The sequence below is a fragment of the Streptomyces sp. NPDC001515 genome (assembly GCF_053597115.1).
Genome location: NZ_JBSFHN010000011.1, coordinates 124,055 through 181,288 on the forward strand (window position 1 = coordinate 124,055; position 57,234 = coordinate 181,288).

Below are 57,234 nucleotides of genomic sequence, written 5' to 3' on the forward strand. Positions count from 1 at the left end.
CCGCGGGGAACGCGGACGTCTCGGTCGTCCTCGGCAAGGACTTCACGATCGAGTAGGACGCGCGGGCACGGCTCCCGGACGCCCCGGGGCCGTGCCCGCCGGCCCGCGCGGACCGCGACTGCGTGGACTGTCGGCGGTCCGTGAGATCCTGGGAAGGTACCGAGGACCCGGGACCGGGCTCGCGAGGCCGGTCCCCGGCCCCGCCCGAGAGGGCCGGCCGTTCCTCGGCCCCTCTCCGAGGGGTGCATCCGACCGCCGACGAAAGCCACCTTGTGACCGCCACGGACCGCTCCATCGAGCTCATCAACGCCGCCGCCCAGGCGGCCGCCGACCGGCTCGCGCACGACATCATCGCCTACGACGTCAGCGACGTGCTGTCGATCACGGACGCCTTCCTGCTGGCCTCGGCCCCCAACGACCGCCAGGTCAAGTCGATCGTCGACGAGATCGAGGAGCGGCTCCAGAAGGAGCTGGGCGCCAAGCCCGTCCGCCGCGAGGGCGACCGCGACGCCCGCTGGATCCTCCTCGACTACGTCGACATCGTCATCCACGTCCAGCACAGCGAGGAGCGCGTCTTCTACGCGCTGGAGCGCCTGTGGAAGGACTGCCCCGAGATCGCCCTTCCCGAGGACGCCGTGAAGACCCGCGGCAAGGCCGAGGAGCACGCACAGCTCACCGGCGGCACGGAAGGCGACGCGAGCTGAACGGCACCGGAAGCGGCCGGGGCCGCAAGATCGTCCTCTGGCGCCACGGCCAGACCGCGTGGAACCTGGAGCGCCGCTTCCAGGGCTCCACGGACATCGAGCTGACTGAGACCGGCGTCGGCCAGGCCCGCAGGGCCGCCCGGCTGCTCGCCTCGCTCCGGCCGGACGCCATCGTGGCCTCCGACCTGAGCCGGGCGGCGGCCACCGCGGCCGAGCTGGCCTCGCTCACCGGGCTCCCGGTCGACCACGACCCGGGGCTGCGCGAGACCTACGCCGGTGCCTGGCAGGGCCTCACCCACGAGGAGATCGTCGGGCTGTACGGCGAGCAGTACGCCGCCTGGAAGCGCGGCGAGCCCGTGCGGCGCGGCGGCGGCGAGCTGGAGACCGAGGTCGCCGACCGGGCCGCCCCCGTCGTCCTGGCGCACGCAGACAAGCTGCGCGACGGCGGAACGCTCGTCGTCGTCAGCCACGGCGGCACGATCCGGACCACCATCGGCCGCCTCCTGGGCCTGGAGGCGCACCACTGGGAGGGGCTGGGCGGGCTGTCCAACTGCTGCTGGTCGGTGCTGGGCGAGGGCGCCCGCGGCTGGCGCCTGCTGGAGCACAACGCGGGCACCCTGCCCGAGCCGGTGCTCGGCGACGACACCTGATCCGGCCGCCCGCCCGGCGTCCGGGTCCCGCACCGGCCGGATTTCACTTTCCGGCTGGTCACAGGCTAGAGTTCTTCTTGTTCGCAGCGCGGAAACGCAGGGAAACACAGCGGACAGCGGGGCTATAGCTCAGTTGGTAGAGCGCCTGCATGGCATGCAGGAGGTCAGGAGTTCAATTCTCCTTAGCTCCACAATCAGGATCCCGTCCCCTCCAGGGGGCGGGATTTTTGTTTGTTCCGCCGCCATCGGGGCCTCAGGGACGCCTTCCGGCCCGCAACACGGCGAGCTGCCGCGCGCTCTCCTCGTCCGCGGGCGTGTACACGACGATCCGGCACTCCGGCAGTCCGTTGACGGAGAGCGAGACCGAGGTCATCCGCATCTCGGAGGCCGCCGCGCGGTGCCGGAAGGTCTTCACCCGCGGTCCCGGCTGGGTGACGTCCCCACTGCGCCACAGCCGGGCGAAGTAGGGGCTGGCCTCCGAGAGCCGCGCCACGAACGTCTCCCAGGCGGGCTCGCCCGCATGGCGGCCGTAGGCGTTGCGCAGCGTCGCGACCATGAGGGGAAGCTCCTGGGAGCGGTGGACGACCGGGCAGGTCTCCTCGGACGCGGTGAACAGGACCCACAGCACGTTCCGGGTCCCGGCGCTCGTCACTTCGGGCACGTCGAACAGGTCCCGGTAGCCGGGGTTGGTCGCCAGTACGTCGTACCGCGCGTTGTAGACGACGGCCGGGTGGGGGTCGAGGGCGTCGATGATGCCCTGGATCTCCTCGCCCACGTCGGCCGTGTTGTCGGCCTGCCGGCCCGGAGCGTACGCCACCTCCGCCAGGTGGTACAGATGTTCGCGCTCCGGCGGATCCAGCCGCAGTGTCCGTGCCACCGCGTCCAGGACCTGCGGGGACGCGTTGATGGGACGGCCTTGTTCCAGCCAGGTGTACCAGGTCACGCCCACGCCCGAGAGCTGGGCGACCTCCTCGCGGCGCAACCCGGGGGTGCGCCGGCGCAGGCCCGGGGGCATGCCCACGTCAGCGGGCGTCACCCGCGCCCGCCGGCTGCGCAGGAACGCCGCGAGCTCCGGTCTGCGCCCGGCCTGCGGCCTGCGGCCGGACCCCGTCGCCTCGTGCCGCTGTGTCGTCACCGTCGTCACGCCCCCATCGTCGGTGCCCCGCCCGGGTGTTGCCAGGTGCTGTCAGTACCAGCATCGGCAGGCTCTCGTTACCCGTATGCGAGCAGGGCCAGCCTTGCGGTCATGGCCACGATCTCCGAGACGACGACCCCCCGGTCCCCTTCCAGTAAAGCGCCCGGCACCGACACCCGACGCGGACGCCTTCTCGCCCTGGTGCTGGCGGCCCAGTTCATGGCGCTGCTCGACGTGTTCATCGTCAATGTCGCCGCACCCACGATCCGCACGGAACTGGGCTCCTCGGGAGCCCAGTTGCAGCTCGTGGTGGCGGGCTACACCATTTCGTACGCCGTCCTGCTGATCACCGGCGCGCGCCTCGGCGGACTGCTCGGGCACGGGCGCGCGTACCTGACCGGACTCGCCGTGTTCACGGCCTCCTCGCTCGCCTGCGGACTGGCCATGAGCACCGGGCAGTTGATCACCTTCCGCGTGCTCCAGGGCGTGGGCGCCGCGGTGATGATCCCGCAGGTGCTCAGTCTGATCCAGAAGACCTTCTCCGGACCGGCCCGGGTGCGCGCGCTCGGCGCCTACAGCGCGGTGCTGGCGATCGGCGCGGCGGCCGGGCAGGTGGTCGGTGGCGTGCTGGTCAGCGCCGATCTGTTCGGGACGAGCTGGCGCCCGGCCTTCCTGGTCAATGTCCCGATCGGCCTGGTCCTGCTGGTGCTCGGGGCCCGGGTGCTCCCGGCCGAGCCGCGCGGTGGCGAGGCCCGGCGCGCGGCGCGCGAGCGCGGTCTCGACACCACGGGTCTGGTGCTCCTCGCCGTGAGCGTCACCCTGCTCACCGTCCCGTTGGTGCTCGGCCAGGAACTGGACTGGCCGGCCTGGACCTGGAGCTGTCTGCTCGCCTCCGCGGCGTTCCTCGCCGCGTTCGCCGCGTACGAGTCACGACTGGCCGCGCGCGGCGGCGCGCCCCTCATCGCGCCCGCCGTGCTCCGCGTCCCCGGGATCGCGCGGGCGGCCGTGCGCATCCTGCTGGTGATGGCCATCAACGCGGGGTCCCTCTTCACCCTGACCCTGCACCTCCAGGGCGGGCTGGGGTACTCGGCCCTGCGCACCGGGCTCATGTGCGTGCCGACCGCCACGGTGTTCGGCGTCGTCGGGCTGACCTGGCGGCGCTGGCCCGCCGGGCTCCAGCAGGCCCTGATTCCCGGTGGATTCGTGCTGGCCGCGGCCGGTTCGGTGATCTCCGCCCTGGCACTGCGCCACGGCGGCGACGGCGGGGCCGCCCTCTACGCGGGGTTCCTGCTGCTCGGCTCCGGTGTGGCGCTGGGCTTCAGCCCCACGCTCACGGGCGCCCTGGCGAACGTACGGCCGCAGGACGCCGCCGACGCCAGCGGCCTGCTGGTGACGGTCACCCAGCTCGGACAGCTGATCGGGGTCGCCGCCTTCGGCGCCCTCTACCTCGGCCGCCTGGACGCCCCCGGCGCACAGGGATCGGGAGCGGCGCTGTGGGCGTGCGGACTGGCCCTGGCGACCGCCGGCGCGGCGGGGGCGCTCGTGGGTCTCGTACGGGGTCGGCGGCGGGCGGGAACTCCGGCGGGCTGACCCCGTAGCGGGCTCATGGCAGAATCGGACCGCCGGAGGGGAGACGGACCGAACGGGGAGGAGTGCGCGATGCCTGCGAGCCGCCACCACGTCCCGGACCTGCCCCGTGTCTGCCGAGCCCGCACCCGTACGGCCTCCCGCCGCGGCCGGGGCTGATCCATGGGAGCACACAGGCGGAAGTGCGACTGGTGCGGCAGCGGTACGCCCATCGTCCGGGACATGGACCCCGTCAACGCGGACTATCAGTACTGGTGCGAGGAGTGCGCGCGGGCGCTGATCATAAAAGGCGACCCCATCGAGACGTACCGGGAGCTGGAGGGCGAGCCGATCTACGGCCGGCTGTTGGAGGAGCACTGCACGCTGAAGCGTTTCTACTCCTTCGCCACCGCCTGAGAGACCCCCGCCGACCGGCCCGGCGGAGGCCGGACGGAAACGATTTGGTGGACGGCAGGGGTGACCGGTAATGTTCTCGATGTCGCCGGGGAGACCGGGCAACACAGCAAGGGGCTATAGCTCAGTTGGTAGAGCGCCTGCATGGCATGCAGGAGGTCAGGAGTTCAATTCTCCTTAGCTCCACAGAGAAGTTAAACGTCGTGGGCCATCCGGATCGGGTGGCCCACGACGCGTTTGCGGGTCGTGCGCCGGCGTCCTCCGGGGCCCGAGAGGTGTCCCACGGAGCGGCCGCACCCGATGGCGTCCGGGGCAGTGCGGTACCCTGACGCCATGCGTGCCGTACGCCTTCTGCTTAGCGAGCCGCGCTGATCAGTCCCGACCGGTGAGAATGCCTGGTCGGCATCAGCGCGGCGTCCCCTCCTGTGCGAGGGGATTTTTCGTTTCCGTGGACGTGTGTCCGCAGACGTGGACGCCGGCAGATGACGATCGATGGAGCTTTGAGGATCATGAGCGAGACGAATTCCGCAGCCGAGGCCGCTGCGCCGCACCGCTACACGGCAGCGATGGCCGCCGACATCGAGGCACGCTGGCAGGACTTCTGGGACGCCGAGGGCACGTACGAGGCGCCGAACCCGAGCGGTGACCTGGCGGGCGACCCCGCGCTGGCGGCCAAGCCCAAGAAGTTCATCATGGACATGTTCCCGTACCCCTCGGGCGCGGGACTGCACGTCGGGCACCCGCTGGGCTACATCGCCACCGACGTCTACGCCCGGCACCAGCGGATGAGCGGCCACAACGTGCTGCACACCCTGGGCTTCGACGCCTTCGGCCTGCCCGCCGAGCAGTACGCCGTCCAGACCGGCACGCACCCGCGGATCTCCACCGAGGCCAACATCGCGAACATGACGGCGCAGCTGCGCCGTCTGGGCCTGGGCCACGACAAGCGCCGCTCGTTCGCCACGATCGAGTCCGAGTACTACAAGTGGACCCAGTGGATCTTCCTGCAGATCTTCAATTCCTGGTACGACACCGACGCGGACCGCGCCCGGCCGATCGCCGACCTGGTCGCGCAGTTCGCGTCCGGTGAGCGCGCCACCCCCGACGGCCGCGACTGGAGCGCGCTGAGCGCCAAGGAGCGCGCCGACGTCCTGGGCGAGTACCGCCTGGCGTACGCCTCCGACGCCCCCGTCAACTGGGCGCCCGGCCTGGGCACGGTCCTGGCCAACGAGGAGGTCACCGCCGACGGCCGTTCCGAGCGCGGCAACTTCCCCGTCTTCAAGGCCAAGCTGCGCCAGTGGAACATGCGCATCACGGCCTACGCGGACCGGCTGCTGAACGACCTGGACGGGCTGGACTGGCCCGAGGCGATCAAGCTGCAGCAGCGCAACTGGATCGGCCGCTCCGAGGGCGCCCGCGTCGTCTTCCCGGTCGACGGCGCCGGTGACGTCACCGTTTTCACCACCCGCCAGGACACCCTGTTCGGCGCCACGTACATGGTGCTGGCGCCCGAGCACGAGCTGATCGAGCGGATCATCCCGGCCGCCTGGCCCGAGGGCACCCACCCGGTCTGGACCGGCGGCCACACCACCCCGGCCGAGGCCGTCACCGCGTACCGCAAGCAGGCCGCGGCCAAGTCGGACGTGGAGCGTCAGGCCGAGGCCAAGGACAAGACGGGCGTCTTCACCGGCGCGTACGCGACCAACCCGGTGAGCGGCGAGCAGATCCCCGTCTTCATCGCGGACTACGTCCTGGCGGGCTACGGCACCGGCGCGATCATGGCCGTGCCGGCGCACGACGCGCGCGACTTCGCCTTCGCGCGCGCCTTCGAGCTGCCGATGCGCTGTGTGGTCGAGCCGTCGGACGGCCGCGGCACCGACCCCTCGACGTGGGAGGACGCCTTCTCCTCGTACGAGGCGAAGCTGGTCAACTCGACGAACGACGAGATCTCCCTGGACGGTCTGGGCGTCGTCGACGCCAAGGCGCGGATCACCGAGTGGCTGACCGAGCACGGCGTCGGTGAGGGCACCGTCAACTTCCGGCTGCGCGACTGGCTGTTCAGCCGCCAGCGCTACTGGGGCGAGCCCTTCCCGATCGTGTACGACGAGGAGGGCATCGCCCACCCGCTGCCCGAGTCGATGCTGCCGCTGGAGCTGCCGGAGGTCGACGACTACTCGCCGCGCACCTTCGACCCGGACGACGCCGACACCCAGCCCGAGACACCGCTGTCGCGGAACGCCGACTGGGTCAACGTCACCCTGGACCTGGGCGACGGCGCCGGTCCGAAGAAGTACCGCCGCGAGACCAACACCATGCCCAACTGGGCGGGTTCCTGCTGGTACGAGCTGCGCTATCTGGACCCGAACAACTCCGAGAAGCTGGTCGACCCGGCGATCGAGCAGTACTGGATGGGCCCGCGCGAGGGACAGCCGACCGGCGGCGTCGACCTGTACGTGGGCGGTGCCGAGCACGCCGTTCTGCACCTGCTGTACGCCCGTTTCTGGTCCAAGGTGCTGCACGACCTGGGCCACGTCTCCTCCGCCGAGCCCTTCCACAAGCTGTTCAACCAGGGCATGATCCAGGCCTTCGTCTACCGCGACAGCCGGGGCATCGCCGTTCCGGCGGCCGAGGTCGAGGAGCGCGACGGCGCGTACTACTACCAGGGCGAGAAGGTCTCCCGCGTCCTGGGCAAGATGGGCAAGTCCCTGAAGAACGCCGTCACGCCGGACGAGATCTGCGGTGAGTACGGCGCGGACACGCTGCGGCTGTACGAGATGGCGATGGGCCCCCTGGACGTGTCGCGTCCCTGGGACACCCGCGCGGTCGTCGGTCAGTTCCGGCTGCTGCAGCGGCTGTGGCGCAACATCGTGGACGAGGAGAGCGGCGAGGTCACCGTCGTCGACACCGAGCCCGACGAGGACACGCTGCGCGCCCTGCACAAGGCGATCGACGGCGTCGGCGGCGACATGGTGGGGATGCGGTTCAACACGGCGATCGCCAAGATCACCGAGCTGAACAACCACCTGACCAAGGCGGGCGGCCCGCTGCCGCGCTCCGTCGCCGAGTCCCTGGTGCTGCTGGTGGCGCCGCTGGCCCCGCACGTCGCCGAGGAGCTGTGGCACCGGCTGGGCCACACCGAGTCGGTCGTGCACCAGGACTTCCCGGTCGCCGACCCGGCGTACGTCGTGGACGAGACCGTGACCTGTGTGGTGCAGGTCAAGGGCAAGGTCAAGGCACGCCTGGAGATCCCGCCGACGATCGCGGACGCGGAGCTGGAGGCCCTGGCCCTGGCGGACCCGGCGGTCGTCGCCGCGCTGGACGGGGCGGGCATCCGGAAGGTCATCGTCCGGGCGCCGAAGCTGGTGAACATCGTCCCGGCCTGACCGGTGGGACGGCCCCGGTCCGCGCGGACCGGGGGTGTGAGGGCTTTCCCCTACGGGCAGGTTGGGGGTTCCGAGGGAACCCCCAACCTGCCCTTTCCGTTTACGGTGGAGGAGCGGGTGAAACCGTGCCGTATGCCGCCACACCATCCGAGGGGCGCTCATGGAAGCCGTGATCCTGATTCTGGGGCTGCTCTTCGTGGCCTTCCTGGCCCTGGGCGTCTTTGTGACGGTCAAGGTGGTCGGGGCGGCCAAGCGGGGTGTGGACCGCACGATCGACCAGGCCCGCCGCACGGTGGAGGACACCGCGCTCAAGGCCAAGAGCTACGGACAGGCCGGTGTCGGCGGTGAGCTGGCCCAGCTCCGGCTGTCCCTGCGCACCTCGATGCGCGCCACGCAGGACGCCCTGCGGGCGGGCGTGGCCGAGGACCCCTCGCTCAAGGAGTCCCTGGGCCTTTTCGAGCGTCTCGGTGTGCACGGCCACGAGCTGGAGAACGATCTGAAGCGCCTGGAGCGCGAGCCGGACAAGGCGACGGTCGCCGCACGCCTGCCCGACCTCAAGGAGCGCACCACACGGATCACCCGCGCGGCGGAGTCCCTGCGCTGGGCTGCCCGCGACCGTGCACGGCAGTTCGCCGACGACGATCTCGCCGCGCTGAACGAGCAGATCGACATCGAGGCCGGCGCGCTGCGGCACTGGACGAGGGAGGAGCCCGTGGCGGGGCCGGGGGTGGCTGCCGGTGCGGGTTCTGCTCAGGCTGCGGCTGCGGGGGCGAGCGCGGGTGCGGGGGCGGAGCCGGGCGCGCGAGGTGGTCGGGCCGAGGCGATCACGGCGGGGGAGACGTTGCGGGGGATGGAGTATCCGTGGCGGAAGACGGCGCGTCCGGAGACGACGAACTGAGGGCGGGTTCGCGCGTCAGGCGGTGAGGGGTCGGGCGTCCCACGTTGTGCCTCGCGCGCAGAGGGTACGGGTCACGGCCGTGGCCGTGGCCGTGGCCGAGGCGGACGCCGGGCTCGGTCCGGCCCCTGGGGCCGGACGTGTTCCGGGTGCTTCGCGCGTGACGGTTGACCGGACGTGGCAGGATGCGGCCCGAAGCGACTGGAACTGATCATTCGGTCGGGGTCGGACTGCCGGGCCGTGCCCCCGGGAGGTAACCTCCCGCTCATGTCCCGCCATGTCGCGATCGTGACCGATTCCACGGCCTACCTGCCGCCCCAGGCGATGGAACGGCATGGCATCACCGCAGTGCCGCTGACCGTCGTGCTCGGCGACGAGGCACTGGAGGAGGGCACCGAGATCTCGTCCCGCTCCCTGGCGCTGGCCCTGCAGAAGCGCCGGTCGGTCACCACCTCGCGACCCAGCCCCGAAGTCTTCGCCGCCACCTACCGCGCGGTCGCCGAGGCGGGCGCGAGCGCCATCGTGTCGCTGCACCTGTCGGCGGAGTTCTCCGGAACGTACGACGCCGCGCTGCTCGCCGCGAAGGACGCGCCGGTGCCGGTGCGGGTGGTCGACACCGGGATGGTCGCCATGGCCCTCGGCTTCTGCGCCCTGTCCGCCGCCGAGACGGCGGAGGCCGGAGGCGGCGCGGACGAGGCGGTGGCCGCCGCGGAGAAGCGCGCGGCCGCGACCTCGGCCTACTTCTACGTCGACACCCTGGACTATCTGAGGCGCGGCGGCCGGATCGGTGCGGCGCAGGCGCTGTTCGGCTCCGCGCTGGCCGTGAAGCCGCTCCTCCAACTGGACGACGGGCGGATCGAGATGCTGGAGAAGGTGCGCACGGCCTCGAAGGCCATCGCCCGGCTGGAGGAGATCGTCGTCGAACGGGCGGGGGACGGGCAGGTGGACATCGCCGTCCACCACCTCGCGGCTCCCGAACGCGCCGACGCCCTCGCCGACAGGCTTCGCGAACGGGTACCGGGCCTGGCCGACCTCCACGTCAGCGAGGTCGGTGCGGTGATCGGCGCGCACACCGGCCCGGGGCTGCTGGGAGCGGTGGTCTCGCCGCGCTGAGCGGATGCGGTCCGGTGTTCCGGCTCCGGCTTCGGTTCTGCTGCGGGGCAGGCCCGGTCGGCCCTGGCGGTCCGTCTGTCCGACCGGCCGTGACATCACTCTTCGTGGTGGCCGAGTTATCCACAACTGCGGGCTTTTCCACCGGAATTCTGTGCGCTCAGCGGGATTTCGGGAAGGCGCCTAGCGTCGTGAGGCATGGCTTCCCGATCACATCGTGCAATCAGTCGTGCCGTGCGTACTGCCGGCAGCCGTCCCGGTATCGGTCCCGGCAGTGGGCCGGGGCGGGGCTTCGCGTCGGACGTGCGAACGCGGTCCGGTGCGGGCACCGGCCCCGGCCGGCGCCGGGCTCGTCACCGCACCGCCCTCGCCGCCGCCTCGCGCAGCCGCGCGGACGCGCTCATGTCCGGTGGCCTGTACGGGGGCGGTGCTTCCCCTCCCGTGCGTGGGCCGGGTGCGGGGACGTCGAAGTCGTGGTCGCAAGCTCCGCCGGGGGTGGGCGCGGGCGTGGATGCGGACGCTGGACCCGGGCCTGGGGTCCGCTCCGGCTTTGACGCGGGTCCGGGGCCGGGGGCGGCTGCGGGGGGCGTGGCGGAGACGGAGCCCGGGGTGGAGGCCGGGGACGAGGGCGGGGCGCAGGGCGCGGGATGGCGGTCGCGGGTCGGGTCCGCGCTGCGGGAGCGGCTGCCGGTGTGGCTCCAGCTGAGGTGCGGCCTGGAGCCGAGGACCCTGGCCGCGCTGGGCGTGGTCCTGGTCGCCGCGACCGCGTTCGCCGTGGCGCAATTCTGGGCCGCGCGCCCCGGTTCCGTACCTGCCCCGGAGCGGGTCGCCGTTGGCGAGGCCGCGCGGGATCCCTTGGCGGAGACGGGTGGCGGTGCGGGTTCCGGGAAGGCGGTCGGCGCGGACGGGGGCGCCTTGGGCGCGGACTCGGGCGGCGCCGCGGATACCGGTTCGACCGGCGGAGCGGTGGCGGGTCCGGGGCCGGGCAGCGGCCGGATCGTGGTGGACGTCAGCGGGAAGGTGCGCCGCCCGGGGATCCAGGAGCTGCCGCCCGGTGCCCGGGTCGTGGACGCGCTGCGCGCGGCGGGCGGAGCCAGCCCCGGGGTCGACCTCGACGACCTCAACCGGGCACGCCTCCTTGTGGACGGGGAGCAGATCGTCGTGGGGGCCCCGCCGGGACAGGCCGTCTCCGGCGGTACGGGGAGCGGGGCGGGCGGCGCGTCGGCGGTCTCCGGGACCGGGACCGGGGCCGGGGCCACGGGGCCGGTGAGCCTCAACGGTGCGACCGTCGACCAGCTCGACACCCTGCCGGGTGTCGGCCCCGTCCTGGCTCAGCACATCGTCGACTACCGGCTACGGCACGGGGGCTTCCGGTCCGTCGACGAACTCCGCGAAGTCAACGGCATCGGCGACCGCCGGTTCGCCGACCTGCGACCGTTGGTGCGGCCATGAGGGGCGGCCGGTCCATGGTCCCCGATGGGGGCGTTCCGGGAGTGGGCACCGGCGGTGGCCGGTCTTCGGTCCCTGGGGCGGATACACGCGGTGGTCGGCCCTCGGTTCCCGGGGCTGACACGCGCGGTGGCCGGCCCGCCGGCCCCGGTTCGGCCGGAGACGCCGGGGACGTTCACGCGGCGTCCGGGCTGCGGCTCGGGGTGTCCCACCCGCGTCAGGAGGGCCCGCTCGATCTGCGTCTGGTTCCGCCGGCGCTCGCGGCCTGGACGGGCGCGGCAGCGGCCCTGGGCGCTCCCGGACGCTGGGTGGCCGTGGGCGTGGTGCTCTGCGTCGGGGCGGCGATGGTGCTGCTGGCGTTGCCGCCCGGTGCCGGCGGGCGGGCGAGGGGCGAGAGGCCGGGCGGGCTGCTCGGCGGCGCGCGTCCCGGTGGGGCGGGGAGCGGTGCCGCTGGTGAGGTCGGGCAGGGTGGAGGGGCGCGGCTGTGTGACCCCGTGGCCGGGCCGGGAGGGGCGCGTACGGGGCGGGCCGGGTTTCCGGCGGTGTCCGCCACGGCGCTGGCGGCGGTGCTGCTGTGCGGAGCGGCGGGTGCGGTGGCGGCCGGGGTGCACCGGGCGGAGGCGCGGCAGGGGCCGGTGCCCGGTCTGGCCGGAGAGTTCGCCCGCGTCGAGGCGGAGATCGTCCTCACGTCCGATGCCCGGCGGACCGTTCCCCGGGTGCGGGGCGACCGCAGCACACCCGTGTCCCTGCTCCTGGACGCCGAGATCGTCCGCCTGACAGGGCCGGACGGTGCGAGGACCCGGCTGCGGACGCCGGTCCTGGTGGTCGTCACGCCCGGCGAAGCGGGAAGCGGGCCGTGGGAGCGGCTGCTGCCCTCCACCCGGCTGCGGATCACGGGCAGGCTGGCCCCGGCCGCGCACGCCGGGGAACGGGCCGTGGCCGTGCTGCGGCCCGAGGGGAAGGGGTTGCCGCGCGTCATCGGTCCGCCCAGCGGGCTCCAGCGCACGGCGGGCGCACTGCGCGAGGGGCTGAGAGAGGCGACGGAGGACCTGGCGCCGGACGCGCGGGCGCTGCTGCCCGGTCTGGTGGTCGGCGACACCAGCCGTGTCGACCCCGGCCTGCGGGAGGCGTTCCGGGCGACCGACCTCACACATCTGATGGCTGTCTCCGGAGCGAATCTGGCGATTCTTCTCGTTGTGCTCATCGGGCCGCCGGGCCGAGCGCTGCGGGCCGAACGCGGAGGGCTGGCCCCTCGGTTGGGGCTCTCGCTGCGGGGGACCGCCTTGCTCGGGGGCGCACTCACGCTCGCGTTCGTGCTGGTCTGCCGGCCCGAACCCAGTGTGCTGCGGGCCGCCGCGTGCGGCCTGATCACGCTGTTGGCCATCGGCACCGGGCGGCGTCGGAGCCTGATCCCCGCGCTGGCCGCCGCCGTGCTGCTGCTGGTGCTGTACGACCCCTGGCTGGCCCGCAGTTACGGCTTCGTCCTGTCGGTCCTGGCCACCGGCGCCCTGCTGACCCTGGCTCCGGGGTGGAGCGAGGCGCTGCGCCGGCGCCGGGTGCCGCCCAGGCTCGCGGAGGCGCTGGCCGCCGCGGAGGCGGCGCAGGTGGTGTGCGCGCCCGTCGTGGTCCTGCTGGCCTCGCGGGTGAGTCTGGTGGCGGTGCCGTGCAATCTCCTGGCCGAGTTCGCGGTGGCGCCCGCCACGGTGCTCGGGTTCGCGGCGCTGGCCGTCGCCCCCGTGGCCATGCCCGTGGCCGAACTGCTGGCGCGGATCGCGGGGTGGCCTGCCGGGTGGATCGTGTCGGTGGCCCGTACCGGGGCCGGGCTGCCCGGTGCGGGGGTCGACTGGCCCGACGGGCCCATGGGAGCGCTGCTCCTGGCCGCCCTGACGGTGCTTCTGGTGGTGGCGGTGCGGCGGATCGGACACCGGCCCTGGGTGTACGGGGCCGTCGTGCTGCTTCTCCTCGTCGCCGTGCTCCGACCGGTGCCGTTGACCCGGGTGCTCACCGGATGGCCGCCGCCGAACTGGGCGTTCGCGATGTGCGACGTCGGGCAGGGGGACGCCTTGGTTCTCGCGGCGGGCCCGGGAGCCGGGGTGGTGGTCGACGCCGGACCCGACCCCCGCCCCGTCGACCGGTGCCTGAGCGAACTGGGCGTCAGCCGCGTCCCGTTGCTGCTGCTCACCCATTTCCACGCCGACCATGTGCGTGGGCTGCCGGGTGTGTTGAGGGGCAGGGCGGTCGCGGCGATCCAGACGACGAGCCTGGACAGGCCGCCGGAGCAGGCCGCGTTCGTACGGAGGACGGCCAGGGCGGCCGGCGTCCCCGTGCTGCGTACGGTGCCGGGTGAGCGGCGCGGGATCGGGAGCCTGCGCTGGCAGGTGCTGTGGCCGCCGGGACCGGGGGCCGGAGCGGTGCCCGCCGGGCCCGTACCGCAGGAGCCGAACGACGCCAGCGTCACCCTGTTCGTGCGGGCCGGGCCGCTGACGCTGCTGCTTCTCGGGGATCTCGAACCCTCGGCCCAGCAGGCGCTGTTGAGGAGCCGCCCGGCGCTGCCCCGGGTGGATGTGCTGAAGGTCGCCCACCACGGTTCGGCGTACCAGGACCCGGCCCTGCTGCGCACCGCCCGGCCCCGGTTCGCGCTGGTGAGCGTCGGCCGCGACAACCCGTACGGGCACCCGGCTCCACGGACGCTCGGGGCCCTCGGGGCCGGGGGAGCGGTGCTGCTCCGTACGGACCGGGACGGGGCGGTCGCGCTCACGGGCACCGGCGCCGGGCTGCGGGCGGTGGGCCGGTCATGAGGCAGGGGGAGGTGAGCCGGTCATGACGCAGCGGGGAGGTGGGCCGGTCATGACGCAGCGGGGAGGCGGGCCGGTCTTGGGGCAGGGGGTGGGCCGGCGTGGCCCTGTGGGGGTGTACGGGGCGGCCGGCCGGGTCGCCGGAGTCCGGCTGACCGGCCCGGCCCCTGCCCCGGCCCCGTCACTGCTCCTGGGCGTGTGCGTCCGGCTCCAGCCAGCGGCCGTCGGCCATCAGCTCGCGGCCGGCCAGTTCGTTCTCCTCGCGCCAGGCGCGGATCGCGTACGGGGTGAAGCGCAGATAGACCCAGGAGGGGCGGCCGCGCAGGTCCCAGGCGAGCTTGGCGGCGAAGGCGTCGCCGGAGGCCGAGGGGAGGTCCGTGCCCTCGACGAGCTCCGGTGTGGCGTCGATGAGCACCACGTCGCGGGTCGGGCCGAGTGCGATCCGGGCCTGTCCGGACGGGGTCAGGTTGACCGCCGTCGGGTTGGTGCGCCGGGTGGCCATGAGGAGCGTCTCGCCGTCCCAGACGAACGACAACGGGACCAGGGTCGGCACCCCGTCCGCCGAGGCCGTCGACACCCAGGCGTCCTCGTCGTTCTCCAGATGGTCGAGCACGTCCTGCTTGCGCTGTTCCCGGCTGCGTGCCGGTTCCTGAACGGTCATGCACGGCACGCTAGTGGGACGGACCGCTCCCGTGCCTCGGGCACGCGACCTAGGACCACCGGCTCATGGCGGACCGTGGCGCGCCGGGACAGACTCGCCGCATGGAACCGAGTGCACAGCAGACCGTCGACGCCTACCTGGAGCGGATCGGGGCGGTCGCGCCCGCTCGGCCCGACGCGGGCGCGCTGCGGGAGTTGCAGGAACGCCATCTGGCCACCGTGCCCTTCGAGAACCTCTCGATCCATCTGGGCGAGGACATCGTGCTGGAGGAGGGGGCGCTGCTGGACAAGGTGGTGGCGGGCCGGAGGGGCGGGTTCTGCTACGAACTCAACGGGGCCTTCGCGGTGCTGCTGCGCGGGCTCGGGTTCCGGGTCGACCTGCTCCAGGCACGGGTGTACGGGGGCGACGGGCGGCTTGGCATCCCGTACGACCACATGGCGCTGCGGGTGGAGACGGTCGACGGGAGCGGGCCGTGGCTGGCCGATGTGGGCTTCGGCGACCATGCCCGGTATCCGCTCGCGCTCGACGGCCGGGCGGACCAGGAGGACCCCGCCGGTACCTTCCGGATCGGTCCCGCGCCGGTGGAGGAGGACGGAGTCGACGTGCGGGTCGGGGGCAGCGGACCGGGGAGCGGCGGACGCGGGAGCAGCGGAGATCTCGATGTGCTGCGGGACGGGGCGCCGCAGTTCCGGCTCGACCCGAGGCCCCGGGCGCTGGCGGACTTCCGGGCCGGGGCGTGGTACCACCGGACGTCACCCGATTCCGGCTTCACCCGTGGCCCCGTCTGTTCGTTGTTCACCGAGGACGGGCGGATCACGCTCAGGGGCCACCGGCTCCTCACGACGCGAGGGGAGCGGCGGGACGAGGCGGTGCTGGGGAGCGACGCGGAGGTGTTCGCGACCTACCGTGAGCATTTCGGAATCCGGCTGGACCGGCTGCCTCCTGACCAGGGAGCCGGGCCGTTTACGACGTTTTCTTCTGCGAATGGGTGATACACACAAGCGGAACCGTGAATTCGGACCTTCGGTAACACCTCCACCCAAGCTCCTGCGAGCTGCTCTGTTTGCCTCGAACGCCGCAAAGGTGATCGAATGCATGCTCGTCGGCGGGCCGCTGCTCCGACAACGAAGTCCAGACCTTCGGCCCGAGGTGAAACCGCCCCCGGGAGTGCGTGAAGATGTTCGGCCGTTGGCTCGGAAACAAGAGAGGGACCGGTGCCGCACGCGGCGGCGCCCTCGCCGGACTCGCGGTGCCGGAATCCGCGGGCGTCCTCAGCTGCCGGGTTCTCGACCCGGTCAACGAGCCCGTGCAGCAGGCCGAGTTCGTGGTCACGGACACCACGGGTCGCAAGATCGTCGGGGGCGAGACGGACCCGTACGGCAATGTGCTCGCCACGGTGCCGGCGGGGGAGTACCGGCTGGCCGTCACGTCGGAGGGCTTCACCCCGTTCCACGGCGCGGCCGCGGTGGCCGAGGGCGGGCACGCGAGCCTCGGGGACGTGATGCTCCAGGTCGCGATGCCGCCCCAGCTGCCCGATCCGGGCGAGTGGGAGATCGAGCCGATGCATTCGCAGATCGGCTTCACGGCCCGGCACATCGGGATGGCCCGTATCCACGGCCGGTTCAACACGTTCGCGGGGGCGGTCCGGATTGCCGACCGCATGGAGGACTCGGCCATGCACGTGGTCATCGACGCGGCGTCGATCGACACGAACGTGCAGATGCGCGACGATCACCTGCGTTCCAGCGACTTCCTGGACGTCGGCCGCTTTCCGACGCTGGAATTCTACAGCGACCGCTTCGTCCACCGGGGCGGAACGCGCTGGGGTGTGAGCGGGGCGCTCACCCTGCACGGGGTGAGCCGTACGGTCACGCTGGACACCCAGTACCTGGGCCTCGGCAACGGGCTGGAGGGCGAGACCCGGGCCGCCTGCCGGGCCACCACCGAACTGCACCGCGAGGACTTCACGCTCACCTGGCAGACGATGCTGGCCCGGGGCATCGCCGCGGTCGGGTCCAGCATCGCCATCGACATGGACATCCAGATCGTCCCGAAAAGCTGACCCCGACGAGCTGACCCCGGGGCGCACGCCGGGGTGCTCGGCCGCGCTCCCGCCCGGCGACCTCTTCCGACCGTCTCGGCCCGCCGTCCCCGCACGGCGCTACGGTCCGGTGCTCGGGCCCGTCCGGCTCTACGGGGCCTCGCGCCAGCCCTCGTACTCCGCGGCGAAGGCGTCGAGCGCCGCGGGGTCGAGCCGGCCGTGCGGGTCCTCCACGACGACCAGCCACTGGGCGTCCTCGGCGTCGTCCTCGCCCGCCAGGGCGTCCCGCACGATCTGCGGTTCCTCGTCGACCCCGAACCGCTCGGCCAGCTCCTCGGCGGCCTCCTCCGCGGCGTCGCGGTCGGGCAGGACCAGTACATGTCTCTCATCGCTCACACGGACATTCTGGGGTACGCCCGGGGAGGCCCGGACGGGCGGTGGGCGGCCGGGCTGTCGGTGCCCCGTGGGATGCTGGACGGCGATGGCCACCAGAAGGAATTCCACCGACGACCCGCTCGCCCCCCTCACGCTCGCCGTGGGCCAGGAGGACCTGCTCCTGGACCGCGCCGTGCAGCAGGTGGTGGCGGCTGCCCGCGCCGCCGACGCCGACACGGACGTCCGTGACCTCACCTCCGACCAGCTCCAGCCGGGCACCCTGGCCGAGCTGACCAGCCCGTCGCTCTTCGCCGAGCGCAAGGTGGTGATCGTGCGCGGCGCGCAGGACCTCTCCGCCGACTCGGTCAAGGACGTGAAGAAGTACCTCGACGATCCGGTCGAGGAGATCACCCTCGTGCTGCTCCACGCGGGCGGTGCCAAGGGCAAGGCGCTGCTCGATGCCGCGCGCAAGGCCGGGGCCCGCGAGGTCGCCTGCCCGAAGACCACCAAGCCGGCCGAGCGGCTCTCCTTCGTCCGGGGCGAATTCCGGACGCTGGGGCGGTCCGCGACCCCCGAGGCGTGCCAGGCGCTGGTCGACGCGATCGGCAGCGATCTGCGGGAGCTGGCGAGCGCCGTGTCGCAGCTCGTCGCGGACGTCGAGGGCACGATCGACGAGGCCGTCGTCGGGCGGTACTACACGGGGCGCGCCGAGGCGTCCAGCTTCGCCGTCGCGGACCGGGCCGTGGAGGGTCGGGCGGCGGAGGCGCTGGAGGCGCTGCGCTGGTCGCTGTCGACGGGGGTGGCCCCCGTCCTGATCACCAGCGCCCTCGCTCAGGGCGTCCGCGCCATCGGCAAGCTCTCCTCGGCGCGCGGCGGGCGGCCCGCCGATCTCGCCCGGGAGCTGGGTATGCCGCCCTGGAAGATCGACCGGGTGCGCCAGCAGATGCGCGGCTGGACGCCGGACGGCGTCGCGGCGGCCCTGCGCGCCGTCGCGGACGCGGACGCCGGCGTCAAGGGCGGCGGGGACGATCCGGAGTACGCGCTGGAGAAGGCCGTGGTCGCGGTGGCCCGAGCCGCCCGAGCGGGCCGTGGGCGGTAACCACTCCGGCTCCGCCGCGTAGGCTCGTCGGCCGGTCCGGCCAGTGGACCCGTACCACCGGCCTCTGCTCCTCCGGCGGCACGGGCCGCCGGGGCGGCCCCCCCGGCCCCCGGCCCCCCCCGGCCCCCCGGCTCCGCCGCGTACGCCCGAACCGCCCTGCGGTCCGCCCCACTGGCCAGTCCCACCACCCCGCCGGCCACCGTCCCACCACCGCACTGCCCCGCACCCCACCGCACCGCACCCGTGAACGGGCGAAGGCCCCGGCCGCTTCCCTGGGGAGGGGAGTGGTCGGGGCCTTCGGGTGGTGCTTGGTGCGCCGCACCCGCGTGGCGAACGCAGGTTCGGTGTGCGGCGCGGGGTGCCGGTCAGGAGCGGGAGAGAGGGCCCGCTGGGTCCCTTCCGGCGATCACATCAGAATGCTCAGCCCTGGAGGGTGGCAACCTTGGTGGCCAGCGCCGACTTCTTGTTGGCGGCGGCGTTCTTGTGGATGACACCCTTCGAGACGGCCTTGTCGAGCGCGCGCGAAGCGTCGCGAACGGCCACGGTGGCCTTCTCGACGTCGCCCGCGGCGACGGCCTCACGGGCCTTGCGGATCGCGGTCTTGAGCGAGGACTTGACGGCCTTGTTGCGCAGGCGCGCCTTCTCGTTCGTCTTGTTCCGCTTGATCTGGGACTTGATGTTCGCCACGAAAGAGCCTTTTCAGGTTCGTTGGATCTTCGATGTGCGCCCGATGGCAGGAAAGCCACCAGACACAGCTGCCCACGGTACCAGCCGCGCTCCGACCGGCCCAAACCGGCCTTCGCCCCCCGGGCGTGGGACGATGGAGGCTACGTACAGATCCGACCCGACCCGACATCGACCCGAGACACGGCGTTCGGCGTCTCAAGAATCAGGACCCTGCGTGCCCGCGACTCCTCTCCACGTGCCCGAGCCGAGCCGTACCGACCCGGCGCTGATCCGCAATTTCTGCATCATCGCGCACATCGACCACGGCAAGTCGACCCTTGCCGACCGGATGCTCCAGCTGACCGGGGTGGTCGACCAGCGGCAGATGCGCGCTCAGTACCTCGACCGGATGGACATCGAGCGCGAGCGCGGCATCACCATCAAGTCCCAGGCGGTCCGGCTGCCCTGGGCGCCCACGACCGGTGAGGGCCAGGGCAGCACCCACGTCCTCAACATGATCGACACCCCGGGACACGTCGACTTCACCTACGAGGTCTCCCGCTCGCTCGCCGCCTGTGAGGGCACGATCCTGCTGGTCGACGCCGCGCAGGGCATCGAGGCCCAGACGCTGGCCAACCTCTACCTGGCGATGGAGAACGACCTCACCATCGTCCCGGTGCTCAACAAGATCGACCTGCCGGCCGCCCAGCCCGAGAAGTTCTCCGAGGAGCTGGCCCACCTCATCGGCTGCCAGCCGGAGGACGTGCTGAAGGTCTCCGCGAAGACCGGGATGGGCGTGGACGCGCTGCTCGACCGCGTCGTCCGGGACGTGCCGGCCCCCGTCGGCGTCGCGGACGCCCCGGCCCGCGCGATGATCTTCGACTCGGTCTACGACTCGTACCGGGGCGTCGTGACGTACGTCCGTGTCGTCGACGGCTCGCTGAACAAGCGCGAGCGCATCCGGATGATGTCGACCGGTGCCACCCACGAGCTGCTGGAGATCGGCGTCTCCTCGCCGGAGATGACCCCGTCCGACGGCATCGGCGTCGGCGAGGTCGGCTACATCATCACCGGAGTGAAGGACGTCCGGCAGTCCAAGGTCGGTGACACGATCACCTCGCTGAACAACGGGGCGACCGAGGCGCTGGGCGGCTACAAGGACCCCAAGCCGATGGTGTTCTCCGGGCTCTACCCGCTGGACGGTTCGGACTACCCGGACCTGCGCGAGGCCCTCGACAAGCTCCAGCTCAACGACGCCGCCCTGGTGTACGAGCCCGAGACGTCCGCCGCGCTCGGCTTCGGCTTCCGCGTGGGCTTCCTCGGCCTGCTCCACCTCGACGTGGTCCGCGAGCGCCTGGAGCGCGAGTTCGGCCTCGACCTCATCGCCACCGCACCCAACGTGGTCTACCGGGTCGAGATGGAGGACGGCACCGAGCACACCGTCACCAACCCGAGTGAATTTCCCGAGGGCAAGATCGACAAGGTGTTCGAGCCGGTCGTCCGGGCCACGGTCCTGGCGCCCAGCGAGTTCATCGGCGCGATCATGGAGCTGTGCCAGCAGCGCCGCGGCACCCTGCTCGGCATGGACTACCTCTCCGAGGACCGGGTCGAGATCCGCTACACCCTGCCGCTCGCGGAGATCGTCTTCGACTTCTTCGACCAGCTGAAGTCCAAGACGCGCGGGTACGCCTCGCTGGACTACGAGCCCACCGGCGAGCAGGACGCGCAGCTCGTCAAGGTCGACATCCTGCTGCACGGCGACAAGGTGGACGCCTTCTCGGCGGTCACGCACAAGGACAAGGCGTACGCGTACGGCGTGCGGCTGGTCGCCAAGCTGCAGAAGCTCATCCCCCGGCAGAACTTCGAGGTGCCGATCCAGGCCGCCATCGGTTCCCGGGTCATCGCCCGTGAGACCGTCCGCGCCATCCGCAAGGACGTCCTCGCCAAGTGCTACGGCGGTGACATCTCCCGTAAGCGGAAGCTGCTGGAGAAGCAGAAGGAGGGCAAGAAGCGGATGAAGATGGTCGGCAACGTGGAGGTGCCGCAGGACGCCTTCATCGCGGTGCTGTCGACCGACGAGTCCGCGGGCGAGGCCAAGGCGAAGAAGTAACTACCGGCTGGTAGGAGAACGGGCCCCCGTGCCGCAGAACCCTGCGGCGCGGGGGCCCGTTCGTTATGAAGCGGGGGCCCGTTGCCTCTTACGCCCGGCGCGCGGGCGCCTTACCCTGATCACGGCTTCGTAGTTACTCGCCAGTTAAACAAGCAGGATCAAGCACAGAGACGCACGCGGAGAGCAAGCCGCAGCCAGCAGCCGGTCGTGAAGCACTGCCGTAGGCCCGGAGGGATGTCGTGAGCGACACACAGACCATGATCGAGAACCGTCCGCCGTCCGTGGCGACCCTCTTCATCGACCGGGTGGCCGCCACCCCGGACGCGGAGGCCTACCGCTACCCCGTCCCGTCGGCCACCGGCGAGGGCCCCGATGCCTGGCGCTCGCTCAGCTGGGCCGAGGCCGCCGAGCGCGTCTACGCCGTCGCGGCCGGGCTGATCGCGCTGGGCGTCCGCCCGGAGGAGCGCGTCGCGCTCGCCTCCAGCACCCGGGTCGAGTGGATCCTCGCCGACCTCGGCGTCATGTGCGCGGGCGCCGCGACCACCACGGTCTACCCGTCCACCAACGCCGACGAGTCCGCGTTCATCCTCTCCGACTCCGAGAGCCGGGTCCTCATCGCCGAGGACGCCACCCAGCTCGCCAAGGCCCGCGAGCGCCGCGCCGAGCTGCCCGCCCTCTCCCACGTCGTCGTCATCGACGCCGAGGGCGTGGAACCGGCCGAGGGCGACCCGGAGGGCTGGGTGCTCACCCTGGCCGAGCTGGAGGCGCTGGGCAACGAGCACCTGGCCGAGCACCCGGACGCCATCAAGGCGCGGGTCGGGGCGATCACCTCCGACCAGCTCGCCACCCTCATCTACACCTCCGGCACCACCGGCCGCCCCAAGGGCGTGCGGCTGCCGCACGACAACTGGTCGTACATGGCCAAGGCCACCGTCGCCACCGGGCTGATCACCAAGGACGACGTCCAGTACCTCTGGCTGCCGCTCGCCCACGTCTTCGGCAAGGTGCTCACCTCCGGCCAGATCGAGGTCGGCCACGTCACCGCCGTCGACGGCCGGGTCGACAAGATCATCGAGAATCTGCCCGTCGTCCAGCCGACCTACATGGCGGCCGTGCCGCGCATCTTCGAGAAGGTCTACAACGGCGTCGCGGCCAAGGCCCGCGCCGGCGGCGGGGCCAAGTACAAGATCTTCCAGTGGGCGGCAGGCGTCGCCCGCGAGTACGCCCGGGTCTCCCAGGACAACTTCCGGCGCACCGGCACCGCCTCCGTCCCCTTCGGGCTCGGCGCCAAGCACAAGGTCGCCGACACCCTCGTCTACGCCAAGATCCGCGAGGCATTCGGCGGCCGGCTCCGCGCCTGCGTCTCCGGCTCCGCCGCGCTCGCCCCCGACATCGGCTTCTTCTTCGCCGGCGCCGGCATCCACATCCTGGAGGGCTACGGCCTCACGGAGTCCAGCGCCGCCTCCTTCGTCAACCCCGGCGAGGCCTACCGCACCGGCACCGTCGGCAAGCCGCTCCCCGGCACCGAGGTCCGGATCGCGGACGACGGCGAGATCCTGCTGCGCGGCCCCGGCATCATGCAGGGCTACCAGGGCCTGCCCGACAAGACGGCCGAGGTGCTGGAGGCCGACGGCTGGTTCCACACCGGCGACATCGGCGAACTGTCCGTGGACGGCTATCTGCGGATCACCGACCGCAAGAAGGACCTCATCAAGACCTCCGGCGGCAAGTACATCGCGCCCGCCGAGGTCGAGGGCCAGTTCAAGGCCGTCTGCCCGTTCGTCTCCAACATCCTGGTGCACGGCGCCGACCGGAACTTCTGCACCGCGCTGATCGCCCTCGACGAGCCCACCATCCTCGGCTGGGCCGCCGAGAACGGCATGGAGGGCAAGGCGTACGCCGACGTCGTGGCGTCCCCGAAGACCGTCGAGCTGATCGACGGCTACGTCAAGCGCCTCAACGAGGGACTCCAGCGCTGGCAGACCATCAAGAAGTTCCGGCTGCTCCCGCGCGACCTCGACATCGAGCACGGCGAGGTCACGCCCAGCCTCAAGCTGAAGAGGCCCGTCGTCGAGCGCACCTACAAGGACCTGATCGACGAGATGTACGCGGGGTCGCGCGAGGCCTGAGAAGGGGGCGCGCGTGGCCCCGGAACGGGGGCGCGCGTGGCCCGGGAATGGTTCCCGCGTGGCCCGGAAACGGCTCCGCGCGGTCCCCTGCCAACGGCTCCGCTCCACGCCCCCACCGGCCCGGCGCGCATTGTGCGCCGGGCCGGTGCGCCGGAGTGCGCCGCGCGGCAATTCCGTAACTCGTCGCGTATGCCAGGAGCCGATCTGTCACTCTGTCCGTGTCGTCGTCGGTCCTGGGCCGGCTGCCGCGAGCCCTCCCACGGCCCGCGGCACCGCCCGAACGGAGAACAGACAGAGCGAGAACAGGTCAGGAGCCGCCCTGTGGGGTCCATTCCCTTGCAGCGGGACATCGTGGAGCATTCCGGAGCCGCCGGCCCGGCCGGCGGGGGACAGCCGGTCGCCCGGACGAGTCTTCCCGGGAACCTGCTGGCGCCCGCGGCGGCCCGGCGCTTCGTCGCCGCCGCGCTCGCCGAATGGAGCGGGCTCGGACTCCCCGCGGCCGTCGGCTTCAGCGAGCGGCTGTCCGACGACGCGGCGGTCGTCGTCAGCGAACTCGTCACCAACGCCGTCGTGCACGCCGGAACCACCGTCGAACTGCTCTTCCGGCTGGAGGAGGCCACCGACGAGGAGGCGTCCGCCCTGGTCCTGGAGGTCTCCGACCACCACCCCACCCGCGCCGTGCGCAGCGACCGCGCCGAGAACGCCGGGGCGGCCGGCGCCCCGGGCGAGCCCGCCGAATACGGACGCGGACTGGAACTGGTCGCCACCCTCGCCGAACGCTGGGGCATCACCTACCGCACCGGCCTCAAGACCGTCTGGGCCCGGCTCCCCGTCGACGACTGGAACCCCTTCCCCGACAACCGCCCCGAATCCGGCTTCCCGCAGGGGCTGCGCGCCGCCGAACTGCTCGCCCCCACCGCCCGCCGCGCCCTGCGCGACGACGCGGACTGGGCCGGCCGGGGCGCGCTCTCGTTCCTCGCCGAGGCATCGGACCTGCTGGCCGGACAGCTCGACGAGGACATCGTCGCCTCGCTCGCCGGACAGTTACTGGTCCCCAGGCTCGCGGACTGGTGCGCGATCTGGCTGGAACCGGAGAGCGGCGGCCGGGCCGCCGTCCCCCGCCTGGCCAAGGTGTGGCACATCGACGAGTCCCGCATCCCGGGCCTGCGCGCCCAACTGGAGCACGACCCGCTGCGCCTGCCGGAACGGGTCGGGACCGGCCCCGTCTCCATGCCCTGGCCCGGCAGCGGCGAGGAGGACGGCGGCAAGCCCGGCCAGGGCGTCGCCCTCGCCTACCGGATCACCTCCGGCGGCCGCACCCTGGGCGCCGTCTACCTCGGCCGCGAGGGCATCGTCCGGGTCCCCGACGAGGCCATCGCGCTGATCGAGGACTTCGTCCGCCGGGTCGGCCTCGCCGTCGGCGCCGCCCGCGCGTACACCCGCCAGGCCACCATCAGCCGCATCCTCCAGCGCGGACTGCTGCCCAGCAAGGTCGCCGAGATACCGGGAGTGGCCAGCTCCCTCGTCTACGAGCCCAGCGACGACGGGGTGGTCGGCGGCGACTTCTACGACATCTTCCCGTGCCCCGGCGACCGCTGGTGCTTCGTCCTCGGGGACGTCCAGGGCAGCGGCCCCGAGGCGGCCGTCGTCACCGGACTCGCCCGCCCCTGGCTGCGGCTGCTGGCCCGCGAGGGATTCCAGGCCGACGAGGTCCTGGTCCGGCTCAACCGGCTGCTCCTCGACGACGCGATGGAGGCCGCCGAGGCCGCCGCGCTCATGGTCGCCGCCGCCGGCGGCCAGCACTCGGCGGACACCGGGCAGTCCCGGTTCCTCTCCCTGCTCTACGGGGAGCTGGTCCCGCTGCCCGGCGGCGGGGCCCGCTGCACCCTGGTCAGCGCCGGACATCCGCTGCCGCTGCTGCTGCGCCCCGACGGCACGGTCCGCCCGGCCGCGGAACCGCAGCTGCTCCTCGGGGTGATGGACGACGCCGTCTACGAGACCCAGAGCTTCGAGCTGGCCCCCGGCGACAGCCTGCTCTGCGTCACCGACGGGGTGACCGAGCGGCGCTCGGGGCCGCTGATGTTCGACGACGGGGACGGGCTCGCGCGGGCGCTCTCCGGATGCGCGGGGCTGGACGCCGAGGGCATCGCGGACCGGATCAAGAACGCCGTGCACGCCTTCGCCGAACGGCCGCCGGACGACGATCTGGCCCTGCTGGTCCTCCAGGCCGAATAGCCGGCCCACGTGGCGTCCCGGTCGGCCGGGCGGCCGTGGCGTCCGTTCGCCGGGCGGCGCGCGACAATGGGCGGTATGCCTTCCGTACTGCCCGATGGTGAACCCGTGCCCGACGACGGGGCGCTGCCCCGCCACGCCCTGGAAGGCGCCGCAGACCGCCCGCTCGGCTTCTACCTGCACGTGCCCTACTGCGCGACCCGCTGCGGCTACTGCGACTTCAACACCTACACCGCCACCGAGCTGCGCGGCTCCGGCGGGGCGCTGGCCTCCCGCGACAACTACGCCGCCCATCTCGTCGGGGAGGTCCGCCGGGCCCGCGAGGTCCTGGGCGACGACCCCCGCACGGTCCGCACGGTCTTCGTCGGCGGCGGCACCCCGACCCTGCTGGCCGCGGCCGACCTGGTGCGGATGCTGGCCGCGATCCGGGACGAGTTCGGCCTCGCGGACGACGCGGAGATCACCACCGAGGCCAACCCCGAGTCGGTCGGCCCCGCCTACCTCGCGGAGCTGCGCGAGGGCGGCTTCAACCGGATCTCCTTCGGCATGCAGAGCGCCCGCCGGCACGTCCTGAAGATCCTCGACCGCACCCACACCCCCGGCAGGCCCGAGGCGTGCGTCGCGGAGGCGAGGGCAGCAGGCTTCGACCACATCAACCTCGACCTGATCTACGGCACGCCCGGCGAGTCCGACGACGACTGGCGCGCCTCCCTCGACGCGGCGATCGGCGCCGGCCCCGACCACGTCTCGGCGTACGCGCTGATCGTGGAGGAGGGCACCCAGCTGGCCCGCCGGATCAGGCGCGGCGAGATCCCCATGACGGACGACGACGCCCACGCCGACCGCTACCTCATCGCCGACGAGGTGCTGGCCGCGGCAGGCTACTCCTGGTACGAGGTGTCGAACTGGTCCCGGACGCCCGAGGGCCGCTGCCTGCACAACGAGCTGTACTGGCGCGGCGCCGACTGGTGGGGCGCCGGCCCCGGCGCGCACAGCCACGTCGGCGGAGTGCGCTGGTGGAACGTCAAGCACCCCGGGGCGTACGCGCAGGCGCTGGCCGAGGGGCGCTCGCCCGGCGCCGGCCGTGAGGTCCTCTCCGACGAGGACCGGCGCGTCGAGCGCATCCTGCTGGAGCTGCGGCTCGTCGACGGCTGCCCGCTCTCCCTGCTCGCCCCGGCCGGACTCGCCGCGTCCGCCCGCGCCGTGGACGACGGCCTGCTGGAGCCGGGACCGTACGGGGAGGGGCGCGCGGTGCTCACGCTGCGCGGGCGGCTCCTGGCGGACGCGGTGGTGCGGGACCTGGTGGACTGAGCCCCCGGGGCCCGCACCCGCCCCGGCAGGGCGCCTACTCGGCGGGGGCGGTCACGAAGTCGATCAGGTGCTCCACCCGCCCCAGCAGCTCCGGCTCCAGGTCCTTGTAGGAGCGCACCTTCGACAGGATGTGCTGCCAGGCCGCGCCCGTGTTCTCCGGCCAGCCCAGCGCCCGGCAGACGCCCGTCTTCCAGTCCTGGCCGCGCGGGACGCGGGGCCAGCCGGGGATCCCCAGCGAGGAGGGCTTCACCGCCTCCCAGACGTCGATGTACGGATGGCCGACCACCAGCACGTTCGCGTCGGTCACCTCGGCCGCGATGCGGGACTCCTTGGAGCCCGGGACCAGATGGTCGACCAGGACCCCGAGCCGGGCGTCGGGCGCCGGCGCGAACGCCCGGACGATCGCGGGGAGATCGTCGACGCCCTCCAGGTACTCGACGACCACGCCCTCGATCCGCAGGTCGTCGCCCCAGACCCGCTCCACCAGCTCGGCGTCGTGCCGGCCCTCCACGTAGATCCGCCCGGCGCGTGCCACCCGCGCCCGCGCGCCGGGCACCGCCACCGAGCCCGACGCCGTCCGCGCCGGGCGCGCCGGACCCCCGGCCGCCGGGCGCACCAGCGTGACGACGCGCCCCTCCAGCAGGAAGCCGCGCGGCGCCATCGGGAAGACCCGGTGCTTGCCGAACCGGTCCTCCAGGGTCACGGTCGGCCCCTCGGCGGTCTTCTCGCAGCGGATCACCGCACCGCAGAAGCCGGTGGCGACCTCCTCCACGACCAGATCGGGATCGGCGGGCACCTCGGGCACGGGGGCGGACCGCTTCCACGGCGGGGTCAGGTCCGGCTGGTAGCTGCGCATCGCACGACGATAAGCGGCGAGCGCCCCGGGGACCCGCCTTTCGGCCGCCCGCCGGACCCGCCGCCCCCCGAACCGGGCGCGCCCGCCGTCCGGACGCACGCCGGCCCGCCGCGCGCCGGATCGTGGTCCCGCCCCGCGGATTCACCCCGAACCCGGTCCCGCCCCGCGGATTCACCCCGGGCCCGGCACGCCGAACCGCCGGGCCAGCCCGTCCCGCTGCGCCCGGACGAACGCGGCGTCCACCACGGCCCCGTGCCCCGGCACGTAGCGGGCGTCCTCGCCGCCCAGCTCCAGCAGCCGGTCCAGGGAGGCCGGCCAGCGCGCGGGGGAGGCGTCCGGGCCCGCCTGCGGCTCGCCCGACTCCTCGACGAGGTCGCCGCAGTACACGACCGGGGGAGCCCCGGGCACCAGGACCGCCAGGTCGTGGCCGCTGTGCGCCGCGCCGAGATCGACCAGCAGCACCTCGCGCCCACCGCCCAGATCGAGCACCGACGCGCCCGCCACCTCGTGGTCCGGGACCACCAGCGCTTCGGCGGACTCGGCCGCCTCCCGCTCCGGGAGCCCGTGGGCCACGGCGTCGGCGCGCAGCTCCCCGGCCCCGGTCCGCAGCAGCGCGGCGGCGCCGGCCGCCGCGTACACCTGTGCGCCGGGGAACGCGGCCGTGCCGAAGACGTGATCGAAATGGGGGTGGCTGAGTGCGATATGCGTCACCTTCCGGCCCAGCATCGCCCGTGCCTGGGCACGTACCTCGGCGGCTTCGCGGAGTGACGAGCCGGTGTCGCAGAGCAGCACTCCGTCGGCCCCGGCCACCAGGAGCACGGTCGCGTCCCACACCGGAAGGCGTCGCCGCCCCACTCCGTGTCCGAGCCGCTCCCAGCCGAACTCTTCCCAAGAGGCGTCCATACCGCGACGCTATCGGCAACGACCTGCGCGATCCCGGGGTAGCGTGGCCGGTCGCCCTTGCTAGGGGGCCACCCCGTCGCCGTACACTGACCGGGGCAGGGCTGGCACTCGTCCGCACAGAGTGCCAGGAACGGGCCCGGGAACGGCCCGAGAACGACCGAGGTACACAGCTGGAGGTGTGCGCGATGCTCAGCGAACGCAGACTCGAAGTGTTGCGCGCCATCGTCCAGGACTATGTCGGCACCGAGGAGCCCGTCGGCTCCAAGGCGCTCACCGAGCGGCACAAGCTGGGGGTCTCCCCGGCCACCGTGCGCAACGACATGGCGGTGCTGGAGGACGAGGGCTTCATCGCCCAGCCGCACACCAGTGCCGGGCGCATCCCCACGGACAAGGGCTACCGGCTCTTCGTCGACAAGCTCGCGGGCGTCAAGCCCCTCTCGTCGCCGGAGCGCCGCGCCATTCAGAACTTCCTCGACGGCGCGGTCGACCTCGACGACGTCGTGGGCCGCACCGTCCGGCTGCTCGCGCAGCTGACCCGGCAGGTCGCCGTCGTGCAGTACCCCTCGCTGACCCGTTCGACGGTGCGGCACGTGGAACTGCTCGCCCTGGCGCCCGCCCGGCTGATGCTCGTGCTGATCACGGACACCGGCCGGGTCGAACAGCGCATGGTGGACTGCCCCGCGCCGTTCGGCGAGACGCCGCTGGCCGATCTGCGGGCCCGGCTCAACAGCCGCGTGGTGGGGCGCCGTTTCGCGGACGTCCCGCAGCTGGTGCAGGACCTGCCGGAATCCTTCGAGAGCGAGGACCGGGGAACCGTGTCCACCGTGCTCTCGATCCTGCTCGAAACCCTCGTCGAGGAGACGGAGGAGCGGCTGATGATCGGCGGCACCTCCAACCTCACCCGCTTCGGACACGACTTCCCGGTGATGATCCGGCCGGTGCTGGAGGCACTGGAGGAGCAGGTCGTGCTGCTGAAGCTGCTCGGCGAGGCCAAGGACTCGGGCATGACCGTACGTATCGGGCACGAGAACGCCCACGAGGGGCTGAACTCCACGTCCGTCGTCGCGGTCGGCTACGGTTCGGGCGACGAGGCAGTCGCCAAACTCGGCGTGGTCGGACCGACCCGCATGGACTACCCCGGAACGATGGGAGCGGTACGCGCAGTGGCACGTTACGTCGGACAGATCCTGGCGGAGTCGTAAGTGGCCACGGACTACTACGCCGTACTCGGCGTACGCCGCGACGCGTCTCAGGACGAAATCAAGAAGGCCTTCCGGAGGCTCGCCCGCGAGCTGCACCCGGACGTGAACCCCGATCCGAAGACCCAGGAGCGGTTCAAGGAGATCAACGCCGCCTACGAGGTGCTGTCGGACGCCCAGAAGAAGCAGGTCTACGACCTCGGCGGCGACCCGCTGTCCGCCTCCGGCGGCGGCGGTGCGGGCGGCTTCGGACAGGGCGGCTTCGGCAACTTCTCCGACATCATGGACGCCTTCTTCGGCACGGCCTCGCAGCGCGGACCGCGCTCGCGCACCCGCCGGGGCCAGGACGCCATGATCCGGCTGGAGATCGACCTCTCCGAGGCGGCCTTCGGGACGACCAAGGACATCCAGGTCGACACCGCCGTCGTCTGTACGACGTGCAGCGGCGAGGGGGCGGCCCCCGGCACCTCCGCGCAGACCTGTGACATGTGCCGCGGCCGGGGTGAGGTCTCCCAGGTCACCCGGTCCTTCCTCGGCCAGGTCATGACCTCGCGCCCCTGCCCGCAGTGCCAGGGCTTCGGTACGGTCGTGCCGACCCCGTGCCCGGAGTGCGCCGGTGACGGCCGCATCCGCTCGCGGCGCACGCTCACCGTGAAGATCCCCGCCGGTGTCGACAACGGCACCCGCATCCAGCTCGCCGGCGAGGGCGAGGTCGGCCCCGGCGGCGGCCCGGCCGGTGACCTCTACGTCGAGATCCACGAGCTGCCGCACAGCGTCTTCCAGCGCCGCGGCGACGATCTGCACTGCACGGTCACCATCCCCATGACGGCGGCGGCCCTCGGCACCAAGGTGCCGCTGGAGACGCTGGACGGCCTGGAGGAGGTCGACATCCGGCCCGGCACCCAGTCCGGCCAGTCCGTCCCGCTGCACGGGCGCGGCGTCACGCATCTGCGCGGCGGCGGACGCGGCGACCTCATCGTGCACGTCGAGGTGACGACCCCGACCAAGCTCGACCCCGAGCAGGAGCGGCTGCTGCGCGAGCTGGCCAAGGTCCGTGGCGAGGAGCGGCCCACCGGGCAGTTCCAGCCCGGCCAGCAGGGCCTGTTCTCGCGCCTCAAGGACGCCTTCAACGGCCGCTAGGCCGGCCGGCCATATGGGGTGCGGGTCCGGTTTCGCCGGGCTCGTACCCCATGTGCCGACACATCACGGCCTCGGGGTGTGCGTCACGGGACGGGAAGGACATGACACGATGCGGTCATGTCCTCCGCACTGACCGATCTCTGCCGGTATCCGATCGTGCAGGCCCCCATGGCGGGGGGCGGAGCCTGTCCCCAGCTGGCCGCCGCCGTCGCCGAGGCGGGCGGGCTCGGCTTCCTGGCCGCCGGGTACAAGACGGCGGACGGGATGTACCACGAGATCACCCAGGTGCGCGGACTCACCTCCCAGCCCTTCGGCGTCAACCTCTTCATGCCGCAGCCCACGCTCACCGACCCGGCCGCCGTCGAGGTCTACCGGCAGCAGCTCGCGGGCGAGTCCACCTGGTACGAGACCCCGCTCGGCGACACCGACTCCTGCGGCGACGACGGCTACGAGGCCAAGCTCGCCATCCTGCTGGAGGACCCGGTCCCGGTCGTCTCCTTCACCTTCGGCTGCCCCTCCCGCGACACCCTCGACGCCTTCGCCGCGGCCGGCACGTACACCGTCGTCACCGTCACCACCCCCGAGGAGGCCCAGGCCGCGCAGTGGGCCGGGGCCGACGCCGTCTGCGCCCAGGGCGTCGAGGCGGGCGGCCACCAGTCCACGTTCCACGACGACCCGCAGACGGGCGGCGCCGGGACCGGGCTGCTCACCCTGGTCGCCCAGGTCCGCGAGACCGTGCAGATACCGGTCATCGCCGCCGGCGGACTGATGCGCGGCGCGCAGATCGCCGCCGTGCTCGCGGCCGGCGCCGACGCCGCGCAGCTCGGCACCGCCTTCCTGCCCTGCCCCGAGTCCGGCGCCCCCGTGCTGCACAAACAGGCCCTCACCAACCCGCTGTTCACGCGCACCGTCCTGACCCGGGCCTTCTCCGGCCGCCCGGCCCGCGGCCTGGTCAACCGCTTCGTGCGCGAGCACGGACCGTACGCCCCCGCCGCCTATCCGCAGGTCCACCATCTGACCGCGCCGCTGCGCAAGGCGGCCGCCCGCACGGGGGACGCCCAGGGCATGGCACTGTGGGCCGGTCAGGGCCACCGGATGGTCCGCGAGATGGCGGCCGGCCGGCTGGTCCGCCTGCTCGCCGAGGAACTGGACGCCGCACGCACGGCGTTGAGCACGAGGAGCACACCGTGACGGCACCCGTCTTCGTCGTCGACCAGCTGCCGCAGAGCCCCGGATTCGTTCTGGACGGCCCCGAGGGCCGGCACGCCGTGTCGGTGAAGCGTCTGCACGCGGGGGAGGACGTCGTCCTCACCGACGGCCGGGGCCGCTGGGCCGAGGGCGTCGTCACCGCCGCCGAGGGCAAGGACCGGCTGACCCTCGGAGGTCTGGAGACCGTCCACGAGGAGCCGCCGCCCGGCGTGCGCATCACCGTCGTCCAGGCCCTGCCCAAGGGCGACCGGGGCGAACTGGCCGTCGAGACCATGACGGAGACCGGCGTCGACGCGATCGTGCCCTGGCAGGCCGCCCGCTGCATCACCCAGTGGAAGGGCGAACGGGGCCTGAAGTCGCTGGCCAAATGGCGCGCCACGGCCCGCGAGGCGGGGAAGCAGTCCCGCCGGGTCCGCTTCCCGGACGTCGCGGACGCGGCGACGACCCGCCAGGTTGCCGCACTTCTGGCCACCGCCGACTTCGCCGCCGTCCTGCACGAGGACCGCGCCTACCCCAGCGAGCCGCTGGCCACCGTCCCGCTGCCCGCCGAGGGCGAGATCGTGCTGGTCGTGGGCCCGGAGGGCGGTGTCTCACCGGAGGAACTGGCCGTGTTCGCCGAGGCCGGGGCACGGGCCTGCCGGCTCGGCCGGAGCGTGCTGCGCACCTCCACGGCGGGCACCGCGGCCACCGCGTTGCTGCTGGGACGCACGGGCCGCTGGTCATGAGGGGTGGCGCGCGCACCCCGCACGGGTGAATCGGCGTCCCCTTCAGGGGGGTTGTGGCCGCAAGCGGTCTACCGCTCCGTCAGGAGCGGTGGGAAGCTGCCCGTATGGGGACATCAAGGGCATGGGGTCGCCGAGCGACCCGTCGCTTTCCGGCCGCCTTCGCTCTGGCCGCCGCAGCCGTCGCGGGCCTCACCGCCTGCGAACCGGCGAACGGACTGAACACCGCGTCCATCGCCGTGACCACCGACAGCACCGCCACCCGCGCCCTGGAGCACGAGGGCGTCCACGTGCAGTGGCTGAGCTGCACCGCCTCCACCGACGGGGGAGACGGCGGCCCGGGTTCACCGAGCGCGTCCGTCCAGCGCGTCGCCTCCGTGGACTGCAACGGCCGCACCAAGGAGGGACAGGACATCAGCGTCAGCGGACGGGTCGACCGCGAGGTCGAAGGCCGGTGCGTCCGGGGCGACATGACGGCGAAGTCCGCCGGGCGCACGGTCTTCCGGGCCAGCCTCCTCGGCAACTGCTCCGCCCCGCCCTCCACCCGCGCCCCGGCCGGCCTCATCGGCGGCGGCAGCGGCAGCGGTGGCAGCGGTGGCGGAGCCCGGCCGACGGTCACCGTGACCGTCACGGTCACCGAACATCCCCAGGGCAAATGACCGGACCGTCCCCCGCAGGGAGGGCGGACTCCGGCCAACCCCGTTCCGCCCGCCGGGGCGGAGACCTAGGCTGATCGTCGTGACACAGCCTTCCTACCTCCGGTATCCCCATGTCCAGGGCAATCTGATCGCCTTCACCGCCGAGGACGATGTCTGGCTCGCCCCACTGGACGGCGGTCGCGCCTGGCGGGTCAGCGCCGACAACCGCCCCGTCACCCAGCCGCGCATATCGCCCGACGGCACCCTGGTCGCCTGGACGTCCACCCGGGACGGAGCGCCCGAGGTGCACGTCGCACCCGTCGACGGCGGGCCCGCCCGCCGGCTGACCCACTGGGGCGACAGCCGGACCACCGTCCGGGGCTGGACACCCGACGGAGAGGTGCTGGTCACCAGCACCCAGGGCCAGGTCTCGTCGCGCCGCACCTGGGCACGGGCCGTCCCGGTCGACGGAGGTCCCGCCCGCACCCTGCCGTACGGACCGGTCGGCTCCCTGGCGTACGGGCCCGGCGGACGCGTCCTGCTGCTCTCGGCCACCATGGGGCGCGAGGCCGCCACCTGGAAGCGCTACCGGGGCGGCACGGCCGGCAAGCTGTGGCTGGCGACGGAGGAGGACCCGGCGGAGTTCGTCCGGATCCACGACGGCCTCGACGGCAACATCGAATGCCCGATGTGGGTCGGCGGCCGCCTCGCGTTCCTCTCCGACCACGAGGGCGTCGGCGCCCTCTACTCCTCCCTCCCCGACGGCACCGACCTGCGCCGCCACACCGGCACCGACGGCTTCTACGCCCGGCAGGCCACCACCGACGGCACCCGCGTCGCCTACGCCTCCGTCGGTGAACTGTGGCTCCTGGACGACCTCGACGGCGCCGAACCGCGCCGCGCCGACATCCGGCTCGGCGGCCAGCGCGCCGACCTCCAGCCGCACCCCGTGCACGCCGGCAGCCATCTGAGCGCCGCCTCCCCGGACCGCACCGGCCGGGGCAGCGCCGTCGGCTCCCGGGGCGCCGTCCACTGGGTCACCCACCGCGAGGGCCCGGCCCGCGCGCTGGCCGCCGAACCCGGAGTCCGGGCCAGGCTGCCGCACACCTTCCAGGCCGACGGCGACCAGCACGTCGTCTGGGTCACCGACGCCGAGGGCGACGACGCGCTGGAGTGCGCGCCCGCCACCGGCACGGCCCCGGGCGCCCTCCCCCGCCGCCTCGCCGCGGGCCGGATCGGCCGGGTCCTGGACCTCGCGCCCGCCCCCGACGGCAGCCGGTTCGCCGTCGCCGCCCACGACGGCCGCGTCCTGATCGTCGAACGGGAGAGCGGCGAGGTCCACGAGGTGGACCGCAGCGAGCACGGCGACGTCTCCGGGCTGGTCTTCTCGCCCGACTCCGCCTGGCTCGCCTGGTCGCACCCCGGGCCCGAACCGCTCGCCCAGATCAAGCTGGCCCACCTCGCCGACCTCTCGGTCTCCGAGGCCACCCCGCTGCGTTTCCGGGACTTCGCCCCCGCCTTCACCACCGACGGCAAGCACCTGGCGTTCCTCTCCGAGCGGGCCTTCGACCCGATCTACGACTCGCACGTCTTCGACCTGGCGTTCATCGGCACCTGCCGGCCGCACCTGCTGACGCTCGCCGCGACCACCCCCTCCCCGTTCGGACCGCAGCTCCACGGCCGGCCGACCGAGAAGGAGAAGGGCGGCGACGGCGAGGACAACCCCACCGCGCTCCCCGTCACCCGCATCGACCTCGACGGACTCGCCGACCGGATCGTCCCGCTGCCCGTCGAGGCCGGCAGCTACTCCTCGCTGAAGGCCGCCAGGGACGGACTGCTCTGGCTGCGCCACCCCGTCGTCGGCGTCCTCGGCACCAGCGCCGCCGGCCCCGACTCCCACCAGCCCGAGACCGTCCTGGAGCGCTACGACCTGGAGAAACCGCGCTGCGAGGAACTGGCCTCCGACATCCGCCGGTTCGCCGTCAGCGGCGACGGCAAGCGGCTGGTCCTGCACAGCCGGGGGCGGCTCCGCGTCGTGCCGTCCGACAGCCGGGTGTCCGGCGACGACGACCACGACAGCGACGGCAACGTCGTCGTCGACCTCTCCCGGATCCGCCGGACCCTCGACCCGGCCGCCGAATGGCGCCAGATGTACGCCGAGGCCGGCCGCGTCATGCGGGACAACTACTGGCGGCCCGACATGGGCGGCGTCGACTGGGACGGCGTCCTGGACCGCTACCGCCCGGTCCTGGACCGGGTCGCCACCCACGACGACCTGATCGACCTGCTCTGGGAGGTCCAGGGCGAACTCGGCACCTCGCACGCCTACGTCACCCCGCCCGGCGGCTGGCGCGACGACGCGGCCCGCCAGGGGCTGCTCGGCGCCGACCTCTCCCGCGCGGACGACGGAAGCTGGCGGATCGACCGCATCCTGCCCTCCGAGACCTCCGACCCCGAGGCCCGCTCCCCGCTCGCCGCGCCCGGCGTCGCGGTCCGGCCCGGCGACGCGATCACGGCCGTCGACGGCCAGGCCGTCGACCCGCTCACCGGACCCGCCCCGCTGCTGGCCGGTTCGGCGGGCAAGCCGGTCGAGCTGACCGTCTCCCCGGCCGACGGCGGGGACCCCCGCCGTGTCGTCGTCGTCCCGATCGCCGACGAGGAGGCCCTGCGCTACCACGCCTGGGTCGCCGACCGCCGCCGCCATGTGCACGAGCGGTCCGGCGGACGCCTCGGCTACCTCCACGTCCCCGACATGGTCGGCTCCGGCTGGGCCCAGATCCACCGCGACCTGCGGACCGAGGTGGCCCGCGAGGGCCTGGTGGTGGACGTCCGGGAGAACCGGGGCGGCCACACCTCGCAGCTGGTCGTCGAGAAGCTGGCCCGCCGCATCGTCGGCTGGGACCTGCCCCGGGGCATGCGCCCCACCAGCTACCCGGGCGACGCCCCGCGCGGCCCGGTGGTGGCCGTGGCGAACGAGTTCTCCGGCTCGGACGGCGACATCGTGAACGCGGCGATCAAGGCGCTGGGCATCGGCCCCGTCGTCGGCGTCCGCACCTGGGGCGGGGTGGTGGGCATCGACAGCCGCTACCGGCTCGTCGACGGCACGCTGGTCACCCAGCCCAAGTACGCCTTCTGGCTGGAGGGGTACGGCTGGGGCGTGGAGAACCACGGCGTCGATCCCGACGTCGAGGTCGTCATGACACCGCAGGACCACGTGGCGGGCCGCGATCCGCAATTGGACGAGGCGATCCGGATCGCCCTGGAGTCGCTGAGCCGCACCCCGGCGAAGACGGCACCCGCCCTGCCGGAGTGAGCCGGGGCGGGCGGGCGCGCATGCGCCGCGGGGCGCCCCGCGCCCGCCCGCCCCGGCCGGGCCCGGGCGGCCCCGGGCGGCCGGCGCCCGCCCGCTAGGCTGCCCCGTAACGGATCACCGCGACCACAAGGAGCGTCCCCATGGCGGGAGAGCCGCAGCCCGACTGCCTGTTCTGCAAGATCGTCTCGGGGGAGATCCCGGCCACCATCGTCCGGGAGACCGACACCACGGTCGCCTTCCGCGACATCAACCCCCAGGCCCCCACGCACGTCCTCGTCATCCCGCGCCTGCACCACCCCGACGCGGCCTCCCTCGCCGCCGCCGAACCGCAGGTCCTCGCCGACGTCCTGCGCGAGGCCGGGAACGTGGCCGCCGGCGAGAAGATCGACGCCACCGGCTACCGGGTCGTGTTCAACACCGGCGCCGGAGCCGGACAGACCGTCTTCCACGCGCACGCCCACGTCCTGGGCGGTCGCGGCCTCCAGTGGCCCCCCGGCTAGAGAGGAACGCCGACCGCCCGTGTCCGCCCGTGAACTCGTCGTCCTCGGCACCGCCAGCCAGGTCCCGACCCGGCACCGCAACCACAACGGCTATCTGCTGCGCTGGGACGGCGAGGGCATCCTCTTCGACCCCGGCGAGGGCACCCAGCGCCAGATGCTGCGGGCCGGCGTCGCCGCGCACGACATCGACCGGATCTGCGTCACGCACTTCCACGGCGACCACGCGCTGGGCCTGGCCGGGGTGATCCAGCGGATCAACCTCGACCAGGTCCCGCACCCCGTCACCGCCCACTACCCGGCGAGCGGACAGCACTTCTTCGACCGGCTGCGGTACGCCACCGCCTACCGCGAATCCGTCGAGCTGACCGAGGCCCCGGTGGACGCCGACGGACCGCTGGCCACCACCGCCGCGTACACCCTGGAGACCCACCGGCTCTCCCACCCCGTCGAGTCCTACGGCTACCGGGTGGTCGAACCCGACGGACGGCGCATGCTGCCGGCGAAGCTCGCCGAGCACGGCATCACCGGACCCGACGTCGGGCGCATCCAGCGCGAGGGCTCCCTGGGCGCGGTCACCCTGGACGACGTCTCCGAGCCCAGGCGCGGACAGCGGTTCGCGTTCATCATGGACACCAGGCTCTGCGACGGCGTCCACGTCCTCGCCGAGGGCTGCGACCTGCTGGCCATCGAGTCGACCTTCCTCGACGAGGACGAGCGGCTGGCCACCGACCACGGCCATCTCACCGCCGGGCAGGCCGCCCGGGTCGCGAAGGAGGCGGGCGTACGGCATCTCGTGCTCACCCACTTCTCCCAGCGCTACCCGGACCCGGAAGCCTTCGAGGCCCAGGCCCGAGCCGCCGGCTTCGACGGCGAACTGACCGTCGCCGAGGACCTGGTCCGGATCCCCGTCCCGTCCCGGCACCCCTGACCGACCCGCACCACCTGCGTAAGCGAGAAACCCCGTGCACCTCCCCAAGGCAGAACTCCACCTCCACATCGAGGGAACCCTCGAACCCGAACTGGCCTTCGCGCTCGCCGCCCGCAACGGCGTCACGCTGCCGTACGCGGACACCGGGGAACTGCGCACCGCCTACCTCTTCGAGGACCTCCAGAGCTTCCTCAACCTGTACTACGCGCTGATGGCCGTCCTGCGGACCGAGGACGACTTCACCGAACTCGCCGACGCCTACCTCGCCCGCGCCGCCGCGCAGGGCGTGCGCCACGCGGAGATCTTCTTCGACCCGCAGGCGCACACCGCCCGGGGCGTCCCGGTCGCCACCGTCGTCGAAGGACTCGGCCGGGCCCTGGAGCGCAGCGAGGAGAAGCACGGCATCTCCACCCAGCTGATCATGTGCTTCCTGCGCGACCAGTCCGCCGACTCCGCCCTGGAGACCCTGGAGGCCGCCCGGCCGCATCTGCACCGGATCAGCGGCGTCGGCCTGGACTCCGCCGAGGTCGGCCACCCGCCGGCGAAGTTCCGCAAGGTCTACGAGGCCGCCGGGGCGCTCGGGCTGCGCAAGGTCGCCCACGCCGGCGAGGAGGGCCCGCCCGCCTACATCCGCGAGGCGCTCGACGTCCTCGGTGTGGAGCGCATCGACCACGGACTGCGCTGCATGGAGGACCCGGAGCTGGTGGAGCGGCTGGTCGCCGAGCGGGTGCCGCTCACCCTCTGCCCGCTCTCCAACGTCCGGCTGCGGGCCGTCGACACCCTGGAGGACCACCCGCTGCGGGCCATGCTGGACGCCGGACTGCTCTGCACGGTGAACTCCGACGACCCGGCCTACTTCGGGGGCTACGTCGGAGACACCTTCCACGCCGTCCACGAGGCGCTCGGCCTGGACCGCGAACAACTGCGCACCCTGGCCCGCAACTCCTTCGAGGCGGCCTTCCTCGACCACGACGAGGAGCGCAGGGCGCGCTATCTGTCCGAGGTCGAGGCGTACGCGTTCGACTGACCGCCCCCGGCGGGCCCGGCCGCCCGGAAGGCGCTGCGGACCAGGCGCCTGCGGCGTACCGGCAGGCTGATCTCGGCGACGGGCTGTTCGGGCGCGCCCAGCTTCGGGACCGCGCCCGGCACCGCGCCGGTGGTGACCGCGAGCAGGGCCGCCGGGGCGCCGCCCCTGCGGCGCACCGAACCCGGCACCAGCGGACGCCCGCCGGTGTGCAGCGCCACCGCCGTCACCGGCACCGCGACCAGCAGGGTCACGGTGCCCAGGATCAGCCCCATCACGGGGAACCCGGCCTCCTCGGACAGCACGCTGCCGAGCACCGGGCCGCAGGCCACGCCGACCGAGGAGGCGGAGCCCGCGAGCACCGCCCAGCGGCCGCGCACGTCCAGTGAGGCGGCCAGACCGATCAGGTACGAGAGGACCACCGGGTAGACGGTGTTCCAGAGGATCTCGCCCGTCGCGAACGAGCCGAGGCCGCCGGCCGAGGAGCTGAGCACGATGCTCCCCGCGATGACGACGGTGCCCAGGCCGATCGGGACGGCCCGGCCGAGCCGGGACCCGAGCACCCCCGCACCCATCACGCCGAGCAGACCGGCGCCGAGCGCGGCGGCGAACACCGCGCCGATGGTGACCTCGGAGAGGCCGACCTGGTCCACGCCGATGCGGCTGCTGACGCCCCAGAGCGCGTTCTGCGCCATCGACCAGACGAGCATGCCGCCCGCCAGCACCAGACCGGAGCGGCGGTGCGGCAGCCGTCCCGAGGCGGGGACGGACGGTCCGGCCGGGGCGAAGTCCCCGAGCCGCGAGGTGGCCGGCCACACCAGCAGCGCCACCACGGCGATCGAGGCGAACGGCAGCCGGTGGCCGCCGCCGAGGTGAGGGATGGTCAGGTAGAGGGCGCCCGCCGTCGCCGAGACGCTCAGCAGCCCCAGCGAGGAGGCGCGGTGCGGGTCGCTCTGGGCGGCGATGCCCGAGGCGGCCACCGCGGTCGCCGTACCGGAGCCGAGGCCGCCGATCACCACGCCCAGGACGACCAGCGGCACCGAGTGCGCGAGCGCGGCCACGCCGTAGCCGACCGCGGCCAGCACCAGTCCGAGCCGGGCCGGCCGGCGCGGGCCGAGGCTCTCCACGCGCCCCGCCAGGCAGAACCCCGCCGTGGCCGAACTCAGCAGCAGCGCGCTGCCGACCAGACCGGCCTGCGCGGTGCTGAGGCCCAGATGGACGGAGAGCCGCCCCACGATGGTGGGGAGGAGGTAGGCGGCGAGGTAACCGGCGGTGAACACGGCGACCAGGGGCCACGCGGCGCGAGGGCGCGAGGACATGGGCGTTCCTGAAGACATGCCAGAGGAGGCGGAGAGGCGGAGCGGGAAGGGTGGTGCGGAAAAACCAGGCACAACGGGGCGATGCGAAGCAGAGCGGCGTGATGCTGGGTCATGCGGGATTCGGCCACACATGTCGGGAGATCCCCGACGGTGGTCGCGCGCCAATTTGTATCAAGTGCCCCCGGTTCCCCGAAAGGCGACATGCTGTGATGTGAGTCACATATGCGTTTGGCATGGTCCAGCCCGGGTATTGGCGCATGTTTATGCAGGTCAGGGTCTGGGTGTACGGAGCCGCCACCGCGCACGGCGCGCACCCCGCACCCACGGACGGGAATCGGGCACACTGGCCGGAACCGCCACGACCGGGGAGTGCAGGGTGAGCGCTGAGAATCCGGGGATCGACCCGCTGGACGGACTGCGCGCACCGCAGGACCCGCAGTGCGACGTGTTCCTCACCGGCACGGTCTTCCTCGACATCATCTTCACCGGCCTGGACAGCGCCCCCGTGCGCGGCACCGAGTCCTGGGCGCGCGGCATGGGCTCCAGCCCCGGCGGCGTCGCCAACATGGCCACCGCCCTCGCCCGCCTCGGCCTGCGCACCTCGCTCGCCGCCGCCTTCGGGGACGACCACTACGGCGAGTACTGCTGGGACGCCCTCGAACAGGGCGAGGGCATCGACCTGTCCATGTCCCGCACCGTCCGGGGCTGGCACTCCCCGGTGACCGTCTCCATGGCCTACGAGGGCGAACGCACCATGGTCTCCCACGGCCACGAGGCACCGCCCCCGTCACCGCCGGCGGCGGAACCCGGCGCCGCCCCCGCCCCCTTCCCCCAGTGCCCGCCCCGCGCCCGCGCCGCCATCGCCTCGCTCGTCCCCGGCCGCTCCGAACCCTGGGTCGCCGCCGCGGCCCGCCGGGGCGCCGCCGTCTTCGCGGACGTCGGCTGGGACGACACCGGCCGCTGGGACCTGGACGCCCTGCCCGATCTGGAGCACTGCCAGGCATTCCTCCCCAACGCCGAGGAGGCCATGCGCTACACCCGCACCGCGTGCCCCCGCGCCGCCGCCCACGCCCTGGCCGAACGCGTCCCCCTCGCCGTCGTCACCCTCGGCGCCGAGGGCGCCTACGCCGTAGACGCCTCCACCGGCACCGCCGCCGAGGTCCCCGCCATCGCCGTGGAGGCCCTCGACCCGACCGGCGCCGGGGACGTCTTCGTCGCCGGCTTCGTCACCGGCACCCTCGCCAACTGGCCCCTCGCCGACCGCCTCGCCTTCGCCGGCCTCACCGCCGCGCTCTCCGTCCAGGAGTTCGGCGGCTCGCTCTCCGCCCCCGGCTGGCAGGAGGTCGCCGCCTGGTGGGAACGCATCCGCACCGTCAGCGGCCAGGACCCCGCCGCCCTCCACCGCTACGCCTTCCTCCGGGACCTGCTGCCCGCCGCCGCCCGCCCCTGGCCGCTGCGCCGGGCCGTCCCCACCATCGGCTTCCGCCCCTGACCGACGGGCTCCCGCGACGGATGTCCGCCGGTGAAAACCTCTCGGCGTTGTCGGTGGGGAGTCGTAGGCTTGGTACTCCGGAGGTTTTCGAGCAGCGAGAGCCCTGAGCGGGAGGTATGCGCAGGCCCGAGGGCCGGCCCATGACTCAGACACCCACACAGCGACAGGCGCGTGCCCACATCAGCGTCCCGGCCGCACACCCGATGGTGATGCTCCTGGGATCGGGCGACTCGCTGCTGCGCGTGATCGAAGCGGCGTTCCCGGCGGCCGACATCCATGTCCGGGGCAACGAGATAAGCGCGACGGGCGACCCGGCGGACATCGCCCTGATCCAGCGCCTGTTCGACGAGATGGTGCTGGTGCTCCGCACCGGTCAGCCGATGACGGAGGACGCCGTGGAACGTTCGATCGCGATGCTCAGGGCCTCGGACAGCGGCCAGGCCGACGGCACCGAGACCCCGGCCGAGGTGCTGACGCAGAACATCCTCTCCAGCCGCGGCCGCACCATCAGGCCCAAGACCCTGAACCAGAAGCGGTACGTCGACGCGATCGACAAGCACACGATCGTCTTCGGCATCGGCCCCGCCGGCACCGGCAAGACCTACCTCGCCATGGCCAAGGCCGTCCAGGCCCTCCAGTCCAAGCAGGTCAGCCGCATCATCCTGACCCGCCCCGCCGTCGAGGCCGGCGAACGGCTGGGCTTCCTCCCCGGCACCCTCTTCGACAAGATCGACCCCTACCTGCGCCCCCTCTACGACGCCCTGCACGACATGCTCGACCCCGACTCGATCCCCCGCCTGATGGCCGCGGGCACGATCGAGGTGGCGCCGCTGGCGTACATGCGCGGCCGGACGCTGAACGACGCCTTCATCATTCTCGACGAGGCGCAGAACACCAGCGCCGAGCAGATGAAGATGTTCCTGACCCGGCTCGGCTTCGACTCGAAGATCGTGGTCACGGGTGACATCACCCAGGTCGACCTGCCGGGCGGCACGAAGAGCGGTCTGCGGGAGGTGCAGGCGATCCTGGAGGGGATCGACGACGTGCACTTCTCCCGGCTCACGTCCCAGGATGTCGTCCGGCACAAGCTCGTCGGCCGTATCGTCGACGCGTACGAGAAGTACGACAGCCAGGGCGAGCAGGACGGCACGGCCGGTAAGGGCCGGGGCCGCCACAACGGGAAGCAGTAGCAGCGCACCATGTCGATCGACGTCAACAACGAGTCCGGAACCGAGGTCGACGAGCAGGCGATCCTCGACATCGCCCGCTACGCGCTCGCCAGGATGCGGATCCACCCGCTCTCCGAGCTGTCGGTGATCGTGGTGGACAGCGAGGCGATGGAGCAGCTCCACATCCAGTGGATGGACCTGCCGGGCCCGACGGATGTCATGTCCTTCCCGATGGACGAGCTGCGTCCGCCGGCCAAGGACGACGAGGAGCCCCCGCAGGGTCTCCTCGGTGACATCGTGCTCTGCCCCGAGGTGGCCAGGAAGCAGGGCGAGGACGCCGAGACGCGGCACTCCATGGACGAGGAGCTGCAGCTGCTCACGGTCCACGGAGTGCTGCATCTGCTCGGCTACGACCACGAGGAGCCGGACGAGAAGGCCGAGATGTTCGGTCTCCAGGCGGCCATCGTGGACGGCTGGCGCGGTGAGCGCGGACTGACCGGTCCGTCCCCGGCCCCCACCGTCTCGTGAGCCCGGCACTCGTCTCCGGGGTCGTCCTGCTGCTCGTCGTCGGCTGGCTCGCGGCCTGCGCCGAGGCGGGCATCGCCCGTACGTCCAGTTTCCGGGCGGCCGAGGCGGTCCGTTCGGGGCGGCGCGGCAGCGGCAAGCTGGAGCAGGTGGCGGCCGATCCGACGCGCTATCTGAACGTGGCGCTGCTGGTCCGGGTGGCCTGCGAGATGGCGGCCGGGGTGCTGGTCACCTACGCCTGCCTCAAGGAGTTCCCGGAGACCTGGGAAGCGCTGGCCGTCGCCATCGGGGCGATGGTCCTCGTCTCGTACGTGGCCATCGGGGTCTCGCCGCGCACCATCGGCCGCCAGCACCCGCTGAACACGGCCACGGCGGCGGCGTACGTCCTGCTGCCGCTGGCCAGGGTGATGGGCCCGGTCCCGCAGCTGCTGATCCTCATCGGCAACGCGCTGACGCCCGGCAAGGGCTTCCGCAAGGGCCCGTTCGCCAGCGAGGCGGAGCTGCGGGCGATGGTGGACCTGGCCGAACAGGAGTCGCTGATCGAGGACGAGGAGCGCCGCATGGTGCACTCCGTCTTCGAGCTGGGCGACACGCTCGTGCGCGAGGTGATGGTGCCGCGCACCGACCTCGTCTGCATCGAGCGCTACAAGACGATCCGGCAGGCGCTGACCCTGGCGCTGCGTTCCGGCTTCTCGCGGATCCCGGTCACGGGCGAGAACGAGGACGACATCGTCGGGATCGTCTATCTGAAGGACCTGGTCCGCAAGACGCACATCAACCGGGAGTCCGAGGCCGATCCGGTCTCCACGGCGATGCGCCCGGCCGCGTTCGTGCCCGACACGAAGAACGCGGGGGACCTGCTGCGCGAGATGCAGCAGGAGCGCAGCCATGTGGCGGTGGTGATCGACGAGTACGGCGGCACGGCCGGCATCGTCACCATCGAGGACATCCTGGAGGAGATCGTCGGGGAGATCACCGACGAGTACGACCGCGAGCTGCCGCCCGTCCAGGAGCTGGCCGACGGCTGCTTCCGGGTGACCGCGCGGCTGGACATCGGTGATCTGGGCGAGCTGTTCGGGCTCGACGAGTACGACGACGAGGACGTGGAGACCGTCGGCGGGCTGCTCGCCAAGGCGCTGGGCCGGGTGCCGATCGCCGGTGCGCGTGCCGAGGTGGAGCTGCCGGACGGGCGCCGGCTGCGGCTGACGGCGGAGTCCCCGGCCGGCCGGCGGAACAAGATCGTCACGGTGCTGGTGGAGCCGCTGGCTCCGGACGAGGAGGAGGCCGCGTGACTCCCCAGCAGCTGCGGGCGTTCTGCCTGGGGTTCAACGCCAGTGTGGAGGAGTTCCCGTTCGGGCCCGAGGCGTCGGTCTTCAAGGTGCTCGGCAAGATGTTCGCGCTGAGCGCGCTGGACGCCACACCGCTGACGGTGAACCTCAAGTGCGACCCCGACGAGGCGGTGCGGCTCCGGGAGGAGTACGAGGCCGTGGCGCCGGGGTGGCACATGAACAAGCGGCACTGGAACACCGTCACGGTGTCCGGTCTGCCGGACGCGAAGCTGCGCGAGCTGATCGAGGACAGTTACGACCTGGTGGTGGCCGGGCTGCCCCGGGCGGAGCGGCTGCGGCTCGACCGGGCGTAGGGCGCGGCCCGGGGCTCACTTCCGCCAGAACAGGTGGTGCACGATGCCGCTGTTCGGGCTCTCCACCCGCTCCAGGTGGAAGCGGTCGGTCAGCTCGTCGGGGCTCTCCCAGAACCGTTCGCCGGCCTTGATCTCGACCGGTGCGACGGCGATGTGCAGGGTGTCGACGAGATCGGCGTCCAGGAACTCCCGGACGGTGGCGACCCCGCCGCCGATGCGGACGTCCTTGCCGTCCGCGGCCTCGAAGGCGCGGTCGAGCGCTTCGCGGGGGGAGGCGTCGAGGAAGTGGAACGTGGTCTCGCCCTTGACGAGGGTGGGCCGCTCGTGGTGGGTGAGGACGAACACGGGGGTGTGGAAGGGCGGTTCGTCACCCCACCAGCCCTCCCAGTCGAGGTTCTTCCAGGGTCCGCGCTCCGGGCCGAACTTGTTGCGGCCCATGATCTCCGCGCCGATGTTGTTGGTGAAGTCGCGGGTGAAGTAGTCGTCCAGGCCGAGGCTGCCCCCGGGGTCGGTCCGGTTGGGCCAGTGGGCGGTGGCCCCGGCCCAGGACATGAGCGCGGCGGGGTCGGCGTTGCCGAACGGACGGTCGAGGGTCTGTCCCTCCCCGGCGCCGAAGCCGTCCTGGGAGAGGACGAAGTTCTGGACGCGGACCAGCTGTTTCATGGGATCCCCTTCCAGTTGCGATCTGCAACCGGTTGTCAAGCTATCTAGACTGATCCCATGGTGCAACCAGTTCCCGCCGAGAAGCTGCCCGTGTCGCGGGGCCGGTCCGGCTGTCCGATCAACATGACGGTCGAGCTGCTCGGGGACCGCTGGAGCCTCATCGTGCTGCGCGACATCATGTTCGGCGGCCTCACCCACTTCCGGGAGCTGCTCAACGCCTCCATGGAGGGCATCGCCTCCAACATCCTGGCCAACCGGCTGGCGAAACTCGTCGAGGCGGGGCTGCTCACCCGCGACGACGATCCGAGCCACCGCCAGAAGGTCGCCTACCACCTCACCGAGGCGGCCGTGCAGCTCGTCCCGGTCCTCGCCCAGCTCGGCGCCTGGGGCGCCCGCTGGCTGGACACGAGCGCCGAGCTGACGGTGCGGGCCGAACTGCTGGCCGCCGGCGGCCCCCCGATGTGGGACCGCTTCATGGCCGAACTGCGCGCCACCCATCTGTCCGGGGCCCCGGCCCCCGAGGACGGCGTGCTGGCGGAGCTGACCGCCGCCTACCACCGCGTGCGCGACGAGGAGCGGCGGCGGGAGGCCGCAGCGGCCGGCTGACGGCCCGCGCCGACACCCGGTCCCGGCCCGTACTCCGGCCGCCCCGGCCTCCGTACGGCCGCCTCCCCGGCCCCGAACGACTGGGGCTCACGGCCGGCGGAGACCCGCCGCGACCACGCCCGCCGCGAGGACCAGCAGCGCGGCGGCCACCACGATCACGGTCCGCACGCCGTCGAACAGGGAGTCGTGCGCCGTCGCCACCACGCCGAGCAGCGGAATGCCGATCGTGATCCCGACCTGCTGCGTCGTGGTGACCAGCCCGGTCGCCAGGCCCTGTTCCGCGTCCGGCACCCCCGAGGTGACGGTCAGGCCGTACGCGATGATCGCGCCCAGATGGAACATGCTGGCCAGCGAGACCGCGACGGTGGCCTGCCAGACGCCCGCGTCCGTACCGATGGTCAGCAGGGCCGCGATGAACAGGCCCTGGCCGAGCAGGGAGAGGGACAGCGTGCGCCGGGCCCCGACCCGGCCGATGACCTTCGGGGCGTACATCCCGGCCACCACCGAGGCGAGCCCCTGCGCCCCGAAGACCAGCCCGGTCCCGAAGGCCGACAGGCCCAGGACCTCCTGCAGATACAGGGTCAGGACGAAGATGATCGTGCTCATCGTCGAGAAGGTGAGCAGACCGCCCAGATTGCCGAACGCCACCGTGCGCCGGCGGAGCATCGGCAGCGAGACCAGCGGGGCGGCGGCCCGCGACTCGACCACGGCGAACGCGACGAGCAGCGCCACGCCCGCGGCCAGGGCGGCCCGCACGTCCGTCCGCCCGAAGCCGTGCTCGGCCGCCGTGGACAGGGCGTAGATCACGGCCAACAGGCCCCCGGTGACGGTCACTGCCCCCGGAACGTCCAGCCGGGGCCGGTCGGGCGTACGGGATTCGGGCAGCAGCCCCGGCGCCGCCACGAGGACGGCCGCGGCGGCCACGGTCAGCAGCCCCATCGTGGAGCGCCAGCCGAGGGTGTCGGTCAGCGTGCCCCCGGCGACCATGCCGACGGTGAAGCCGAGGGAGAGCAGGGTGCCGCTGATGCCCAGGGCCCGGTCGCGCTGCGGCCCCTCCGGGAACGTGGTGGTGAGCAGGGACATCCCGGTCGGCACGATCGCCGCGGCGCCCAGGCCCTGGAAGGCCCGTCCGGCCAGGAACGCGGCCGGGTTCCAGGCGAGCGTGGCCAGCAGCGACGCCGCGCCGAACACGGCGAGCCCGGTGAGGAACAGCCGGCGGCGGCCGTAGAGATCGGCGATCCGGCCGAACAGGAGCAGGAAGCCGCCGGACGGCAGCGCGAACGCGGTGATCGCCCACTGGAGGCCCGACCGGCTCAGACCGAGGTCGTCGCCGAGCACGGGCAGCGCCACGTTCAGCACGGAGAAGTCGAGCGACACCATGAACTGGGCTGCGCACAGGACGAGAAGGACCAGCCGGGCCCGGCCGGAGAGCCGTGCCGGGGCGGGTGGTGCGGGGACGGGGGCCGTGGGGGAGGCCGGGGCGGAGGAGTCGATTGCCATGGAAGGAGCCTGCGGCGCACGGAATATCGGTGGGGAGCGGGAACTTATCCTGTTGGCCGCACCACCAGGAAGGGCGCGGACACGGACACCAGGGGGAGTGGCGTGGGCACACCGGTGGGGGGCGGGGTGGACGCCGGAAAGGCGCACCGGCTGGCGGAGCTGCGCGCGTTCCTGATGAGCAGACGGGCCAGGGTGAGCCCCGGTGAGGCCGGTCTGCCCGACGGCGGGGCCCGCCGCCGCACCCCGGGGCTGCGCCGCGAGGAGGTCGCCGTCCTCGCGGGCGTGGGCGTTTCCTGGTACCAGTGGCTGGAGCAGGGCAGGGACATCACCGTCTCGCCCCAGGTGCTGGACTCGGTGGCCCGGGTCCTGCGGCTCAGCGGCGCCGAACGGCGCCACCTCTACGTACTGGCGGGGCTCAACCCGCCCGCCCCGGAGGTCGATCCGGCCCACGCGGACATGTGCGACGGACTGCGGCGGCTGCTCGACGGCTGGATGCCGTACCCGGCGCACATCATGGACGCGTACTGGAACGTCGTCCTCTGCAACGAGGCGTCGACGGCCGTCATGGGCATGGAGCCCGACCGGCGGCAGAACTGCGTCATCTCCTTCTTCACCGATCCGGTCCACCGGATCCGGTACCCGGGCTGGGAGGAGATCGCCGCCCGGGTCGTCGCCCAGTTCCGGGCGGCGTGCTCGGAGTGCCCCGACGACGAGGGGTTCCGCGCGATCGTGGACGAGGCGAAGGGGCGCAGCCCGGAGTTCGCCGAGCTGTGGGAGCGGCGGGACATCGCGCCGGGCGGGCAGATGCGCAAGGAGCTGGCCCATCCGGTGGTCGGCAGGCTGGCCTTGGAGGTCACCCAGCTGCGCATCCCGGCCCGCCCGGACCTGGCGGTCGTCCTGCACCACCCGTGGCCGGACACCGGCACGGAGGAGAAGCTGCGGTGGCTGGCCTCGGCGGAGGGCCGGCGCGGCGCGCTGCGGCAGGTCGGCGCGTGAACGCCGCCCGCCCGCGTGACGTGCCCGGTGCCGCGCTTCGTATGCTCGGCACATGACTGAGAGCACCGACCTCGGCGCCGAGGACCGCAAGATCGTCACGCTGGCGCGCAGCGCCCGCGCCCGCAACGGTGTGCCGGAGGGCGCGGCCGTGCGCGACGAGACCGGACGTACGTATGTGGCGGGCACCGTGGAGCTGGAGTCGCTGAGGCTCAGCGCGCTGCGGACCGCCGTCGCGATGGCCGTGGCCAGCGGGGCCACGTCGCTGGAGGCGGCCGCGGTGGTCTCCGGCGCGGAGGCCCCCTCGGAGGAGGACCGGGCCGCGGTGCGGGATCTGGGCGGGGCGGACACGCCGGTGTTCCTCGCGGGGCCCGACGGCGCGGTGCGGCTCGTCGTCCGGGCGGGCTGACACCCCCTTCCGGACCGCCCCTCCGCCACGGCCGCCCCTTCCCGCGGCGGCCGTGCGCGGCCCCGGGCGCGCGGTGATCTTGACAGCGTCTGATGGCCCATCAGTCGACGCGTTTCGCTTCCATTGACTTCTTTTCGGCCGGAGTCATCAATGGCCCCCTGCCGGAGCGGACGAGCCGCCGCGCCGGATCCCGCAGGAGGGGGCCTATGCGTTCAGCCATCCGAAGATCAGCGAGCCGAAGATCCTTCCGCCGTCCGGAGCGCGGGCGCCGCTGGGCCGCCGCCCTGGGCGTCGGCGCACTCGTCGTCACCGGGGGAGGGCTGCTCGCCGGGCCCGCGCAGGCGGCGGCGACCGCGTCGGTCGCGGTGGACTTCCCGACCCACTGCATCCCGCCCGCGATCGCCGGCATCCCGCCGATCGACGGAACGACCTCCGCCGAGATCACCGTCGACAACGCCGCCCCGAAGGTCGGCGAGACCGTCACGGTGACCTACACCGTCGTCACGGCGGCGGCGAGCAACCCGGTCGAACTGGCGCTGCCCGCCGACATCATGACGCCCACCGGCGCGGTCACCCTGGGCGGCGCGCAGAGCGGCTCCGTCACCGTGGCGGGCCCGAAGAAGAACGACCCGGTGCCCCCCAAGGGCGCCTTCCCGTCGTTCTCCATGACCGGCACTTTCACGGTCACCGCGCCCGGCGAGATCACCCTCTCGCCCGGCGACTACACCATCCACACCAGCTACATCATGGAGCTGGACACCCCCTGCACCGTCACCGATCCGCCCGCCCCGGTCTCCCAGCGGATCATCGCCACCCAGGACGGCGGCGGGGAGGTCAACAAGCGGACGATCTCCCTCGGCGCGGCCTCCGGGAAGCCCGGTGACCGGGTGACCGTCACCGGCGCGGAGTTCACCCCGAGCGCCGCCGTCACCGTGGCCGGCTGGAACGGCTCCGGCCCGACCGCGGACCGGATCACCGCCGAGGCGGCCGACGACGGCACCTTCACCTTCCGGCCCGCGATCAGCGATCCGGCCACCGTCGGCATCGTCGCCTTCGAGGGCGCGAGCTGGGACCCGGCCAAGGGTGCGGGCCCTCAGGCGTACACCCTCACCGGAGGCGGGGAGATCCCGGACAACAGCCAGCGGCTCACCTCCTCGGTGCGCGCGGGCACCCTCTCCATGAGCCAGGCCGGGGACGCCGTCGCCCTCTCGGCGGTCGACTTCGGGCAGGGCGGCGCCTCCCGCGGCGCCCTGAACACGGTGACGGTCAAGGACTTCCGCGGCGGCCCCGCCGGCTGGTCCCTGACCGGCAAGGTCACCGACTTCACCGGACCGGGCGGGGCCGTCATCGGCGCCTCCGCGCTCGGCTGGAGGCCGGTCTGCGCCACCACGTCCGGCAGCCCGAGCACCTGCGCGGCCGGATCCGAGGGCAGCGTCGGCAGCGCCGGGGCCACCCTGGCCTCCACGCCCGACGGCGCCTTCACCGGCGGCGAGTTCGTCGTCGACGCCGGGCTCACGCTCGACGTACCGGCGTTCACCGCTCCGGGCGCGTACTCCGGAGTGCTCACGCTCACCCTGACGTGAGCCGCACCTGATCGACCGGTGGGCCGGCCGCGCACCCGGCCGGCCCACCCCGCCCGAGCGCGTGCCCTGGGAGCCCGCACCATGTCCACACCCGTCCTCACCCCGTCGTTCCGACGCGCCCCGGCCCTCCTGCTGGCCGGGGTTCTCCTCCTGTTCGGGGCGCCTCCGGCCGGCGCCGCCGACAACGGCAGCTTCTCCGTCTTCCCGGCCACCGCCGACACCAGCGGGCGGCCGTACTTCTATCTCTCGGCCGACCCCGGCGCCACCCTCACCGACAAGGTCACCGTCACCAACAAGACCGGTACGGCGATGACCTTCCGGCTGTACGCGGCCGACGCGTACAACACCGCGCGCGACGGCGGCTTCGCCGTCCGGGCCCGGAACGAGAAGCAGCGCTCCGTCGGCGCCTGGGCCAGGGCCGCCCGCGACCGGGTCACCGTGAAACCGCACGGCTCGGTCACCGTGCCCGTCACCATCCGGGTGCCCGAGGACGCCGAGCCGGGCGACCACCCCGGAGCCGTCGTCGCCCTGGACGAACGCATCGACCCCGCCGACGAGGGCGCCGTCGCCGTCGGCATCCGCAAGGCGGTCGGCGCCCGGATCTATCTGCGGGTCAACGGCCCCACCCTGCCCGCGCTCTCCGTCGAGGACGTGAAGGTCGAGCACAGCCGGCCGCTCGTCCCGGGCACGGGCCCCTCCCGCGCCGTCATCTCGTACACCCTCCGCAACCGGGGCAACGTCACCCTCAGCCCCAAGGTCGCCCTCCGGGCGGAAGGGCTGTTCGGGCGGAAGCTGCTCGCCCGCGACCTCTCCCGGATCCCCTCCGAACTGCTGCCGCGCCAGGAGGTCCGGCTCACCGAGGAGTGGGCGGGCGCGCCGCAGCTGGAGTGGGGCGAGATCAGGCTGACCGCCAGCGCCCGCGGCACCCGCGAGTCCGCGGCCGTGTCCTACTTCGCGCTGCCCTGGCTGGTCGCCGGGGTGCTGCTCGTCGTGCTGGGCGGCGGCGCCGCGCTGTGGATCAGGGCCCGCCGGGGGCGCCGCGGCGCGGCCCGGACGGCGGACTGAGCGGGGCGGCCGGTGGCCGCGGGGGCGCCGTGGTGCCCCGCGGCCACCGGGATCGGGGACAATGGGCGCCATGAGCGCTCGACCTAACCCTGAACCCGCTGCCCGGCCGGCCGGTACCACCGCCCCCCACCGGGCCGGATTCGCCTGCTTCGTGGGGCGTCCCAACGCGGGCAAGTCCACCCTGACGAACGCTCTGGTCGGCCAGAAGGTGGCCATCACGTCCAACCGGCCCCAGACGACCCGCCACACCGTGCGCGGCATCGTCCACCGGCCGGACGCGCAGCTGATCCTGGTCGACACCCCCGGCCTGCACAAGCCGCGCACCCTGCTGGGCGAGCGGCTCAACGACGTCGTGCGCACCACCTGGGCCGAGGTCGACGTCATCGGCTTCTGCCTGCCCGCCGACCAGAAGCTCGGCCCCGGCGACAAGTACATCGTCAAGGAACTGGCGGGCATCAGGAAGACGCCCAAGATCGCGATCATCACCAAGACGGACCTGGTCGACTCCAAGCAGCTCGCCGAACAGCTGCTCGCCGTCTCCCGCCTCGGCGAGGAGCTGGGCTTCGAGTGGGCGGAGATCATCCCGGTCTCGGCCGTCAAGGACAGCCAGGTCGGGCTGCTGGCCGATCTGATCGTCCCGCTGCTCCCGGAGAGCCCGCCGCTCTACCCGGAGGGCGACCTCACCGACGAGCCCGAGATGGTCATGGTCGCCGAGCTGATCCGCGAGGCCGCGCTCGAAGGCGTACGCGACGAGCTGCCGCACTCGATCGCGGTCGTCGTCGAGGAGATGCTGCCGCGCGAGGACCGCCCGGCGGACAAGCCGCTGCTCGACATCCACGCCAACGTCTACATCGAGCGGCCCAGCCAGAAGGGCATCATCATCGGCCCGAAGGGCAAGCGGCTGAAGGATGTCGGCACCAAGTCCCGCAAGCACATCGAGGCGCTGCTCGGCACGCCCGTCTACCTCGACCTGCACGTCAAGGTCGCCAAGGACTGGCAGCGCGACCCCAAGCAGTTGCGCAAGCTCGGCTTCTGACCCCGCCGCGCCGGTCTCACGCGCCCTCCTTCAGGACGCGTGAGACCAGCGTGCGCTGGGCGTCGGTCAACTTCGGGTCGGCGCAGTGCACCGTCCGGCCGTCGACCGTGATCCGGTAGTGGAAACCGTCCGGGACGCCCCGGGGCGGGGTGTCCGGGCAGCCGTCGACGGCCGCCCCGGCCAGGGACTCCCAGGCGGCGGCATCGGGCCGCCCCGCAGTGTCGATCTCGCGCTCCCGCGCGATCCCGGCGAAACCGCCGGTCCTGCTGACCCTGATCCGCATGCGTGTCCTCCTCGACGACGGCCCGGCCGTGCTACCGGGTCGGTACGCCGACCTCGGACCAGGCCTTGAGGACCGCTTCCACCTCGTCGCCCTCGCCGAAGCGGCTGCGGGCCGCCGCCACGGTCAGCCGGGCGAAGGACGCGAAGTCCGCGTCCACCGCCAGTTCACCACCCGTGAGCACATCGAACCAGAGCTGGCCCGCCCGCTCCCAGGAACTGCCGCCGAGCGCGGTCGCCAGCAGGTAGAAGGCGCGGTTCGGGATGCCGGAGTTGAGGTGCACCCCGCCGTTGTCGTCGCCCGTGTGGATGTAGTCGTCCATGGACGCCGGCTGCGGGTCCTTGCCGAGGACGTCGTCGTCGTACGCCGTGCCGGGCGCCTTCATCGAGCGCAGCGCCACGCCCTGGACCCGGGGGGCCAGCAGGCCGGCGCCGATCAGCCAGTCGGCCTGGGCGGCGGTCTGGCCCAGGGAGTGCTGCTTGACCAGGGAGCCGAAGACGTCCGAGACGGACTCGTTGAGCGCCCCGGACTGTCCGTAGTAGTTCAGGTTCGCCGTGTACTGGGTGAGTCCGTGGGCCAGTTCGTGGGCGATGACGTCGATGGCGACGGTGAAGTCCAGGAAGACCTCCCCGTCCCCGTCGCCGAAGACCATCTGCTCGCCGTCGAAGAAGGCGTTGTTGTACTTCTCGTCGTAGTGGACGGAGCCGATCAGCGGCAGGCCGTTGCCGTCGATCGAGCGGCGGCCGTAGGCGCTGAGCAGCAGGTCGAAGGTGGCGCCCAGGCCCGCGTACGCGCGGTTGACGCTGGCGTCGGAGGTCGGCTCCTGGCCCTCGGCGCGGACCTTCCTGCCGGGCAGGTCGGTGCCGTGGCGGCAGTCGTAGATCGTGCGGTCGGGGGTGCCGGAGCGGTCGCCGTCGGCCGGGACGGGGGCGACGGAGGTGCGGACGACGGTGGTCACCTGGCGGCGGGTGCGCCGGGCGGCGTCGGCCTCCAGGGTACGGCGGGCGGGCTCGGCCAGGACGGGATCGTCGGCCTGGGACAGCTTGTCGAGGACGTGGGGCGGCACGATGGTGCAGAAGACGGGGTGGGACCCGTGGGTTCGAGGCTGCATACAACGACTGTGGCAGTCCGTGTTCGCACTGTCACCGGTTGCGACCGTGATTGACGAAATAGAGTGATCCCTCACGGTTCACCCGTTACCGGGCCCCTGTCCCGCATACTGATACGGCACCGACGTCCCGGGCGCCTCTCCGCTACGCTCGACGCATCATGCGTTTCGGGCTGCTTCTTCTTAGCTGCCGCGGCGAGGGCCTGTAGTCGTAGGCCGACCCCCTCCCCGCGGAGTCTGGTGCTGCAGCAGCACAGTCGGCCGTCCCCTTGAAGGACCCCGAGGAGCCCCCGCCATGACCGCAGTGAATCCCGCGCAGACCCCCGCCTCCGGCGCCGTCGGCCGCCCCACGCCGATCACCAACGCCACGGGACTCCAGAAGCCGTCCGGGATGCCGGTCCACAAGTACGGGCGCTACGAGGCCGTCGACATCCCGGACCGCACCTGGCCCGAGAAGCGGATCACCAAGGCCCCCCGCTGGCTCTCCACCGACCTGCGCGACGGCAACCAGGCCCTGATCGACCCGATGTCGCCGGCCCGCAAGCGCGAGATGTTCGACCTGCTGGTGCGCATGGGCTACAAGGAGATCGAGGTCGGCTTCCCGTCCTCCGGCGAGACCGACTTCGCCTTCGTCCGCTCCATCATCGAAGAGGGCGCGATCCCCGAGGACGTGACGATCTCCGTCCTGACGCAGGCCCGCGAGGAACTGATCGAGCGCACCGTCGAATCGCTGCGCGGCGCCCACCGCGCCACCGTCCACCTGTACAACGCGACCGCCCCCACCTTCCGCCGCGTGGTCTTCCGCGGCTCCAAGGAGGAGGTCAAGCAGATCGCCGTGGACGGCACCCGGCTGGTCATGGAGTACGCCGAGAAGATCCTGGGCGAGGAGACGATCTTCGGCTACCAGTACAGCCCCGAGATCTTCACCGACACCGAGCTGGACTTCGCCCTGGAGGTCTGCGAGGCGGTCTGCGACGTCTGGCAGCCCGAGGAGGGCCGCGAGATCATCCTGAACCTGCCCGCCACCGTGGAGCGTTCCACGCCGTCCACGCACGCCGACCGCTTCGAGTGGATGTCGCGCCACCTGACGCGCCGCGAGTACGTCTGCCTGTCCGTCCACCCGCACAACGACCGGGGCACCGCCGTCGCCGCCGCCGAACTGGCCCTGATGGCCGGGGCGGACCGCGTCGAGGGCTGCCTGTTCGGCCAGGGCGAGCGCACCGGCAACGTCGACCTGGTCACGCTGGGCATGAACCTCTTCTCCCAGGGCGTCGACCCGCAGATCGACTTCTCGCAGATCGACGAGATCCGCCGCACCAGCGAGTACTGCAACCAGATGGAGGTCCACCCGCGCCACCCCTACGCGGGCGACCTGGTCTACACCGCCTTCTCCGGCTCCCACCAGGACGCCATCAAGAAGGGCTTCGACGCCATGGAGGCCGACGCGGCCGCCCGGGGCAAGACCGTCGACGACATCGAGTGGGCCGTGCCGTACCTGCCGATCGACCCGAAGGACGTCGGCCGCTCGTACGAGGCCGTCATCCGGGTCAACTCGCAGTCCGGCAAGGGCGGAATCGCCTACGTCCTGAAGAACGACCACAAGCTGGACCTGCCCCGCCGGATGCAGATCGAGTTCTCCCGGATCATTCAGGCCAAGACCGACGCCGAGGGCGGCGAGGTCACGCCGGCGCAGATCTGGAGCGTGTTCCAGGACGAGTACCTGCCCAACCCCGAGAACCCCGGGGCCCGGTGGGGCCGCGTACAGATCCGCTCCGGCCAGAGCACGACCGGCTCCGACGGCCGGGACACGATCACCGTCGAGGCGACCGTGGACGGCGTGGACACCGTGCTGACCGGCACCGGCAACGGCCCGATCTCCGCGTTCTTCGAAGCGCTGCAGGCCATCGGCATCGACGCCCGGCTGCTGGACTACACCGAGCACACCATGAGCGAGGGCGCGAGCGCCGTCGCCGCCTCCTACATCGAGTGCGTCATCGACGGCAAGGTCCTGTGGGGCATCGGCATCGACGCCAACACCACGCGCGCCTCCCTGAAGGCGGTCGTCTCCGCCGTCAACCGCGCCTCCCGCTGAACCGCGCGGTGCCCGAAAGGGCCCGCCCCGTACGGTTCGTGAACCCCGCCCACCCGCTCCCGGGAGGGCGGGGTTCGGCCATCTCCGGACGGTTGTGACGGGCGAGGTGCTGACGCCGCCAGGGCGATGTGGTTAACATCACGTTCACACGGCAACGATGCCGAGGGGTGCCTCCCGTGCCCGAGCGGCCCGCGGGGGAGTGACGGAGGTGTGCGACGTGCGGTCAGCCCTGGGACAACGCGCCAAGAAGCTGCGCATCTGCGGCGTCCGCACGCACTGGGACACCGTCGGCGACGGCGAGTTCTTCTGCCCCGGCTGCGGCGGCGACCGCAACTACCGCCGTCTGACCGGGCGTCGGCGCCTCACCGTCCTCGGACTGCCGCTGCTGCGCCGCGGCGAGACCGGCCCGGTCGTCGCATGCGCCGCCTGCCACGGCCACTTCGACACCGAGACGCTCGACCACCCCACCACCACCCGGTTCTCCGCGATGCTCAGGGACGCCGTCCACACGGTCACCCTCGGCGTCCTCGCGGCCGGCGGCTCCACCTCCCGCACGGTCCTGGAGGCCGCCGTCGAGACCGTGCGCGGCGCGGGC

At 72.8% G+C, this 57,234-nt stretch carries 50 protein-coding genes and 2 tRNA genes (2 of these 52 only partly in view); 41 read left to right on the forward strand and 11 right to left on the reverse strand.

What is annotated here, in order from left to right:
- From ACWCXC_RS14355 to ACWCXC_RS14370, 4 genes are all read left to right on the forward strand, one after another.
- On the forward strand, positions 1-56 hold the 3' end of the coding sequence (locus ACWCXC_RS14355; RefSeq protein ID WP_450888883.1) for an LCP family protein. The gene continues 1,693 nt to the left of window position 1, outside the view; only the last 56 of its 1,749 coding nucleotides appear in the window; the start codon falls outside the window, past its left edge; its stop codon occupies positions 54-56.
- Between the two features lie 216 nt (positions 57-272).
- On the forward strand, positions 273-704 hold the full coding sequence (gene rsfS / locus ACWCXC_RS14360) for a ribosome silencing factor (RefSeq protein ID WP_450680187.1): 432 nt from the start codon (positions 273-275) through the stop codon (positions 702-704).
- Positions 701-1,354, forward strand: coding sequence for a histidine phosphatase family protein (locus tag ACWCXC_RS14365; protein WP_450680230.1), 654 nt, complete (start codon positions 701-703; stop codon positions 1,352-1,354). Before rsfS ends, ACWCXC_RS14365 begins: the two co-directional genes overlap by 4 nt.
- A gap of 118 nt (positions 1,355-1,472) precedes the next feature.
- A tRNA-Ala gene (locus ACWCXC_RS14370) sits at positions 1,473-1,545 on the forward strand.
- 62 nt (positions 1,546-1,607) lie between these two features.
- Here ACWCXC_RS14370 and ACWCXC_RS14375 read toward each other — a convergent pair.
- Positions 1,608-2,498 carry a helix-turn-helix transcriptional regulator gene (locus tag ACWCXC_RS14375; protein ID WP_450680186.1) on the reverse strand — a complete coding sequence of 297 codons (891 nt, stop codon included), beginning with the start codon at positions 2,496-2,498 and terminating at the stop codon, positions 1,608-1,610.
- 102 nt (positions 2,499-2,600) lie between these two features.
- Here ACWCXC_RS14375 and ACWCXC_RS14380 point away from each other — a divergent pair, with 102 nt between their 5' ends.
- From ACWCXC_RS14380 to ACWCXC_RS14415, 8 genes are all read left to right on the forward strand, one after another.
- Entirely contained in the window at positions 2,601-4,079 is a 1,479-nt protein-coding gene (locus ACWCXC_RS14380) for an MFS transporter (protein WP_450680185.1), read from the forward strand.
- A gap of 159 nt (positions 4,080-4,238) precedes the next feature.
- Positions 4,239-4,472 (forward strand): hypothetical protein, encoded by a 234-nt coding sequence (locus ACWCXC_RS14385; RefSeq protein WP_018103228.1) that lies wholly within the window; start codon positions 4,239-4,241, stop codon positions 4,470-4,472.
- Positions 4,473-4,582: 110 nt separating this feature from the next.
- Positions 4,583-4,655 (forward strand) — tRNA-Ala (locus tag ACWCXC_RS14390).
- A 323-nt stretch (positions 4,656-4,978) separates the two neighbouring features.
- On the forward strand, positions 4,979-7,852 hold the full coding sequence (leuS, locus tag ACWCXC_RS14395; protein ID WP_450888886.1) for a leucine--tRNA ligase: 2,874 nt from the start codon (positions 4,979-4,981) through the stop codon (positions 7,850-7,852).
- Positions 7,853-8,012: 160 nt separating this feature from the next.
- Positions 8,013-8,750, forward strand: a complete 738-nt coding sequence (locus tag ACWCXC_RS14400; protein WP_450888888.1) for a hypothetical protein — start codon at positions 8,013-8,015, stop codon at positions 8,748-8,750.
- Positions 8,751-9,014: 264 nt separating this feature from the next.
- Positions 9,015-9,860, forward strand: coding sequence for a DegV family protein (locus ACWCXC_RS14405; protein ID WP_450680182.1), 846 nt, complete (start codon positions 9,015-9,017; stop codon positions 9,858-9,860).
- Positions 9,861-10,445: 585 nt separating this feature from the next.
- The gene (locus tag ACWCXC_RS14410) at positions 10,446-11,309 is read left to right on the forward strand and encodes a helix-hairpin-helix domain-containing protein (RefSeq protein WP_450888891.1); all 864 of its coding nucleotides are present in this window, start codon (positions 10,446-10,448) and stop codon (positions 11,307-11,309) included.
- Between the two features lie 14 nt (positions 11,310-11,323).
- Positions 11,324-14,104 (forward strand): ComEC/Rec2 family competence protein, encoded by a 2,781-nt coding sequence (locus tag ACWCXC_RS14415; RefSeq protein WP_450888893.1) that lies wholly within the window; start codon positions 11,324-11,326, stop codon positions 14,102-14,104.
- A gap of 178 nt (positions 14,105-14,282) precedes the next feature.
- Here ACWCXC_RS14415 and ACWCXC_RS14420 read toward each other — a convergent pair whose 3' ends face one another.
- Positions 14,283-14,762, reverse strand: coding sequence for a pyridoxamine 5'-phosphate oxidase family protein (locus ACWCXC_RS14420; protein ID WP_450888895.1), 480 nt, complete (start codon positions 14,760-14,762; stop codon positions 14,283-14,285).
- A gap of 101 nt (positions 14,763-14,863) precedes the next feature.
- On the opposite strand from ACWCXC_RS14420, the gene ACWCXC_RS14425 reads away from it, so the two are divergent.
- The gene (locus tag ACWCXC_RS14425) at positions 14,864-15,754 is read left to right on the forward strand and encodes an arylamine N-acetyltransferase family protein (protein ID WP_450888897.1); all 891 of its coding nucleotides are present in this window, start codon (positions 14,864-14,866) and stop codon (positions 15,752-15,754) included.
- Between the two features lie 185 nt (positions 15,755-15,939).
- Positions 15,940-16,824: a YceI family protein gene (locus ACWCXC_RS14430; protein ID WP_450680155.1), complete on the forward strand. Its 885-nt coding sequence runs from the start codon at positions 15,940-15,942 to the stop codon at positions 16,822-16,824.
- A 129-nt stretch (positions 16,825-16,953) separates the two neighbouring features.
- Here ACWCXC_RS14430 and ACWCXC_RS14435 read toward each other — a convergent pair whose 3' ends face one another.
- Entirely contained in the window at positions 16,954-17,199 is a 246-nt protein-coding gene (locus tag ACWCXC_RS14435) for a hypothetical protein (RefSeq protein ID WP_450888900.1), read from the reverse strand.
- An 85-nt stretch (positions 17,200-17,284) separates the two neighbouring features.
- On the opposite strand from ACWCXC_RS14435, the gene holA reads away from it, so the two are divergent.
- Positions 17,285-18,277 (forward strand): DNA polymerase III subunit delta, encoded by a 993-nt coding sequence (gene holA / locus ACWCXC_RS14440; RefSeq protein WP_450680153.1) that lies wholly within the window; start codon positions 17,285-17,287, stop codon positions 18,275-18,277.
- Between the two features lie 420 nt (positions 18,278-18,697).
- Here holA and rpsT read toward each other — a convergent pair whose 3' ends face one another.
- Positions 18,698-18,964 (reverse strand): 30S ribosomal protein S20, encoded by a 267-nt coding sequence (gene rpsT, locus ACWCXC_RS14445; RefSeq protein ID WP_450680152.1) that lies wholly within the window; start codon positions 18,962-18,964, stop codon positions 18,698-18,700.
- Positions 18,965-19,178: 214 nt separating this feature from the next.
- Here rpsT and lepA point away from each other — a divergent pair, with 214 nt between their 5' ends.
- The 4 genes from lepA to hemW all read left to right on the forward strand — a co-directional run bounded on the left by lepA (position 19,179) and on the right by hemW (position 26,725).
- Positions 19,179-21,053, forward strand: coding sequence for a translation elongation factor 4 (gene lepA / locus ACWCXC_RS14450; protein WP_450680151.1), 1,875 nt, complete (start codon positions 19,179-19,181; stop codon positions 21,051-21,053).
- A 239-nt stretch (positions 21,054-21,292) separates the two neighbouring features.
- Positions 21,293-23,182 (forward strand): AMP-dependent synthetase/ligase, encoded by a 1,890-nt coding sequence (locus tag ACWCXC_RS14455; RefSeq protein WP_450680150.1) that lies wholly within the window; start codon positions 21,293-21,295, stop codon positions 23,180-23,182.
- A 336-nt stretch (positions 23,183-23,518) separates the two neighbouring features.
- The gene (locus ACWCXC_RS14460; RefSeq protein WP_450680229.1) at positions 23,519-25,417 is read left to right on the forward strand and encodes a SpoIIE family protein phosphatase; all 1,899 of its coding nucleotides are present in this window, start codon (positions 23,519-23,521) and stop codon (positions 25,415-25,417) included.
- Between the two features lie 66 nt (positions 25,418-25,483).
- Positions 25,484-26,725, forward strand: coding sequence for a radical SAM family heme chaperone HemW (gene hemW / locus ACWCXC_RS14465; RefSeq protein ID WP_450680149.1), 1,242 nt, complete (start codon positions 25,484-25,486; stop codon positions 26,723-26,725).
- 34 nt (positions 26,726-26,759) lie between these two features.
- Here the strand turns inward: hemW and ACWCXC_RS14470 are convergent, their stop codons facing one another.
- Together ACWCXC_RS14470 and ACWCXC_RS14475 are read right to left on the reverse strand one after the other, a co-directional pair.
- Positions 26,760-27,581 (reverse strand): DUF3097 domain-containing protein, encoded by an 822-nt coding sequence (locus tag ACWCXC_RS14470; protein WP_450888904.1) that lies wholly within the window; start codon positions 27,579-27,581, stop codon positions 26,760-26,762.
- Positions 27,582-27,752: 171 nt separating this feature from the next.
- The gene (locus tag ACWCXC_RS14475; protein WP_450680147.1) at positions 27,753-28,484 is read right to left on the reverse strand and encodes an MBL fold metallo-hydrolase; all 732 of its coding nucleotides are present in this window, start codon (positions 28,482-28,484) and stop codon (positions 27,753-27,755) included.
- A 185-nt stretch (positions 28,485-28,669) separates the two neighbouring features.
- Between ACWCXC_RS14475 and hrcA the strand changes: the two genes are divergently transcribed.
- The 9 genes from hrcA (at position 28,670) to ACWCXC_RS14520 (ending at position 39,160) form a co-directional block, all read left to right on the forward strand.
- The gene (hrcA, locus tag ACWCXC_RS14480) at positions 28,670-29,686 is read left to right on the forward strand and encodes a heat-inducible transcriptional repressor HrcA (protein WP_450680146.1); all 1,017 of its coding nucleotides are present in this window, start codon (positions 28,670-28,672) and stop codon (positions 29,684-29,686) included.
- Positions 29,687-30,823, forward strand: a complete 1,137-nt coding sequence (gene dnaJ, locus ACWCXC_RS14485; RefSeq protein ID WP_450680145.1) for a molecular chaperone DnaJ — start codon at positions 29,687-29,689, stop codon at positions 30,821-30,823.
- Positions 30,824-30,940: 117 nt separating this feature from the next.
- Positions 30,941-32,014, forward strand: coding sequence for a nitronate monooxygenase (locus ACWCXC_RS14490; protein ID WP_450680144.1), 1,074 nt, complete (start codon positions 30,941-30,943; stop codon positions 32,012-32,014).
- Complete coding sequence (locus ACWCXC_RS14495; RefSeq protein WP_450888907.1) at positions 32,011-32,757, forward strand: 16S rRNA (uracil(1498)-N(3))-methyltransferase; 747 nt, start codon at positions 32,011-32,013, stop codon at positions 32,755-32,757. Before ACWCXC_RS14490 ends, ACWCXC_RS14495 begins: the two co-directional genes overlap by 4 nt.
- A 104-nt stretch (positions 32,758-32,861) precedes the next feature.
- Complete coding sequence (locus ACWCXC_RS14500) at positions 32,862-33,413, forward strand: hypothetical protein (protein ID WP_450680142.1); 552 nt, start codon at positions 32,862-32,864, stop codon at positions 33,411-33,413.
- A gap of 79 nt (positions 33,414-33,492) precedes the next feature.
- Positions 33,493-36,705 (forward strand): S41 family peptidase, encoded by a 3,213-nt coding sequence (locus ACWCXC_RS14505; RefSeq protein ID WP_450888910.1) that lies wholly within the window; start codon positions 33,493-33,495, stop codon positions 36,703-36,705.
- Between the two features lie 140 nt (positions 36,706-36,845).
- A complete protein-coding gene (locus tag ACWCXC_RS14510; protein ID WP_450888912.1) occupies positions 36,846-37,205 on the forward strand; it encodes a histidine triad nucleotide-binding protein in 360 nt (119 codons plus the stop codon).
- A gap of 19 nt (positions 37,206-37,224) precedes the next feature.
- Positions 37,225-38,133, forward strand: coding sequence for a ribonuclease Z (locus tag ACWCXC_RS14515; RefSeq protein WP_450680140.1), 909 nt, complete (start codon positions 37,225-37,227; stop codon positions 38,131-38,133).
- Positions 38,134-38,167: 34 nt separating this feature from the next.
- On the forward strand, positions 38,168-39,160 hold the full coding sequence (locus ACWCXC_RS14520) for an adenosine deaminase (RefSeq protein WP_450888914.1): 993 nt from the start codon (positions 38,168-38,170) through the stop codon (positions 39,158-39,160).
- On the opposite strand, the gene ACWCXC_RS14525 is transcribed toward ACWCXC_RS14520, so the two are convergent.
- Positions 39,124-40,476, reverse strand: coding sequence for an MFS transporter (locus ACWCXC_RS14525; protein ID WP_450680138.1), 1,353 nt, complete (start codon positions 40,474-40,476; stop codon positions 39,124-39,126). The two genes, ACWCXC_RS14520 and ACWCXC_RS14525, sit on opposite strands and share 37 nt — an antisense overlap.
- A gap of 376 nt (positions 40,477-40,852) precedes the next feature.
- Between ACWCXC_RS14525 and ACWCXC_RS14530 the strand changes: the two genes are divergently transcribed.
- The 5 genes from ACWCXC_RS14530 to ACWCXC_RS14550 all read left to right on the forward strand — a co-directional run bounded on the left by ACWCXC_RS14530 (position 40,853) and on the right by ACWCXC_RS14550 (position 45,304).
- A complete protein-coding gene (locus ACWCXC_RS14530; protein WP_450680137.1) occupies positions 40,853-41,968 on the forward strand; it encodes a PfkB family carbohydrate kinase in 1,116 nt (371 codons plus the stop codon).
- 140 nt (positions 41,969-42,108) lie between these two features.
- Positions 42,109-43,158, forward strand: a complete 1,050-nt coding sequence (locus ACWCXC_RS14535) for a PhoH family protein (RefSeq protein WP_450680136.1) — start codon at positions 42,109-42,111, stop codon at positions 43,156-43,158.
- Positions 43,159-43,167: 9 nt separating this feature from the next.
- The gene (gene ybeY, locus ACWCXC_RS14540; protein WP_450680135.1) at positions 43,168-43,665 is read left to right on the forward strand and encodes an rRNA maturation RNase YbeY; all 498 of its coding nucleotides are present in this window, start codon (positions 43,168-43,170) and stop codon (positions 43,663-43,665) included.
- A complete protein-coding gene (locus tag ACWCXC_RS14545) occupies positions 43,662-44,954 on the forward strand; it encodes a hemolysin family protein (RefSeq protein WP_450680134.1) in 1,293 nt (430 codons plus the stop codon). The genes ybeY and ACWCXC_RS14545 overlap by 4 nt, the downstream gene beginning before the upstream one ends.
- Positions 44,951-45,304, forward strand: coding sequence for an MmcQ/YjbR family DNA-binding protein (locus ACWCXC_RS14550; protein ID WP_450680133.1), 354 nt, complete (start codon positions 44,951-44,953; stop codon positions 45,302-45,304). The genes ACWCXC_RS14545 and ACWCXC_RS14550 overlap by 4 nt, the downstream gene beginning before the upstream one ends.
- Before the next feature lie 15 nt (positions 45,305-45,319).
- Here ACWCXC_RS14550 and ACWCXC_RS14555 read toward each other — a convergent pair whose 3' ends face one another.
- The gene (locus ACWCXC_RS14555) at positions 45,320-45,967 is read right to left on the reverse strand and encodes a dihydrofolate reductase family protein (RefSeq protein ID WP_450680132.1); all 648 of its coding nucleotides are present in this window, start codon (positions 45,965-45,967) and stop codon (positions 45,320-45,322) included.
- A gap of 57 nt (positions 45,968-46,024) precedes the next feature.
- Here ACWCXC_RS14555 and ACWCXC_RS14560 point away from each other — a divergent pair, with 57 nt between their 5' ends.
- The gene (locus ACWCXC_RS14560; protein WP_450888918.1) at positions 46,025-46,573 is read left to right on the forward strand and encodes a winged helix-turn-helix transcriptional regulator; all 549 of its coding nucleotides are present in this window, start codon (positions 46,025-46,027) and stop codon (positions 46,571-46,573) included.
- A gap of 87 nt (positions 46,574-46,660) precedes the next feature.
- On the opposite strand, the gene ACWCXC_RS14565 is transcribed toward ACWCXC_RS14560, so the two are convergent.
- Entirely contained in the window at positions 46,661-48,073 is a 1,413-nt protein-coding gene (locus ACWCXC_RS14565; RefSeq protein ID WP_450680130.1) for an MFS transporter, read from the reverse strand.
- A gap of 174 nt (positions 48,074-48,247) precedes the next feature.
- On the opposite strand from ACWCXC_RS14565, the gene ACWCXC_RS14570 reads away from it, so the two are divergent.
- From ACWCXC_RS14570 to era, 5 genes are all read left to right on the forward strand, one after another.
- Positions 48,248-49,069 (forward strand): helix-turn-helix transcriptional regulator, encoded by an 822-nt coding sequence (locus ACWCXC_RS14570; RefSeq protein ID WP_450680228.1) that lies wholly within the window; start codon positions 48,248-48,250, stop codon positions 49,067-49,069.
- 52 nt (positions 49,070-49,121) lie between these two features.
- Positions 49,122-49,475, forward strand: a complete 354-nt coding sequence (locus ACWCXC_RS14575) for a cytidine deaminase (protein ID WP_450680129.1) — start codon at positions 49,122-49,124, stop codon at positions 49,473-49,475.
- A 206-nt stretch (positions 49,476-49,681) separates the two neighbouring features.
- The gene (locus ACWCXC_RS14580) at positions 49,682-51,058 is read left to right on the forward strand and encodes a beta-xylosidase (RefSeq protein ID WP_450888921.1); all 1,377 of its coding nucleotides are present in this window, start codon (positions 49,682-49,684) and stop codon (positions 51,056-51,058) included.
- Between the two features lie 81 nt (positions 51,059-51,139).
- Positions 51,140-52,123: a WxL protein peptidoglycan domain-containing protein gene (locus tag ACWCXC_RS14585; protein WP_450888923.1), complete on the forward strand. Its 984-nt coding sequence runs from the start codon at positions 51,140-51,142 to the stop codon at positions 52,121-52,123.
- Between the two features lie 61 nt (positions 52,124-52,184).
- Positions 52,185-53,159: a GTPase Era gene (gene era, locus ACWCXC_RS14590; RefSeq protein WP_383633147.1), complete on the forward strand. Its 975-nt coding sequence runs from the start codon at positions 52,185-52,187 to the stop codon at positions 53,157-53,159.
- Between the two features lie 16 nt (positions 53,160-53,175).
- On the opposite strand, the gene ACWCXC_RS14595 is transcribed toward era, so the two are convergent.
- Positions 53,176-53,442, reverse strand: a complete 267-nt coding sequence (locus ACWCXC_RS14595; RefSeq protein WP_450888925.1) for a protealysin inhibitor emfourin — start codon at positions 53,440-53,442, stop codon at positions 53,176-53,178.
- 31 nt (positions 53,443-53,473) lie between these two features.
- Complete coding sequence (locus ACWCXC_RS14600; RefSeq protein WP_450680125.1) at positions 53,474-54,550, reverse strand: M4 family metallopeptidase; 1,077 nt, start codon at positions 54,548-54,550, stop codon at positions 53,474-53,476.
- Between the two features lie 292 nt (positions 54,551-54,842).
- On the opposite strand from ACWCXC_RS14600, the gene leuA reads away from it, so the two are divergent.
- Positions 54,843-56,639: a 2-isopropylmalate synthase gene (gene leuA / locus ACWCXC_RS14605; protein WP_450680124.1), complete on the forward strand. Its 1,797-nt coding sequence runs from the start codon at positions 54,843-54,845 to the stop codon at positions 56,637-56,639.
- A 217-nt stretch (positions 56,640-56,856) separates the two neighbouring features.
- Positions 56,857-57,234 carry the 5' portion of a TerB family tellurite resistance protein gene (locus ACWCXC_RS14610; RefSeq protein ID WP_450680123.1) on the forward strand. 327 nt of this gene lie beyond the right edge of the window, so the window shows 378 of its 705 coding nt (coding positions 1-378); its start codon is at positions 56,857-56,859; the stop codon falls past the right edge of the window.

Excerpts from the sequence above, each read along its gene's own strand:
- ACWCXC_RS14565 (WP_450680130.1), bottom strand. The coding sequence starts at position 48,073 with ATGGCAATCGACTCCTCCGCCCCGGCCTCCCCCACGGCCCCCGTCCCC.
- ACWCXC_RS14400 (WP_450888888.1), top strand. The coding sequence starts at position 8,013 with ATGGAAGCCGTGATCCTGATTCTGGGGCTGCTCTTCGTGGCCTTCCTG.
- ACWCXC_RS14420 (WP_450888895.1), bottom strand. The coding sequence starts at position 14,762 with ATGACCGTTCAGGAACCGGCACGCAGCCGGGAACAGCGCAAGCAGGAC.
- hemW (WP_450680149.1), top strand. The coding sequence starts at position 25,484 with ATGGGCGGTATGCCTTCCGTACTGCCCGATGGTGAACCCGTGCCCGAC.
- ACWCXC_RS14575 (WP_450680129.1), top strand. The coding sequence starts at position 49,122 with ATGACTGAGAGCACCGACCTCGGCGCCGAGGACCGCAAGATCGTCACG.
- ACWCXC_RS14585 (WP_450888923.1), top strand. The coding sequence starts at position 51,140 with ATGTCCACACCCGTCCTCACCCCGTCGTTCCGACGCGCCCCGGCCCTC.
- ACWCXC_RS14380 (WP_450680185.1), top strand. The coding sequence starts at position 2,601 with ATGGCCACGATCTCCGAGACGACGACCCCCCGGTCCCCTTCCAGTAAA.
- leuA (WP_450680124.1), top strand. The coding sequence starts at position 54,843 with ATGACCGCAGTGAATCCCGCGCAGACCCCCGCCTCCGGCGCCGTCGGC.
- leuS (WP_450888886.1), top strand. The coding sequence starts at position 4,979 with ATGAGCGAGACGAATTCCGCAGCCGAGGCCGCTGCGCCGCACCGCTAC.
- ACWCXC_RS14510 (WP_450888912.1), top strand. The coding sequence starts at position 36,846 with ATGGCGGGAGAGCCGCAGCCCGACTGCCTGTTCTGCAAGATCGTCTCG.
- ACWCXC_RS14555 (WP_450680132.1), bottom strand. The coding sequence starts at position 45,967 with ATGAAACAGCTGGTCCGCGTCCAGAACTTCGTCCTCTCCCAGGACGGC.
- ACWCXC_RS14385 (WP_018103228.1), top strand. The coding sequence starts at position 4,239 with ATGGGAGCACACAGGCGGAAGTGCGACTGGTGCGGCAGCGGTACGCCC.
- ACWCXC_RS14430 (WP_450680155.1), top strand. The coding sequence starts at position 15,940 with ATGTTCGGCCGTTGGCTCGGAAACAAGAGAGGGACCGGTGCCGCACGC.
- ACWCXC_RS14525 (WP_450680138.1), bottom strand. The coding sequence starts at position 40,476 with ATGTCCTCGCGCCCTCGCGCCGCGTGGCCCCTGGTCGCCGTGTTCACC.
- ACWCXC_RS14470 (WP_450888904.1), bottom strand. The coding sequence starts at position 27,581 with ATGCGCAGCTACCAGCCGGACCTGACCCCGCCGTGGAAGCGGTCCGCC.
- ACWCXC_RS14580 (WP_450888921.1), top strand. The coding sequence starts at position 49,682 with ATGCGTTCAGCCATCCGAAGATCAGCGAGCCGAAGATCCTTCCGCCGT.
- ACWCXC_RS14560 (WP_450888918.1), top strand. The coding sequence starts at position 46,025 with ATGGTGCAACCAGTTCCCGCCGAGAAGCTGCCCGTGTCGCGGGGCCGG.
- ACWCXC_RS14425 (WP_450888897.1), top strand. The coding sequence starts at position 14,864 with ATGGAACCGAGTGCACAGCAGACCGTCGACGCCTACCTGGAGCGGATC.
- ybeY (WP_450680135.1), top strand. The coding sequence starts at position 43,168 with ATGTCGATCGACGTCAACAACGAGTCCGGAACCGAGGTCGACGAGCAG.
- ACWCXC_RS14415 (WP_450888893.1), top strand. The coding sequence starts at position 11,324 with ATGGTCCCCGATGGGGGCGTTCCGGGAGTGGGCACCGGCGGTGGCCGG.
- ACWCXC_RS14490 (WP_450680144.1), top strand. The coding sequence starts at position 30,941 with ATGTCCTCCGCACTGACCGATCTCTGCCGGTATCCGATCGTGCAGGCC.
- holA (WP_450680153.1), top strand. The coding sequence starts at position 17,285 with ATGGCCACCAGAAGGAATTCCACCGACGACCCGCTCGCCCCCCTCACG.
- ACWCXC_RS14500 (WP_450680142.1), top strand. The coding sequence starts at position 32,862 with ATGGGGACATCAAGGGCATGGGGTCGCCGAGCGACCCGTCGCTTTCCG.
- ACWCXC_RS14475 (WP_450680147.1), bottom strand. The coding sequence starts at position 28,484 with ATGGACGCCTCTTGGGAAGAGTTCGGCTGGGAGCGGCTCGGACACGGA.
- ACWCXC_RS14595 (WP_450888925.1), bottom strand. The coding sequence starts at position 53,442 with ATGCGGATCAGGGTCAGCAGGACCGGCGGTTTCGCCGGGATCGCGCGG.
- era (WP_383633147.1), top strand. The coding sequence starts at position 52,185 with ATGGGCGCCATGAGCGCTCGACCTAACCCTGAACCCGCTGCCCGGCCG.
- ACWCXC_RS14570 (WP_450680228.1), top strand. The coding sequence starts at position 48,248 with ATGAGCAGACGGGCCAGGGTGAGCCCCGGTGAGGCCGGTCTGCCCGAC.
- ACWCXC_RS14600 (WP_450680125.1), bottom strand. The coding sequence starts at position 54,550 with ATGCAGCCTCGAACCCACGGGTCCCACCCCGTCTTCTGCACCATCGTG.
- ACWCXC_RS14535 (WP_450680136.1), top strand. The coding sequence starts at position 42,109 with ATGACTCAGACACCCACACAGCGACAGGCGCGTGCCCACATCAGCGTC.
- hrcA (WP_450680146.1), top strand. The coding sequence starts at position 28,670 with ATGCTCAGCGAACGCAGACTCGAAGTGTTGCGCGCCATCGTCCAGGAC.
- ACWCXC_RS14405 (WP_450680182.1), top strand. The coding sequence starts at position 9,015 with ATGTCCCGCCATGTCGCGATCGTGACCGATTCCACGGCCTACCTGCCG.